The following is a 49,219-nucleotide window of genomic DNA, read 5'->3' as shown; positions in this document are numbered from 1 at the left end:
CGGTCACTGGTACAACAATACCAATCTTAACTAAGTCCCTAATTCACAAGTCCATCCTAAAAAGCTTTTGCCCCAAAGTTAGTTTCGCAGTTCAAAAGGTAAATAGGGCTAGTAAAGCTTTGGCTATAGAAAGCTAATCTGAAAGGTTTTTACACAATCTAGAAGTTATCCTGTTCCATCTTTTCTTGGTCTTATCGGCTCCTCACTTAAATGGTATACAGCCGCTTCTAGCAGAAATGAGTCACATCGATTAAATACGGAGATTGTAATTGCACGATTGACTAAAAGTTGGAGTAATAATTACTCTAGCAGCAGAGTATTGTCTTCACGGGAATAGAATGTCCGTATGTGGCTCTGTTTCTGGTTGAAACTTACAATATTTATCAATATATTAGATTATCAGTCGGTTTAAAATGAATAAGGGATTGTGTGAGTAATTCAGGTGCGAAAGCTGCTTTAAAGGGTTACAGACTTCAAACATTATACATTTTGCACGAAATTTTACAGTCGAAAGACTCTGAGTTAATTTTTCAGCCTGAAGGTAACGAGGATTTAGCTGTATACCAAGGCGAAAAATTAGTAAGAGCTGTACAAATAAAAGCGCTTAGTGATCCCCTTTCTCTGTCCGATTTCATCGTGGCTGATAAAGCTGATACATTTATTCATCGCAGCTTAGATTTATTGAAGAGTAATGAGTCCCCACGAGTAGAAGTGATTAGCTTTGGTACAATAGGTAATGAACTGAAAAGTGCATGGTCTATCTCAGATATAAATAAAGTAGCTAACCAAAATAAGATTAGAAAAAAATTAGTAAAATTAAAAATCTGTAATTCACAAATTGACCTACTATTTAAAAGATTAGTTTGGGGCTCTGTTGTGGAGGAGCAGTTGGACTTTGATATTTCTAGGTGCTTGAGGCAAACATTAACATCTGGCTCAACTGAGCATGCATTATCATTGTTAACCTCTTGGTTGCTAGAAGCATCAGAAAAAAGAACAAAAATCACTCACGAAATACTTTTTGAAAAGATTAAGTCAATAGGTCGATACTTTGCGGAGCGAGAGGCACACCATCACGAATGGTTTAAGTCCGTAACACCTTTAGAAAGCAATAACACCATCGAAAAAAATAGTTTAGAAAAAGAATACTATCGAGGAGTATCAACTAGATTTAGTCATATTCAAGCTCAATTAGATATCCTTAGGCAAGATCAACTAACAGAAATAGATAACCAATTTAAAATATCTCAAACTGTCATTATTCACGGTGCATCAGGTCAGGGGAAAACCTCTTTAGCTTATCGTTATCTATATGAATATGTTCCTGAAGCCTGGCGGCTACAAGTTAAATTTATTGAAGACCGATCCCACGCACAAACAATAGCTTTAGCTATTGCAGATCAATTAGCAATATTCGATGCAACTTTATACTTATATATTGATGTTAGCCCAAGGGACCCCGATTGGACATCTCTAGTCGCGGCTTTGCTTGAAAGGCCAAACATAAAAATCCTCATATCAATCAGAGAAGAAGATTTGGCACGACAGAATATTTCAAATGATCAGTTAGGTTTCCCGGCCCTTGTAAAGCTTCTGCTTTCCAAAGAGGAAGCTAAGCATATTTACTTAAATTTGATAGAAAAAGGAGTTGCCAAGCCTTATCCATCTTTTGAACAAGCTTGGTTAGGGTTCAGTGGTAACGGTTCATTGTTGGAATATGTATTCTTTCTTACTCAAACTAAATCGCTTAAAGGAAGGCTTAGTTCTCAGGTTAACCGTTTAAGAACTGAAGTTAGAGAAGGTAAGTTAGAGGCATCAGCAATTAAATTTTTATTGGCTTGTGCTATAGCAACCTCTCATGAGGTCAGAGTAGACATTAAGTCACTGGTAAAAACTACCGATTTAAAAGATCCACAAGGTACCTTTAGTCTGTTCGAAGATGAATATTTAATTCGTCGAACAGCTGACAAAATTCATATCGAAGCATTACATCCTATTCGCTCAAAACTACTTGTTGAGGTGTTGATTGACCCAGCTTTTGAACCTTGGATCGAATCTGCTATATCTGTTTTACCAAGTATTCCTGAAGCCGATATTGAAACCTTCCTGCTATATTCTTTTGTTGAAAAACCAAACGAATTTGAAATGCTATTCAGTAATCTAATGAAGCTTAAGATTGAAACTTGGGGGGCCGTTGCTGGTATAGGGCGAGCATTATTATGGTTTGGTATTCGTAATCATGTAATTGAGAATAGAGACGTTATTAACTCTTCACGATTACTTGCTGGAGGTGATGGATGGTCACTGATTTTACATCAAGATATTGGAAGAGCAATAGAAAGTGATCCTGTCGAAGACTTGATAAATATTTTTGGAAAAAACAATCCAATTGCCATTGAACGTATCAAGGTGCTAAGGCAGCAGATCAGTGAGCCGAATACAGTGTATCGTTACCTGAAGGTTTGGCTAACACATATTCCTAATAACCTATTGGTACCTTATAGCAACAGTGACTGGTCGGGAATGGGGGAAGTCTTATTATGGATAGATAAGTTAGATATTGATAATGAGTTAGATCTGTCTTGGGTACTTAAGATAGATATTGAGTCTACATTTGAAGATATTGTACCATTAGCAGATTTAACTATAGGTCTATTTTACTTTTCCTATGATTTATATCAATCATTTATAAACAATAACAATCAAAAAATCATCTGTATTTTCCAAACGACTACTCAGACTATTTGGCTTGAACAACAAAGTAATCCAACTATTCACTATATTATTCCCGCTGTAGGCGCTGACTCAAATAAATATAATGGAACTTATATAAATGAAATGTCAGTAACTAGGGCAACCATATTAAGAAAGCTTTTTCCTGATAAAGAAAAATACGGTACTCAAGGTTACGGGCACCAAAATATATTGATGGAGTTGCCATTAGATGAAAGCCATAAAAACATTATTAAGTCGGCAATACCTCTACCACAATTCGTGAGTGTTAACTCGATATGGACTAATTATGCTGATTACATCTTTAGACCAAATGATTGGCTAGAGTACGCAAACAATGTCTTATCAGTTAGGGAAAAAATTATAACTGGATTGACTACATTAAATAAAACGCTACTAGCATACTTCAGAAAACGGGTATCCCGATCACTTATCGGTACTGGAAAAATCGATAGCGAATATTGGGAAAGTCTAGCGAAAATCAATTGGCAGCTAACTAAGTTACCTAAGCTTGCGGTTGATCCTTGGGGGATTACCAGTGAAGGAACATTACCCAACGATAAAGAGCACAGTAAAAATACTGCAATATTTAGAACAATGCAAAACGATTCAACAAATTTTAGAAAATCACTTGGAGATTACACCTTTCCCTTAGCCAATTTTTTTAGTCAATCTAACGTCATCCTAATCTTTAATGGCCTTATAGGCAGATTACCTAAAGAACAGCACGATGAGCTATACAAACGTAACGAATCTTTAGGTCATATATTTAATGAACATAATACTCACCTTTCTTGTGTTAATTTTAATGATGCTGCCAAAAACTTGAAACGATTTCAGCATGAGTTCAGGTCACTTTTTAGTGACCTTTTTCCTGATCAAAAACTTCACCAGTTGGAAAAAACAGAAACAGAAAAATTTAGTAAAGCTTGGGCACTTTGGTATCAATTTGCTCACCATCCTGAAAAGTACTGGAAAGATTCACCAGATATAAGAGCTTCATCAATTATAACTAAATTAAAAAATGAGTTGATAAACTCTGTTAAAACATCACTTGACAATATGTCAGACTATTGCATGAGTTCATCAATTTTAAGTGAAAATTATGAATACCAAGGAAAAAGTGCCCTTTGGATTAAAGTAGAATTTCATAATTTAGCTTACATGGAAAGCGTTTTAATAAATACTGTTGATGCGTTAACTGAAGCTGTTAGACCGGTAAACTTTACTGACCTTAAATATTTTGTATTGACGGATTTGTGGGACAATTTTGTAATTGTACCAACTAACAATGGATATGCTGTATCTAATAGCGCTTGGGTAGTTTCGACTAGTTGTTTTATCGGTAGTGAGCCAGTAATCAATGAGGAAAGACTCTACACCTATTTACCTCGTCCAATTGCCCCTGAAGCGTTAACTTACCTTGAGATTAAAAATACGGATACAGCCAACAGAGATATATTAGAAAAATTAGAGCACGAAGTAGGTAGTATTTTCGGAATAATAAACCATATACATTGTTTCGAAACTCTTGATTCAAATGTAAATGAAACTGGAGTTGAGATACTAGAAAGCTATTTGAAGCCTTTAGCTGAGACATTAACCTGTCATATTAATTCTGCTGGGAACCTAATAGAAAAGGCAAGAGAGGATATTAGTAATGGCTGTCTAAAAATGTGTTCTATTTTAGAACGGTGTGAACATGCAATTCAACCCTACGAAGACTCAGAAAGTAATAAGGTAAATATTTTTTTTGGGGATTGTAAAGCATGGGCAGAATTACTTATTGAAGCATTAGAAAAATTGCAAATATTAAAAATGGAGATAAATGGGTCGTAGCGAATTAGTGCTTTTGAATTAACTGAGATACTTTTTCTAATCAGTCACTCTTTAACGAGTGCCTTTGCTCTAACTTGCTTTTGTCCAAAAGCGTGCTGCGTAAGGCTTTTAAATCTACAGATTACGCGAATGCTCGAAAGGTGCGCCATGGTGATTGGTGAGACGACCGTCCGCCCCATGGACGGGGCGGTCGAGCATCCAAGGACGGACTGGCTGCGAGTCGACGAGCGAATGCCATGGTAAGCTAGTGCGAGTGGATACCCGTAAACGCTAAACTGCTAACAACTGAAATTACTGTTCCTCAAACACTACTTTCCAACACATTTCTGTCCAAAAGTATGTTGCGTATGTCCGGTGTCTTTTAAATCTACTGGTTATGCTAATGCCAAAACGGTGAGCTAGGGTGATTTGCGAGACGACCGTCCGCCCCAAGGACGGGGCGGTCGAGCATCCACGGATGGACTGGCTGCGAGTCGATGAGCGAATGCCATGGCTTGCCCATCCGTAGGAGCCAGCATTTAAGTTACCAAGTAACAAGTCATTTAGTCGTACTAACCCTCTATTTTTTTACGTGCTTCTGTCTAAAAGTGGGTTATGTATCTCTTTTAAATCTACAGGTTACGCTAGTGCTAAAAAGGCAAGCCAGAGAGTTATGCAAGATGGCAATCCGCCCCTGCCTCCAATAATGAATTTAACTAAATCCGCTTAAGCTAGCGCAGTACCTTGCTTAAAAACGCTTGGGTACGGGCTTCTTTGGGATTGGTGAATAGCTCATCTGGCGGGCTTGATTCAACTACATAACCGCCGTCCATAAATATCACTCGATCGGATACATCGCGCGCAAAGCCCATTTCGTGGGTGACAATGACCATGGTCATGCCCTTTAGCGCTAAGTCTTTCATCACGTCTAGCACATCGCCGACCATTTCTGGGTCGAGTGCCGATGTCGGCTCATCAAATAACATCAAGTCTGGTTCCATCGCTAATGCGCGGGCAATGGCGACCCTTTGCTTTTGGCCGCCCGATAAACTGGCGGGATAGGCATTGGCTTTGTCACTCAAGCCAACCTGTGCCAGTAGGTCGAGGGCTTTCGTTTCGGCCTGAGCTGGCGTCATCAGTTTTAGGCTAATGGGCGCTAAGGTGATGTTTTGAATGACGGTTTTATGTGGGAACAGGTTAAAGTTTTGAAACACCATACCCACTTTTTGCCGCAGTTTATCTACGCTCGCATTTGGCGCTGTGATGAGTTGGCCTTCAATCTCGATATCGCCTTGGCTTGGCTGCTCTAACAGATTGATACAACGCAAAAAGGTACTCTTGCCGCTGCCGCTTGGGCCAATCACACTCACCACTTCGCCCTGACGAATATGCTCACTAATGCCCTTGAGCACGAGGTTATCGCCGAAGTTTTTATGCAGGTTGGTTATTTTAATCACTTTGTTTCAACCTCTTTTCAAATTTCGACAGCACAAACGTGAAGCTGTAGGTCAGGAATAGGTAAATAAGGGCACAGGTAAATAACGGCACACTGTCCTCGAAGGTACGGCTACGGATGATTTCACCGGCGCGCATAAGGTCGACGCCACCGATAAAGCCAATAACGGCGGTTTCCTTGAGGAGCACGATAAATTCATTTCCGAGAGCGGGCAGAATATTCTTGATCGCTTGGGGCAAAATAATCGACTTCATGGTCATCGCTTGCGATAAACCGAGCGAACGGGCCGCTTCGGTTTGACCTTTGTCGACGGCTTGAATGCCTGCGCGGATAATCTCAGAGATATACGCGCCGCTATTGAGACCAAAGGCGATGATGGCGGCGGTGATTTTATCGACATCTAAGGCTGAAAGCACGATGAAGTAAAGGATCACTAACTGCACAACCACTGGCGTACCACGGATAACACCGACATAAAGATTGGCGGGGAAGCGGATATACCACTTAGACGACATCTTCATAAAGGTGGTGCCAATGCCTAACACTGCGCCTAATAACATGGCGAAGAAAGTGACGATTAACGTCACCTTCAAACCATTTAATATCAGCAGTATACCTATCATGCCGTCTTCGCCAATTGGGCTGAACAGCGAGCTGTTAATTGCGTCTATCATGCTGATATCACTTTATATGGGCAGAAACGAGCGTCTGATATTGGCCGTCGGCTTTCATGTTAGCCAGTGTTTTATTGATGCTCGCCAACAGTTCAGGCTGCTCTTTTGACACGGCGAAGCCATAAAACTCAGCAGGAAAATCCAGTTTGATCATCTTTAATTCAGGATTTTTAGCCAGATAATTAGCGGCTGGTTCGCTGTCGAATAACACTAAATCTACCTTTGAATTTTTAAGCTCCATAATGGCTTCGAAACCCGTATTAAAGGCGGTGATATTTTGGGTGTATTTTTTCGACATGATGTCAGCGGTTGTGCCTAACTGCACCGCAAAGTGTTTGCCTTTAATATCTTCAAGCGTATGAATACTATTGTTATCTTTGTTAACCAGCACCACTTGGGTCGCTTCGTAGTATGGCTCTGAGAAGTTTACGTTTGCCTGACGTTCAGCGGTAATCGTCATGCCTGAGGCGATAAAATCAATCTTGCCTGAGTTGAGCGCGACGATCAGTGAATCGAATTTCATGTTTTCGACTTTCAGCGTCTTGCCGGCATCTTTAGCGATTTGCTTGGCCAGATCGATATCAAAGCCTTTGATTTCATCGCCACTTTGGCCGCCAACATATTCAAAAGGAGGGAAGGCGGCATTGGTGCCAACGACTAACACGTCATCGCTTTTTCCGCATCCAGCTAACAACAAGGTGGCAGTTAAGGTCAGGCCGCCTAATAACATGGATTTTTTCATTTAAGACTCTCTTGTCGATTTCACTATCAGTGTGGCGACTATAGGCAGATGAGCATGTTGTGTCAATAATTATGCTGTTAATTTGATTAAAAATTCATTTTATTTTTACGGTTTTCAGTCGCAAGAATGAGGGCCGCTGCTTTCCCGTACAAATTTGTGTATAAGTTGTTTTTTCTGGGTTGAATTCTTGTGCCTTGGTCTATATCTATTGTTACTGTTAGGTTTTTGGCTATCTGTACTTCTGTGGTGTTTATTAGCAGCATCTCAATGAGAGTGTCATAATTTGCACTATCGCCTATTATTCTTCGATTAAATTGGCTAGTTTAGCCGCTCTTTAACGGCAACCTTAGTTGGTGTTATTCCTATTTTATGCAGTTTAACCCTCTGGCTGATTTGATTATCAAGCCAGAAATGATGTTTCAGGAGTCAAAAGTGAACTATCTCAACTCAGCATTAGCGTGTTTAGCCCTGTGCTTATCGAGTGCACTGCAGGCCGAAGAGCAAACTCAGTGGCATTACAGCTTAGGCAGCCATGATTTTGTGGTCGAGGATTCTCACACCTTAGGGGTGAATGCGAGTCTATTGTTAGAACATAAAACCCAAAGTGATATTTTGCTGACGGCGGCGCTGGATGCCTATATAGATGTAGATGTCGATAAACTCGACCCTGACCATATCCCTGTGTGGTTTAAGTCCACCTATGCTGCGAGTGGTGAGTTGTATCGTATTAATCCTGAATTTTCATTGGGTTGGCAGTTCGACTTACAAGGAAAGCGTAATACCGTTAGCTCGGTGGAGAAACAAGCTAAGGTATTTCCTGGGCTGACGGCTAACTTTGACGGACAACAATTACAGGCCCAGTTGAAGGCGGGGCCGGGTTATTACTATCTCGAAATCGATGACGATGTGCCTAGAACCCGAGGTTACGATCGTGGCGATTTTGGCAACGGTACGTTTGCTTATACCTTTATGGGAAGTGTCGGTGCGGATGTGACGCCTAAGCTACATATGCAAGTGGCCGCGCAAACGTGGCAGGACGAGGGCAAATGGTTAGAGAATCAATATCGCTTTGAGCTGAGTTACCAAACCGATTTTTGGCGGCCTAACAGCTTGCTCGTGTTGAGCGCCGAGCACACGCAATACAATTTAGACCACTATGCCAAAGTCGATATTAACTCGGCTGAGTATTTGCCTATTCTGCCATGGGATAGCGATACGCTAGTGCGTTTGAGCTTAGTGTTCCCTTGGTAACATAGTGTTACTTATGAGTTAAGTGCTTCTCGACTAAAGCGATCATGGCTTGAGCTGCAAAGGACAATACTTGGTCTTTGCGCCAAAAGAGCGATAACTCCCAGCGCAGCTCGTCACTCGCCAGCGGGATATTCACGACGCCGGGTACGCTGTAGCGCCGCGCGATGGAGCGCGGCAATACCATCACCCCAGTGCCCGCCGCGACTAAGGCAATCCCGAAATCGGCTTGGCTAACGCGGGTGATGTTTTTAGGGACAAATCCGGCGTGTCGGCAGGCATTGAGCACTAATTGATAGAGGGTGTATTCAGTTTCGAACATCACTTGAGGATCGGCGCTGAGATCACTAAACGACAATATCTGTCGGGTGGATAACGGATTTTCCTTGGGAAGCACCACTACCATAGGATCGTTAAACACCCGAATCCCATCATAGCCGTCATCAAAATCGATAATCCCTGTGGCCAGTTCAATCTCACCCTTTTGGATCGCCGAAGTTTGTTCTACACCGCCACGGACGAGCAAGTGCATGTCTATTTGCGGATATTGCTGGCGATACTTGGCAATAATGGGGGCAAAAATCTCGGCGCTGCCGAGCGGCGCTAATCCCAGATTGAGTTCGCCAGCGGTTAAGCTGCGCTGCGCCGTGAGTTCGGCGAGCATGCGTTGCCGCCCTGCGAGCAGGTCTTTACCGTGTCGATAAACGACTTCGCCTGCGGGAGTGAGTTTGACTTGGGTGCCGCGTTTACCGCGCTCAAGCAGGGTGAGATCGAGTTCTTGTTCTAACTGGCGCACGGCTTTTGATAACGCAGGTTGGGTGAGATGGACTTTATCGCTGGCTTTACCAAAGCCTCCGGCATCGACGATTTCGATAAAATAGCGAATAACTTTGAGGTCCATTGGGCTTCACCTTTAAATGCATTCTTAAAATTCATGTATTACATTCTTAATATTCATTTTTTTTATCAAATAAGCAAGCCTAGAATAGCCCCATAGAAAACTTTGTTCTAACCGAGAAAATCATGTCATTCCCACAAGCCGCAATACGTCAGTGTCGACATTGGGCTTTGTTATTAACCCAAATCGGCCTCTTCTGTTTACTGTCCTTCGCTTGTCACTGGTTCGCCACTTGGGCACATTCTCCTATTCCTGGGAGTGTGATTGGCTTAGGCATACTCTTATTTTTATTAGGTTTTAAACTCATCCCCGAAAATGCCGTACAACTGGGTGCCGCTTGGTTGATTGGTGAATTATTGCTGTTTTTTATCCCGCCAGTGATTTCGGTCATTAAGTACGAAGGTTTATTTGAGCAATACGGTACCAATATATTGTTCACCTTAGTGATGGGCAGTGTGTGCGTGATGTTTGGTACTGGCTTTGTGGTCGATAGAGTGTTTCGTTTTGAGCGCCAACTGAACATCAAAAAGCAGGCCCGTCGCCACGCTAAGGCAGCTTAGTTATGACTGACTCAAGAGTGGTGGATTTTGTGTTGTCGCAGACCGGATTAGCCCTATTTAGTTTATTACTGACGGTATTTTGTTACTTCGGCGCTAAGCGTCTCTATAAGTACCACAGAGTCTGGTGGTTAGCGCCCATAGTGTTGGCGCCGATAGTGATTACCTTATTGGTGTTTAATCTTAAGATCCCGCTGCCAACCTATTTTGAATACACCCATTGGTTGATGGCCATGTTAGCGCCCGCGACTATCGCCTTTGCTTTGCCGATTTATCGTGAGCGTAACTTGATCCGCCAATATCCGCTGACGATAGGGTTAGGTGTAACGGCCGGATTATTTCTGGGGATGATATCTTCTTGGTTGCTGGTGAAATTTATACCTCTGCCGGTGGAATTGTCTAAGAGTTTGCTGGTGCGTTCGGTGTCGACGCCCTTTGCTATGGAGGCCACCAGTGCCTTTGGCGGCGTACCTGAGTTGACGGCCATGATGGTGTTAATCACAGGCGTGATCGGCATGTTGGTGTGCGAGCCACTATTCAAATTTATGCGGATTCGTACTTCGTTAGGTAAAGGTGTGGCACTCGGCGCTTCGGCCCACGGTGCTGGCGCGGCAAAAGCCACTGAAATCGGCCAGCAAGAAGGCGTTATCGCCAGTTTAACGATGATTTTTATTGGTATCGCTATGGTGTTAGGCGCCCCCGTTTTTGCGTTGATCTTTATCTAGGCTTTGAATTCTATCGTGTGAGTTTTATGGCTTGAATTTACACACCTCAATTTTGGCAAATTTGCCTCTTCGGGCGCTAACACCTTCTCAGTTATGCGCCTTTTTTTTTGCTTGTGACCCGTCCTAAATATGGCATGCTGTACCCAGTTGAAATACAAAGTATTCAGGATGATTACAGATGTCTAATGAGCGAGATAAACCGTTAGAAACACAACTAAGCGTGAGTTTACGTCCGGTTGATGAAACTGATCTTGAGGCAATTTTTGCCCATCAAAGCGATCCTATTGCTAATCAGCTTGCTCAGTTTCCGCCAAGGGATCGGGAAGCGTTTTTTAAGCATTGGCATGGGAATATTCTAGGGCAAGTCAATGTGCTAGCAAGGGCTATCGATTTTGATGGCAAGTTTGTGGGCAACATAGGCCATTGGCACAGTGACGGGCAAGCGCTGATAGGATATTGGATTGACCGTGACGACTGGGGCAAAGGCATCGCGACCCAAACCTTAGCGCAATTCTTGCCTTTAGTGAGTGCGAGACCACTCTTTGCCGAAGTCGCTAAGCATAATCTGGCTTCCCAGCGAGTCCTCTTAAAACACGGGTTTGTGCTGACGGGTCAATTAATTCAAGAGAGCCAAGATACTGAAGCATTGCTCGAATTTGTTTTACGTTAGCTTATAACGGCACAATCGCGGCATTTATGGCGTATGTTAATGCGTTTATACGCCATAAATCACGTCTTCCAATCCTTAAAATCCCTGAACTGCAGCCGCTTTTGTTAAAAGTGCAAAAAGTCGTCCATTATTTTTATAGCCAATGATTCCACTGCCAAAACCCTCTTTTAAAGACGTAGTTGCTGTAGTAAGTCAAAAGGCTGGATCTAGCCGCTTGATTATTCAAGATTAGTGACAGGTTAAGCTGGTTTTACATAATAAAAATTGAGGAGAAACTGCTGATCTTGCAGATAAAAGTCTAATTGCATTCTATTTCTTTCACGGTAGAACTCCTATACTTAGCCAAACCTTGTGCCATAGCACAATCTATCCCTTATCTATTCAGTGAAATCTAAATGAAGATCCGTTTTCTGCTCAGTAGTTTTATCCTTGTATGCAGCAGTCTCACTGTTGCCGCGACAGCGCATTCAGCCGATTCGGCCTCTGTCACTACTAAACATGCCAACAAAAATGCACCCGCTAAAAAAGCACCTGCAAAACAGCAAGAAGTGGCATCGAGTAGCGCTATGGTGGTCGACCTTAAAACCAATGAAGTTTTATATTCGAGTAACCCTAATGCCGTGGTGCCCATCGCCTCAGTGACTAAGCTGATGACGGCCATGGTGACCTTAGATGCAAAGCTGGCGATGGACGAAAAGTTAGCGGTTAATATTAACGACACCAAAGAAATGCGCGGCGTATATTCTAGAGTGCGTATCGGCAGTGAAATTAGCCGTAAAGACATGTTATTGCTGACCTTAATGTCATCAGAAAACCGCGCAGCAGCGAGCCTTGCCCACCATTATCCCGGTGGTCACAAAGCCTTTATTAAGGCGATGAATGCCAAAGCTAAAGCACTGGGCATGAAGAATACCCGTTATGTTGAACCGACGGGTTTGTCGTACAAAAACGTCTCCAGCGCCAGCGACCTAATTGTGCTGCTTAAGGCCAGTGAAGGTTACCCTATGCTAGGCCAATTGAGTTCGACCGAGAAAAAGACGGTCACCTTTGCTAAACCTAGATACAGTTTAGATTTCCGCAACACTAACCGTTTGGTTTATAAAGATAACTGGAATATCCATCTCACCAAAACCGGTTTTACTAACGAAGCGGGGCATTGCTTAGTGATGCGCACCGAAATGGCAAAACGCCAAGTGGCCTTTGTGGTACTCGATGCTTACGGCAAATATACCCATATCGCCGATGCAAACCGTTTACGTAACTGGTTAGAGACAGGTAAAGTCACCCCGATCCCAGCCGAAGCTAAGCAATATAAGAAACAGCGTAGCCAGCAGCAATTAGCTAAGTTGAGTGAGACCTAGGCTTTGACCTAGAAGTCGAGCAGGAGCATATCTCTTGCCTTAACGGCTTTATAAAGACTAAAAAAACCAAAGGCCAGATGAGCAATCCATCTGGCCTTTGGCTTTTTAATACTGTAAGTACTTGATGATTTTGGTAAATTCCCCGTGGTATTATTACCATAGTGATTGATGTACTCAAGGAAGAAATACGCGTGGATGTACTGCTAAAAAAACTTCAACTGATCTATTTTCCCTTCTTATTCACGAGCCTGTTATTTATCTCTGGCTACAGCTTAATCCATTGGCTGTTGTTGATTAAATTTGAGTTTTTTAGCATAGATGAAGATCTGGTCAATTTGGGATTACCGCTGATACTGTCATGGCTCTTGTTGCTTGTTTTTCTGAGGCCAAGGCTAAAACTGCTGAAGTTTGTTAAGGATAATTCACGCTTTTTCTATCTACTTTTCGCCGTGCAGCTCGTGGCTGTGCCTTGTATTATTGCGCAGGAATATCTTAAAACAGCAACGGGTCAGTTAACCCAATTAGCATCGATCCAAGAATTGTATCTGCATAAAAAGACACAGTATTACCAGTTACAGCAAGCTTATATTTATAAGACGCAAATTGGTGTGCAGCGAAATATTGAGGTTACAGGAAAAAGTAACAGTCACTTGAATATGACGCTCTATATTGCGATGCCGATTTTTGCGAGTGGCGCCGATCGTCGCCGAACTTCTGTCTTAGCTTGGTATGGCAAAATTTATCAGCAGGAGATCAGTAATAGACTCGAACCCGATGAAAAAGAACAAGCATACAAGGCGTTTTTGACTCAATCCCAACGTGAGTTTGATAAGTTTGACCCGCAAACGTTTGTTTACCTTGAACGATTAGCCCCTTCATCTCTCCAGAGAGACTTACTTAGCGCAGCGGAAAAAAGTCCGCTTTATCAAGCTGAATACCCAACGATTTTTATGCCGAAGTTTGAGCCATTTGAAGCCCGTAATGGCAATAAACTCGCTTGGATGCTGATTTGGTTTGTTGCAGGTGCTTTAGTCTGGTTTGTGCTCTTGCTACGGGTGAAACTGGATGAAGAGGCTCTAAAAGCTGACACAGTTACAAAGCGTTTGAATCATGCGGGCACAATCGCCGAGCTTAACGATTTTTTTGAAATGATACGGCCCAAGCCGGGTTTTATTGCAACTCCTATTCTGATGTATCTCAATGTGTTAGTGTTTATCTTTATGGCATGGTCAAGCCAACATTTTATTAATTTACAGGGTAGTTTCATGCTTGAATGGGGTGCTAACTTTCGACCTAAAGTGCTTGCTGGTGAGTGGTGGCGCTTAATCACGAGTACCTTGATCCATGGCGGTTTAGCACACTTAGCGCTGAATCTTTACGGCTTGTTTTTTGTCGGCAGCTTTCTTGAACCTGTACTCGGTAAGTGGCGACTATTTTTGGCGTATTTGATCACTGGGGTATTGGCCAGTATCGCCAGTATCTGTTGGTATGATGCCACTGTGAGTGTCGGTGCATCGGGCGCCATTATGGGGCTATTAGGAATACTCGTGATTTGGGCTTGGAAAAAGATTTTCCCTGAGGATATCAACTGGGTACTGAGTATTAACTTGGCATTTTTTGTGACCATAAGTTTGGTCGCAGGATTATTGGGTGGAGTGGACAATGCTGCCCATATTGGCGGATTGCTGAGTGGGTTAGTGTTGGGTTACCTTTCACTGCGCTATGCTCGAGGTGCTCAGGGGGCTCGAGGTGCTCAGAGAGCTCGGAAGATTGAGGGCCATAGCCCAGCTAAAAAACGTAAGCCGAGACGCAAATAAGTCGCGCTCGGCTTTGGATTTAAGAAGATTTAGGCGTGTTCAAACATTAAGAACAAGTAAACGATAAACAGCACTATATGCGTCGCGCCATGCAGAGCATTGGTGCGACCGCTGCTGAAGCTGACCTTGCAGACCATTAAGCTGGTGATTAACAGCACCATGTCGGCGGGTGACAAGCCTAAATGCACTTCTTGATCTATCACGCCGCCAATAATTAATACTGCGGGAACAGTAAGGGCAATTGTGGCGAGTACTGAGCCGAAATACAGATTCATCGCCCGCTGTAATTGATTGTTTAACGCCGCCTTAAATCCGCCCACCGCTTCGGGTGACAAGATCAAACAGGCCACGATAAAGCCACCTAATGCCTGCGGTGCGCCTAAGGTAGCGACACTGTAATTGATTGGCATGGCTAAGGTTTTTGCCAATAAGATCACCACCAGCAAGTAACCAATCAATAGCACAGTATGATAGGCATTACTGCGTAATATGCCGTGGTGTTCCTCGTGATCTTCATGGTCTGCATCGACAAAGAAATGACTGTGGCTCTTGGTTTGTACGACTAAAAATACGCCATAGAGCAGAATCGAAATAATGATCAGCATCCAAGACATGGCTTTAGACATGCTGCCAATAGTGCCGCCTTCGGTAAAATTGGGCAGTACTAAACAGAGTAAGGCGAGGGGGATAATGACGACCAAATAGGATTTTACGCCATCTAAATTAAAAAGCTGGGTGTGGTAACGCCAGCCGCCAAGTAATAAGGTGAATCCCACTAAGCCATTGATAATCAACATGACTACGGCGAACATAGTGTCGCGCGCCATCACAGGGTTAGGTTCCCCTGTCAGCATCACGGAGGAGATCATCACCACTTCGAGTGATATGACTGACAGGGTTAAGATTAAGGTGCCATAGGGATCGCCAAGCTTAATCGCTAGCGCATCAGAGTGGCGCACCACTGAGAAGATGGCCCAAGTGACAACGCCCAATAGGGCGAGCGATACGGGAATATAGGTCGAAAGCGCAGTGCCATCGGCGAGTAGGCTATCGCCACCGGTTTTAAAGAATACTAAGGTCAGTATTCCCAGTAGCAGAGCGAACTCGTCTTTCATAAATGTCTTCATAGGCAGTTTGTCCAAAGCGAAAAAAAGGCCGTTAGTATAGACACTTGTTATGGCACACTTTGCATGAAACTTCTTTTAGATTTGGGGTTAAGGATAAATATTTGAGCTAGATCGCTGTAATCCCCAACCCCATTTCTACGTTAGCCGTGGTGCTCGGTTTTAATCAGTTTGCCGAGTTGATCATAGTGATTCCAATCCCCTGATTCTCGGTCGCTGATGTAACTGCCTTCGGTGCGTTTTTCGCCATTAGGCCAAAAGCTTTGCCACAGACCTTCCTTGCGATCCCTCAGATATGTACCTTGTTCGGCTAGTTTGCCATTGTTGTGATAATAGCTGGCATCGCCTTCTTTTTGGCCTTTTACCCAAGTTTCAACGAGTTGTGGCTTACCGTTCTGGTGATATTGTTTAACTTGACCATCGAACGAGCCTTTGGCATAAGTGGCCTCTAGTTTGAGTTGGCCGTTACTGTAGTATTCCTTCGATTGACCATGGTTTTGTCCGTCTAAAAACTCAGTGCTGGCCGCTTGCATCCCATCCTCAAACCAGCTTTCCCATAGTCCAGTTTGATTGCCTTTATCCATAGTGCCTCTGAGTTTTAGCTGGCCATTATTGGGATAATATTCGGCATACGGGCCTGTTTTGTCATTTTTATCATAGGTTTCGGAGCGGTAAACCACTTGTTTAAAGCTGTAAAACTCCCTAACGCCGTGACGCTTGTTTTCCTGCCAATGGCTTTTTTGCTGGATATTCCCTTCTGGAATAGCGCCATAGGTCGGGTCTTTTTCTTCGTAGCGGTAGTCAATCCACAGACCTGTTTTTTGATTATCGAGATATTGCCCAGCCACACGGCGACGCCCGTGGTAATACTCTATGTAGTCACCATTGAGTTTGCCATCGGCGAAGGTTTGCTCCCGTTGTTTTAGGCCTTCGCTGTACTGGATCCATAAGCCTTGTTTGTTGCCGTTTTGATATTCGCCTTCTTCATTGGGATCGCCATTGGCATACCAGCGAGCAAAATGGCCATCGAGCGGATAACGGCTGGCATTGTCCTTTTTCTCCGAGGCGTAATGGGCGAGTTCGCGAGGCTTGCCATTGTCATAAAAGGATTCATATTGACCAACCCATTGACCATTAATGCGTTTGCCCCGCTCATTAACAGTGCCATCCTCAAAGTAGGACTCGGATTTACCCGTCAGTTTACCTTCGACATATTCATCTAAGCTGCGCAGTTGACCATTGCTATGGTAACGGCGTGATTCACCGTGTCGCTGACCCTGTTGCCATTGCTCAGAAGATTGCAGTTTGCCTGCGCTATAGCGCTCAAATAGCCCATCTCGAATGCCCATGTCGTAGTGGCTTTTTTCGAGTAAATTACCTTCGGCATCATAACGCTCCGATGGGCCATGAAGCGGATACTGGCCATTCTCAGCCAGCTTTGAGTCTTGATAGCTGCGCAGTTCTTTAAGTTGGCCGTTGTCGTAGAAATACTTTTGCGTACCGGCAAGTTGGTTCTGTTTATAGTTGAGATCGCTGGTGAGGTTTCCTTCGGCATTAAAATATTGCTGCTGCCCATCTAAAGCGTCGTTAACATACTGTTCTTCAACTTGTAATTTACCCGCATCGTTAAATTGCTGACACTTGCCTTGGCGTTGCCCTGCCTTATATTGGCAGAGGCTGGCGAGTTCGCCATTGGGGTAAAATGTCCGTTCTTCACCATCGAGTTGATTAAGGTTGAACTGGCTGGCGCTCGATTTAGTTCCATCGTCGAAGAAGGTTTCCCACAATCCTTGGCGGCGGCCTTCGGCATCGAAGCGGCCTGTCACAGAGGCTTGCCCGTCGGGATTTTGTTCTAAATAGGGGCCGGAGAGTTGGTTGTTCGCATAGCTTTGGCTTTGGGATAAAGTACCGTTTTCATAGAAACTTTCCCATTTACCGTGGCGCAGGTTATCGAGGTAGCTTTCTTGGGCTTGAAGTTTACCACTGGCATAGAAGCGTTTTACTTGCTCTTTTTTACCGTCTTTATAGTGCGTTGTTTGGGTAAGCTGGCCGCTGCTGTTGTATTCCTTCCATTCGTCCGTGGGCACGCCTTTGGTAAATTGCTGCTCTTCTGTGACTGCGCCGCTCAAATCAAACAGTCGCCAAGTGCCATCTTGATAACCTTGCAGGTAGTTTCCTTCGATAAGCTTGCTGTTATTCGTATGAAATACTTGCCATTTACCATTAGGTATCCCTTCGGAAAAATGCCCTAAGGTATAACCTTGGTTATCGCGGACTATGGCGATATCGCCATTTAAGGGCATGCCAGTGGCGAGGTTATAGTAGCTAGGGATTCCGTCTTGCTGACGAATTTCGACCATCATGGAGGAGAGGTTTTGCGCTGCCTGCGCATGGAGACTCACTATACTAGCCCCTGCAATGGCGAGGCTAATCACGCGAAATGGGGTATTGAACATGCTGATTCCTTGTTCTGGGTCTTAAGGCCAAGGTATGTGCGGCCTATATAAGAATCCTAATTTTAAACTGCTTGGTTTATCTATTGCGCTGTGCACTTACATGCAGTGCACAGCGTCTAGGCTTAAGCTAAAACCGAGGGAAAACATCATCAGAAGTGACCACAGGTGGTGGCATTTCCTGATTTAAAAACTGGCCATTATGGTAGCTATTAATCACCCGTATCCAGCCATGATCCTCAAACTCGTATTGTTTACCATCAAGCCTGCCTAGTTCGTCATAATTGGCGATTTGGAGCACATAGTCTTCAGATGAGCGCAATTCCCAATGGCCGACTCGTTTACCTTGGTCGAAGCGACCATACCAATAGCGTCTTTCAGGGTTGGGTATTGGGCGGAAACCGTACTCACCATCGGTAAATATCCAATCGCCATCCTGTTCACCATTGCGGTATACGCCTTTTTCATACACTTGGCCATTATTGGCGTAACGTTGTACTAATCCATCGAGCTTGCCATGTTTAAAGTGAATAGACTCAAGCAACTGGCCTGAGTTGGTCTCGTTATGGTATTCACCGTGGAGCTCACCATTATCATCGTGGCTATAGGTGAGGGTGGCGTCGTCTTGAAATTTCTTCCAAGTGCCTGCTTGTTTATCCTTGGCATATTGACCTTGCTCTACTAGCTGAGTTTTCCCTGTGGCAGGCTCAATTTTTACCGTTTCATAGGCGCCTTCACGCTTACCCGCCTCATAATATTCGCGGGAGAGGGTGATGACATCGTTGTAGTCAAAGGACTTGAGCTGTAAACCATTCAATTGGTTATTGAGTCGCTCCTGGCGCTCGATTAACAAGCCTTTTTTGAAGGTTTCGGAGAGTGACCAGTTTTTGAGTTTGTCTTCTTCTTGAGTCTCAATCAATTGGCCATCGCGATAGCGCTGCAGTTTACGATAAACCCAGCTATTACCTTGGTATCTGCTGTCTGTGGTTTTTTTAATTTGCCCTTGTTCATCGTATTCGATAGCTTGGAGGACATCACCCTTATCGTTGGTCACTTCCTTTAATTTGAGTTGGCCATTTTCATAGTAAGCCAGTTGCTCACCGACCTTATAATTCTGTTTATATTGAAAGTGCCGCTTTACCTTACCATTGTCAAAATATTCAAAATAGTCGCCGTGTTTTTTATCCTTAAGCCACTCTTGGGTCGAGATGACTTGCCCGTTCAACCCCCAAGTGGTCTCAGTGCCTTGCAGTAGGCCATCGACCTTGTGCTCCTCACGGTTAAGTTTGCCAAGGTTAAAGTATTGGCTCACACAGGTAGGGTCATGGCAAATTTTGGCAGTGACTTCGCCTTCGGGGCCAAAATGTTCGCTGATGCCGACTTGTTGACCATCTTTAAAATCGGTTTTGTAGCGGATATTGCCGCCATTCCAATAACCCGTTTCAGGGCCTTGTTTCACACCATTTTCATAGTGTGACTCAGTATATAATTGGCCAGTGGCATTGTACTTTTTGATTACGCTATCGAGCTGACCTTGCGCGTTACGAAAGCCCTGTTCGTAGGGCTTTCCATCGTCGAAGTTACATTGATAAGGCCCGCGAAATTGCTCGCTAGTGAGGGCCTTACCGATATTTTTATCGGCGATGGCCGTTGAGCAGAAAAGCATATTTTTTTCTTTGTAGTAAACCTCGACCTTATAGTAGCCATCAGTCAGAACAACGGGTTGCTCAAAATAGTACTGAGCCTGTTTTTCATCTTTGACAACCTTCCAATGGGCATCGAGTAACACCTTTTCCGCATTGACATGGGTACTGATAAGCACGAGTGCTCCAAGGAGCCGTTTTACTGTAAATATATGCATAACTGCTCCTTTTTATGGCAAAGGTTTAAAGGTGAATTCATAGGGGATATCGACGGGCTCTTTGGTGATCGTCATATAACTCACCTTGGCGGCGGGGCCTGCGATACTTAAATAGCGACCATCGACCAGCACCTCGTTTATCCGCTGCTCAGTATTTTCGGGGAGTCGAATGGTTAACAGATTGCCTTGGGCATCTTCGACCTTAAAGTAATTTTTAAGATCGCTACTTGGCTCATTGCCATATCCGGTTTGCGTCAGCCAAGACTCTAAATCGATTAACCAAGGGCGGTCGGTTACAGCCAGTTCTAAAGGCTGCCAATGGATATCACCTTGGCAACGGATCTTACCCTTGATCTGTTTATCGTAGAAAAACTGCCGCACGCGGTCTGGGGTCATCAAACTATAGGCTGCCCCGTTTGGGGCGTTGGGATCAAACTGCCAAGTGACGGGATTTTTACCCTCATTAAAGCCTTGATCTATTTCAGGTTTGCAGGCGCTTGCCAAGGCAGCTGACATGGGAATATACAGATTATGACCATTGTCAGTTACAGGTTTTATCCCTTGGATCGTACTGAACTCATTTTTTGCAGCATCTAGCGCCGGATTGATAAAGCTACCTAGGCCAGCGTTACCAAACTCGGTGGGAGGATTAGCCAGATTTTTGTTGTAGTCGCTAAATTGTACAAAGCGGATCGTTTTGGTTTGAGTCAACTCCGGCTGGGGTTGTTGCTCAATTAACATCAGGGTTTTAGGAATTTCATCCAGCTTGAGTAACAGTGCGGTGCTGGTGAGATGATGAGGCTCATCGGCTCCAATCAATTGCTCTAGCAGTTCCTTTTCTGTCGCCGTTAGCCAAGAGGGATAATTACCTTCGCGACGGGCCTCAGCCATCATGCCTTTAAATTGTTGGAAAGGCAGATTAATACTCTGATCCTCACTCTGTTTTGACACGACTTTAAAGAGTTTCGCCTCGGCATCGAGCACTTGGATTGTTAGGCTGGCATCGCCAACCGTGTAAGGTGTTGCCAGCAGTTCATCCCACGACTTTTCGACGATCTTATTCGTCTGTGGGATGAGCGATAGCTTGGCATTAATATGGTCTATCTGCTTGAGTTTATTCGCTGTGTTATCCCAACCCGTAGCAATAATATCGGTTGCAGACTCAATCGAGGGATTATAATTCCTCGCCCAACCTTTGCCATGCTGCCAGAAGTGAATGTCAATCGGTTTGCCGTTTGCGTCATCGGCGGTTAAGTCTTCATAACGCACATCGGCTTCCACATATTGCGGACTCATATTGTGGACAAAGCGCAATTGCAGATCTTCAGGGGTATCAGTGCCCCAAGGGCCAAGATTATCTAAAATACCTTGTTGATCAGGTAATAAGGATTTTATAAATGCCTCATTATTGGGGCGATATTCCTGCGGTATATCGCTAATGCGGTATAGCTCCTTTTGCCTATCATCCCTATCGCGCTCAGCATCAAAGCTATCATCGGCATGCCAAAGCGTGCTCATGATATACGGCCTCTCCTTAGGCGTCATCACGGCTCGGTGGGTAAAGGTACGCCCTTGGCGCTCTTCCCGTTGAAAAAACGCCATGCTCTCTAACCAACCGGTTTTGCGGTTAACTTCGAACTTGCCATAGGCCTTATACTTGTCTTTCTCCCCTTGTAAAACAGCGATCAACTTATCTTCACTGACCTGCTCAACCGTCCAAGTTAAGCGCGCATCCATGGGGGCGTTGATGCTATAACCGACGCTAGGCTCAAGCGCCACAGGCAAGGTTGGGACTTGTTTAAACAAGTTATTAAGATTTTGCCAGCGCTCAAATAACTCCTTGATATCTTTTTGATCCATCTTGGCAATGGGGGTCAGTTCGCGGACTTCACCATTGTTAAATTCCACATTAAAGCCATCTTTAACCAACTGAACGATTTCATTGGACTTGCCTTTGGGGTCAATATTACTCACCGGGATCGGCATGCCATAATCGCTAATTTGCAGCAGGTTAGGTTGGATAAAAAAGCGGGCGTTATGGGTTAACGGTGTGGTTAAGCTGGCCGCCTTACCCTCTGCATCTTGTAATTGGTAATCCAGCAGTAATCGTGCCTGCAACACCTTGCGAGTTTCGAAACCATCGTTGAGGCTTATGGTAGAAATAATCTGATACTCGCGATCTGTGGGTATATTCGCCGTAACCGATTCTGAGGACGTCGTTGAGTCATCGCAGGCGGTTAACAAGAGTGTGATACTTGCCACTGTCAGTGCGATTGCGGCGTGAACTGCCTTGTATTTCCCTGTGGCCATTTGTACTCCCTTGGCTACGCATGTTATTGAAATGTAAATGTATTAATCTTAGTTTGGCGACATTATACACAAAAACTATCTGAGGCAATAAAACGACGTCATCAAAATGTGCGCTTAAAAGGCGAGCAAGCAAGGTAAAGAGACTGTCCGTGCTTATTTGTTTGCGACGAGGTTTAGGTCAGCCTTGCGGCAGTAAAGACGAGCTTAAGCGGATAATTAAGCGGGGTATAAAACAAAACCCAAACCAAGGCGTGCTTGATTTGGGTTTACGCTGGGAGCAGCTTTTTCTATTTCGATGATCGAGATCAGTGATTGATACTCGAGGACAGAAACCTGTTATCGAAAACAAGCTACAGCGAGAGGATCACGCTGGCGATTGCTGCACTCATGAGGTTAGCAAATACACCGGCGGCAATGGCGCGAAAACCATTACGGGCGATAAATTCGCGGCGCTCTGGCACCATGCTACCCAGTCCACCGATCAAAATAGCCATGGTTGAAATGTTCGCAAAACCACACAGGGCAAAAGTGACAACTGCCTGAGAATGGGCACTCAGTTGGTCTTCTACTTTCATTAACTGGATAAAGGCAACAAACTCATTGACCACGATTTTTTGGCCAATAAGCGAGCCCGCAGTAATGGCTTCATGCCAAGGAATACCCAGCAGCCACGCCATAGGCGCGAACAGATAACCGAGCAAAAATTCGAAGCTTAACTGGTAACCGAACCATTCACCCACAGCGCCTAACATGCCGTTCAGCAGGGCGATAACACTGACAAAAGCTAGCAGCGTGGCACCGATCCCCACAGAAATCCGCATGCCAGACATAGCGCCATCGGCTAAGGCTTCAACCACATTGGTGGCGCGTGGCAGTTCGACTGAGGTGATTTCATCTGAATTGTTTTTGTCATTTTCGTTGGGTGGCATGAGGATTTTTGCCATCAACAGACCCGCAGGTGCTGACATAAAGGCTGCGGCAATCAAATAGTTAAGATCGACACCTAAAGCGGCATACCCCACTAAGGTGCCGCCCGCAACTGAGGCTAAACCACAGCTCATTACCGCGAAGAATTGCGAATCGCTCATGTGCTTTAAATAGGGTTTGATCACCAGCGGCGCTTCAATCATGCCGACGAAGATGTTCGCCGTGGCAGATAAAGACTCAGCGCGGCCCGTGCCCAGTAAACGCTGCAGACCACCACCAATAATGTTGATCACCTTAGGCATTAACCCAATATGGTATAAGGCAGAAATCAGCGCCGAGAAGAAGATGATGATACCTAACACATTGATCGCAAATACGAAGCCGACTTTACCCGTGGCGAGATCGCCAAACAGGAAACCAATCCCTTCGTTGCCGTAGGCTATCACGCTCGACACGCCCGCCGTAACAGACTGCAATACGGCCTTACCCGCAGGGACGTAGAGCACTAACAGGGCAAATATAATTTGTAGGCCTAGGGCTAAAATCACAGTGCGGTAGGGAATGTTCTTGCGGTTCACTGACAGTAACCAAGCAAAAAACAAGATGCTAATCATGCCTAATATCGCGGTCATAATGGGTTTATTCTTTTGAGTGATAGAAGAAGTCGCGCATTGTAGGCCGAGTCAGCGTAAGGGCAAGCCGAGGGCGTTACTGGGCTGTTACGATAAAAGTGTCGAAAATAGCAACTATTTAAGTTGCTGTTTATGCTGGATAATAAAAACGATTTTGACTACTGTTGCCCAGAGGAAATAATATTTGTGTCTGCGGCAATAATAGAAATCACGCCACAGACGACTTTAGGCTGGTGCAGTAGTCAGTGCTGGTTTGAAATGCAGCTTAAGTGACTGTTGCTTAAGTGACTGTAGCTTAAATGACTATAGCTTAAGTGACGGTCTTACCTAACCAAGGTTTGAGCTTTTTATCCCAGTAGGGCGGGTGGCCGATATGGGACTTTAAACATTCGATAATCACTTTGTACTTAGTCGGTAAATGGCGCCGCCTTGGGTAAACCATGTAAACGGGCATCTGTTGCAGCGGTTTCCAATCGGGTAAGAGTTGAATGAGCTTGCCGCTTTGAAACTCATCACTGAGTAAATACGTGGCCACGTAGCCTATACCTCTTCCTGCAATCACAGCATTACGCACAGCTTCGGCTAAGTCGACACGGTAATTGCCCGCGACATTGACGGTTTGCTCATGGTCATCCTTAGCAAAACTCCATCGATCATAATTACGGCTTTTACTTTGATAGATAACACAATTGTGTTGAGCTAACTCCCGTGGATGGTGTGGCACGCCGTGTTTGAGTAAATAATCGGGGGAGGCGACCACCACAAAGTTAGTCTCGGCGAGATGCTGGGCGATATAACCATCGTTCAGCTGTTCATGGTTAGTGATCCACAGATCGAGGCCTTCCTCTAGCATGTCGGCCTTATGGTCGAACAGGCTCAGCTCAAATCGTAATTCGGGATATTTTTCCTGCAACACTTCCAGCGCGGGGATGATGTGTAAGGTGCCAAAGGATTGGGAAGAACCGAGGCGAATCGTCCCGCTAATGTCGTCGCGGGCATCCAGCATCATGGCATCGGCATTTTGCGTCGCTTCAAACACTTGCTCACAATAATGAGCAAATTGCTGGCCAGCGTCAGTTAACACTAAGGTGCGAGTAGTGCGCTGCACTAACAGCAAGTTCAGCTCAGCTTCCAGCGCGCCAATTTGCTTGCTGACATAGGAGGTCGAGGTTTTTAACTTAGCCGCCGCTTGGGTAAAACTGCCACTGGTCACCAGAGTGTGAAATATCACCATCTGGCTAGCTCTATGTTGTATCACGCCAAGCCCTCTAGAATCTAAATCGCTATTTTAAGCTAGCCTAGCGCTAACCGACAGTCGTTTATGCCACTTGTATTATTTTAAGGCAGACTGCAAATGGCTAAAACTAACACTAAAGTCAGTTGCCCTAAGTGCGATACTTCCTTTACTCTTGAGCTAAATGTTAACACCCGCAAGCTAGGGAAGACGTGTTACCTGTGGTTAGCTTGTTCAACGGAGGAATAATGATGACACAGCAAGACAAGCAAGCCTTAGCAGAAACAAGTCAGATGCATGCCCAGAAAGTGCAGCCGATACCGCAGGAAGCCTTTGACTGGTATGACGAATATGCCCACGGCATTATCGATCGCCGTGAGTTTATGGGGCGGCTTGCTGGACTGGTGGCGCTAGGTTTTACCCTGACAACGCTCACGGGCGCACTCATGCCGAACTATGCCCTTGCCGAACAAGTGTCGTTTAACGACCCGAGTATTCAAGCGAGCTATGTTAAATTTCCCTCGCCCAATGGCTACGGTGAAGGGCGCGGCTATTTAGTAATACCCAATGAGTTATTACTCGCGGGCAGTGCCGCTGGTGAGCCCAAGACTTTAGATCCCAGTAAAAAAGCTGCTGTGATATTAGTGGTGCACGAGAACCGTGGCCTAAATCCCTATATCGAAGATGTTGCTCGCCGATTAGCGGCGCAGGGGTATATCGCCTTCGCCCCCGATGCACTTTATTCCCTCGGTGGTTATCCGGGCAATGATGATGCGGGCCGCGCCATGCAAAGCAGTTTAGACAGAGCCAAAATCGAGCAAGACTTTATTGCCGCCGCGCAGTTTTTAAAAGCCCACGCCCAGAGCAATGGCAAACTCGGTGCCGTGGGTTTTTGCTTTGGCGGCTATATCGTTAATATGCTGGCCGCCACGATTCCTGATGAGCTTAATGCCGGCGTACCTTTCTATGGCACACCCGCGGCTGCAGAGCTGCGTAGCCACGTGAAAGGGCCGCTAATGTTGCAGTTTGCTGGGCTCGATCAGCGGGTGAACGACACTTGGGCCGAGTACGAAACCCAACTGAAAACCAATAAAGCCGACTATGTCGCCTATCTTTACCCGAATGTGAATCACGGTTTCCATAACGACTCAACAGGACGATACGATAAAGCCACCGCCGAGCTCGCATGGGCGCGCAGCTTAGCCTTCTTTGATACTCGACTGCGTGGCTAACTGGGAGTGAAGCTCCGCTTACTCTGATCCCGCTTATTCTGATTCAGCTTACTTTGATTAAGTCGATGAGTGACCGATTCTCGCGCTCTATATCATTCAAGCAAAAGCCGACGCTAGCGTCGGCTTTTATTTTTAATTTCCCACATATCCATGCGGGTTATTCGTGCTCGAGGATCACTTCTTTCAAGCTTTGGATGGTCTTCACATCGAGATTACCGGGTTGTGTGCTCCAGGTGAGTCTTAGGTAATTGGCTAAGTCTTTAATCTGCTCGTCGCTTAACTCATCAGCATATCCAGGCATGGCATAAAAGCTGGTGGTGAGGTTGTAATGCTGGCTCTTAATACCTTTTAGCATCACGGCGACGATATTGTGTGGACTGGCTTTATCTAAGGTGGCGTTACCAGCCATCGCGGGGGCGACGTTAGGACGACCTTCACCGTTTTGACCATGGCAACCGGCGCAGTAACCTTTGTAAAGCGTATAGCCTGGCAGTTCAGGTTTATGGCCGTTAAAGGTGAGCGCTTGTGGTTTAATATCTTCGTCGGTATCGAGCAGATAACTGCTGACCGCGCGCATATCATCGTCGGTTAAGTGGCTAAAGCTGTGATACACCACGGGATACATGCCGCCAAATACTGTGCCTTTACGGGAATAGCCTTCAGTAAACAGCGACTTAAGATCCTCATGGGTCCAGTTCTGCCTGTTAAGCTCGGCGGGACGAATGTCCGATGCTTCTAGCCCTTCGATAATCGCGCCCTCAAAGTGCTTGTCCTGCTCCATGGCAAACAGCGTGTCTCTTGGGGTGTGGCATTCACCGCAATGCCCTAGGGCATTGACTAAGTAATTGCCGCGATTCCAATGCTCGCTTTTTTCCTTGCTCGGGGTAAATTCCTTGGCATCGTGGGCGACTAAGTTCCAAGCTTTTAGGCCAAAACGCAGGTTAAACGGAAAGTAAACATCATTGTCGCGATTGGCTTGCTTGATGGGTTTAGTACTCATCAAATAGGCATAAATCGCCTGAGTGTCGTCGTCCGTCAGCAGGCTGTAGGACGTGTAGGGCATAGCAGGGTAGAGGTTGCCGTTGACGCCAACACCGTGGTGCATGGCATCAAAAAAGTCCTCGTAACTGTATTTGCCAATACCGGTTTCTTTATCAGAAGTGATATTGGTCGAGTACACAGCGCCAAAGGGCGTTTCGAACGGCAAACCGCCCGCGAGTTCGCGCCCGTCCACCGCAGTATGGCAGGCCACGCAGTCGCCTATCTTCATCAGATACGCGCCGCGTTCGATGTCACTATTTGTTGTATTGCCACCTTCATCGGCAACGCTGCTGGAACAGGCGAGCAAACCTAGCCCTAAACTCAGGAGTAGATTGTGGCTCAACAGATTTTTTATCCTACTAATATGCGGGAAATGGCGCGCGAAATGGCGCAGATTGGCTGATGTCATCACAGGGTTAACCCCTTAGTGTTGAGGATCAGATCTTTGACCGCCGCATAGTATTTTACGTAGCCAGTACAGCGACATACGTGTTCACTTAAGGCATCTTCTACGACTTTTTCAACTTGATCTTTAGCGATAGGTTGTCGCTCTAATCGCTCAAGCAGCGCGGTCGATTCGTTGACAAAGCCCGAGGTACACCAGCCACATTGAAACGAGAAGTGCTCCAAAAAAGCTTCTTGCACTGGGCTCAGGGCGGTGATTTCGCCAAGGGAGTTTTGTCTAGCATGACCTTCGACAGTGCGGACGCGTTTACCATTAAAACGCTCAACACCATTGATGCAGGTACGCACCACTTCGCTCATGCCTTGCTCGTCATCGACGATCACAGTGCAGGCGTGGCATACGCCTGCGCCGCAACCAAACTTAGTGCCAGTGAGGTTTAAGTACTCATGTAGAAACTCAATCATCATCACACCATCGGCGACTTCAATCGGGCCTACGGCTTGGTTATTAATGGTCAGTTTAATAGACTGGCTCATGCCATGGCCTCCTTAATTTTTTTCGCTGTCATAGGTAAATCGTAAAAGCGGACATGGGTCGCTTGATACACGGCTTCAATCAGTGCCGCGACCACAGGGATCATCACCACTTCGGCGATACCTCGGCTGGGATCGTTATCCGATAACTGTGGCAATATGGTATGACGTTGATCCCACACGCCCACATGCCGCGCTAACGGCACCTGATAGCGATTGAGGTTCCACGTACCATTGCCGGCGCCTGCTTCAAATGGCGGTAAGCCTTCATGCAGTGCATGGCCAATCCCCATCGCAAGGCCACCTTGAATTTGCCCTTCGACTAATTCTTTAACGATCACTTTGCCCGCCTCTAACCAAGTATGAGAACTCAGCAGCGTGACTTCGCCATTGCCCTCGTTTACGGCCACTTCAACCAAAGTGGCGCAGGGGGCGTAGTAAGTCACCATGGCATTGTTCAGTTCAGCCTTGGGATAACTCATGGCTTGACGATCGATCAAGTGATAGCCATTAGATTTCATGCTGGCTTGACGCGCTTTGATACTCATAGTCGTGTCGGAAGTTGCCGCAAACGTCGCGTTCCCTTCGCCGTATTGCAGCGCCAGCGCATCGAGTGCTAAACGTTCTTTAGTGCCAAGAATGTCGAAATCGGCCTCGGCCCAAGCCCAGCGATTAAAGGCATGGCCCATCACGCCGACCACTAAGCCCATGTCGTGGGCGCGTTTCGCGAGAATATCGATCGACACCGGCGGAAAGCCCAAGGCGGTTAACTTGCCATCGACCCAGCGACCATCGCGGGCGTTATGCAAATTAGTTGAGCCCATTGGCGTGTTAAAATACAACTCGTTCCAAATCGATACCGCCGCAGGCCACAGGCCGTGACGATAGATCACGTCGGCGGCGATACGGGTGACATGGCTTTGATAATAGGCCGACATAGAAGCTGACGATGCCATGGCTTTAACGGGCGTCCAGCGTGGATTGGCCGCCATTTCATCTTGGCGTTGCTGCGAAATAATATAAGGATTATCGGTTTGCACTAATTGCATCGCATCCCAAATATCCACTTCGGCGAGTTTTACCTCATCGGCAAAGTTGCCGAGGGCATCGCTGACCACAACGGCTTGGGAGGTTTGCGTCCCTGTGCCCATTTCGATAAAGCCGATTTCTAGGGTGATTTTACCGTCTTTAGCTAGGCGAACCGCCGCACTTGGCGCCGCGGCGCCCGTACCATAATCTTTAGTGGCGATACCAAAACCGACGCCGTAACGCATCCCCGGATGTTTGGCCTCATAGTCCTTTTTATTCACCGCGCGGTTTTGCCACACGGGATCTTGTTCGGCCATGTCGAGCATTTCGCGGTAACGCAAAGTACCGTTAGGAATTGCACCTTGAGTATTACGCTGGCCAGATTCCATCACGTTGGCGGCGCGCAGTTTAAAGGGATCAACCTTCAGCTCGTCGGCTATCTCGTGGATCATGCATTCCATCGCTGTCATCGATTGCAGCGTGCCATAACCGCGCATCGAACCCGCATCTGGGTTACGCGACGCATAGGCGGTGGCGATAATATCGTTGCGCGGTGTGTAGTAAATACTTTGCATCGCCGTCGCGCCAACTGAGGTTACAGACGGAGTGAAGTTCACTCGTCCGCCGCCGTCGACTGTCATCTGCGAAGTTAAGGCTTGGATTTTTAAGGTCGATTTATCCACCGCTAAGCGGCTTTTCATGATGAACGGATGACGCTTAAGGCCAGATTGGAATTGCTCGAATCTGTCATTGGCGAGTCGGATTGGCCCCTTGGCATAAATGGCCGCGAGCACGCCGTAATAGGGGAATATCGAATGGTCTTTCGCGCCAAATCCACCGCCGATATAAGGCGAGTGCACCACCAGATGTTTTACCTTGCCTGCCAGTGGGCCAGATAACAGCATGTGCACTGCCATCTCTTGAAAGTCCTGCGGCGACTGCGAGGTAATCACTGTATGGAATGTTTGGCTAGTTGCGTCATACCAGCCGTTAAAGGCTTCGGGCTCCATCATCATAGGATCGATGATCTGGGTGCGATATTCCCGCTCTAGCACTTGCCATTGTTGATTAGCTTGGGCGCTAGCAATCTGCTTATCTATCTCGCCCGCATAATAAAGCCCGCGCTCAGACACTGTCCCTGTGGCATTCGGATTGCCTAACCATTCAGGCTTGCGATCTTTTACGCTAGGGAAAAACAGCCCATCGTGGAGCGGGCTATATAAATCTTCCCTTGCGCCATTTTCACCTTCTACTCGAATAAGGCGCCAGCTGGCGTACGGGTCTTTCGAGTCCGACACAAACGGCGTTTGCTCACCAAAGCGCAGTAAGGTCTGATCAAATTGCAGTAAAGACTTAGCTTGCTTAAAAGCGGGGAAACTGTCGAACAATAATATCGCCACCGCATGGCCTAAGTAGTCGGCGGTTTGCCCTTCGGCCAGCAACATGTTGTCACCGTAAAAATCGGGCAGCTTGACCTTATCGCGGGCCAGATCGACCGCGGTAATCACTTTATAGGGCTTAGCCGATGCGGGCAGGTGGTCGAGGGAAAAGCCTTGATAAACATGGGATGCATCGGCGGCGCGTAGGATAAAAGCGTAACCTTGCTGCTTGGGCCAGCCTTCCATGTCCATAGCGCGGTAATCACGGCCATAGACCTTTTGGCCTGTGACCTTCGCTATGCCGTCATTACGAAACTTAGGTTTGGATTGACCATTAACCTGAGTTTGCCATTGGGCTGCCAGTTCAGGTGAGACAATCGCCGCATTCGCGCGACTCATTTCCCACAACAAAGGGGCCGAATATACGGCAACCCCGCCAATCACACATTGCTTGATAAAGGTCCGGCGTGATGTATTAGATGGTTCCATATCTCAACCTCAGTTGTGCTTCCGTGTCATATCAGCCGCGCTGCTTGGTATCGCCCGATATAGGCTTGTTGTCGATCGACTTTTTATTGATTGTTGCGACATAACTTTGATAAACACTGAATGTAAATTTACATTAGCCACGTTAGCATGTAGGGCTGAAAATGCAAATTTAGACCGCTAATCGCCTTAGTTTTAATCAAGCTAAATTCGTGTGTAGCACCTGTGTTATCAGGCTTCTACAGTGATGTTTGCACTGTGGTTCAACTCAGTTACGTTATGGCTGAATTTTGCTCAGCGCCCTTAGGTTAGAGCCCCTTGGGTAACTCGCTAACTTGAGGCTGATTCCCATGTCAAAATTGGCTCGCTTGCCAAAACAGACCGCCTGACACAGCGAGACTTCATGCCACTGCAAGATAAAGCGATAGTGCTATTTGATGGCGACAGGTTTAGTCACATGCAGTCATATCAACATTGTTAAATCAGCGCTTGCTTAATTACTTGATTTGTAATGCTAAAGTTATAGACAAGTGTACGCTATGTCGCTATCTTAGGTTTTTAACAAGGATGAGCTTTAATCGCGTACCCGCGATTCGAGTCACTTGCATCAGGACGATGTGTCTTTTCTCTTTCTTAGATACCCAACTCCTCTTGCAAATTGGTGAATATGCTTTGGCACTTATGCTTGTTGCCACAGTGCTTATTGGCATTTTGCCCAATGTTCAGCAGTTGACGTTTTGAGCTAGTGCGACCTTGTTTTAATTGATGGCTTGGCTGACAGGTGTTGGCGAAGTGCGGTAGCAATGTGGAAGCTTTGTCGAACGACAAAGTTGAAACGTTTGATAGTGCTGATTTGTCTGGGTAGCTAATGGGTATTGATATCTCTGCCAATTATCAGTGCAGCTAATTGCCTGCCGCAGGCTTTCGCACTGTTACACCAGTGACTCGCCGTGAATACATCCCTGTAGGCTCTACTAAAACATCCATGTTTTAGAAGGTCACTGGTGCAACAATGCCAATTTGGGTGTGGCCCTTAGGTGTCCGTTTTACTAATTTAACTAACATATTTTGGTGTTGTTTTTTTATGAAAGGAGATAATCAAATTGGTTGATTCATTTTTTCGTGTAAATATTAAAAGGATATGTTTTTTAGTTCTATTCTTTCCTAATGTAATTCAAGCAAATATCGACGAAGGTATTAATCAAGAGAGTTTAGTTATTGCCTCTAAAGAAAATGCTGAAACAGAAACTAGAAGTACAGAAAATGTCAATTCCACATTGATTTTAAATTCTAGTGAGAATGTGATAGAACCTCATGTTAAAGACCAAGATATTTCAATTCTAGCTTATAAAACTCTGAGTCTTAGTAATGCAGATTTAAATCGTCAAGTTTCCACACTTACAGCAGAGCTTGCTTTGCTCCGTAACGATTTGAAGCAATCTTTAGAGAGTAAGGACAATGAATCAGGTACACGTTTTGAAGTATGGATTGGACTGTTACTCGCTTGTGTTACATTTGTTTTAACTGGAGTTGGTGTGATCTTTGCTGTGTTGGCATTTTTTGGGTATTCGAATATAAAAAATGCTGCAATAAAAGGGGCTGTCGATAAGTCCGATACATTAGTTCAAAATGCTATCAATAGTGGCGAGTTTAATAATGTAATTTTCTCTGCAGTGCAACGAATTGTTTATAGAGGGATTTTGTCGGATGAAGACTTTCCTGAAACGGAGGATGATGTATGAAAACTTGTAAGGAATGGTCTCGAGTATCTTCTGATCAAAAAAATATAATACTAAAGTACCAAAATGAGTTTCCAATTAAAATTGGCGCAATGGCTAAAGAGCTAGGAATAGTCGTCAAGAGGGCAACCCTGAAACCTGGTCTTTCTGGTGTAATTAGGGAGGTCGGTGGTACTATCGTAGCTAAAATTAATAGGCATGATTCACCTGAAAGGCAAAGGTTTACATTAGCACATGAAATAGCACATTTTCTATTACATAGAGATAAAATTGGTGATGGAATAGAAGATACAATGCTATTCAGGTCTTCATTATCTGACAGTTTAGAGGCTGAAGCTAATCGATTAGCTGCTGATTTAATTATGCCATTCAGCTTAATTGACCTTGTTAATTTTCCTGAAGGGACAAGATTAGAAGTGAAAATTGAACGAATTGCTACCTTAGCTGAGTTATCTATACCAGCTTTAGAAGTTAGGCTTGGTAAAAAAGGATTCTAGTATGTTTAGTGAAGGCTTTAATTATCGATATTGCCCAATTTTATCTGTGAGTCCATCAGAGATAACTGCACTTAAAGAATTACCAAACAAAGATAAAGATTTTATTTTGCCTATTTTTCCACTTAAATCATGGGCAGCCGCAAATGAGTTATCAAGTGCAATTGATAAGATTAAAGAGGCTGTAGGTGAGAATAGGAAATGGATTGTAGATATAGATTATGATGATTTATTTAGCCGCGATATAAAAAAATATCGTCCAGTACATCATGACATTCTTAAATTAACTGATTCAAGCAATGGTTATCAAAATTGGTGCAACTTTGTGAAGGAGAATCCCAATTTAGTGCCATGTGTTCAATTAGCTGATATTTCACAACTGCAAACACAGCTAAATGTATTAGTCTCTTTTCGTCGAGGCGTTGTTGTTATTCTTAAACCTGCCGACATTGAGTCTCAAGTGTATAAGAATATATTGCCTTTATTAAAAGATGGTGATGGTTTTTTATTGTTGTTAGATTTGGAACAAATAACAAAAGAGCAAGTTGAATTAAAAGAACAAGTAAAAATGTATTTGATGGCAATTAGAAGGATGCTCCCGAATGCATTTATTTCACTATCTTCAACTTCTTTCCCAGATAGTTTTGGTGGATATTATAGAGGTGTTAAGAGTATCTATGAAAGAGCTTTATTTGATAAGCTCAGAGAAGATTTTGATAAATTTATCTATTCAGATAGAGGGAGTGCTAGAGCTAGTAAAATGTCAGGTGGTGCAGGTGTTCCACCGCCACGGATTGATTACTCATGTAGAAATGAGTGGAATTTCATTCGGATGGAGTTTAGTAGTGTTGAGTCAACTTTGGAAAAGGATGAGAAAAAAGCAGCTCTTAAAAAAGAAAAAAAAGAACTTTACACTTTGATATCTAAAAAAATAATGGAAGAACCTTACTGGGAAAATGACTTAGGCTTGTGGTCAAATTATATAATAGAGCTCACAAGTAAGGGGGATGACTATGGTATTAATAGTGCACAAAAAGCGACAGCAGTAAGAATAAATAAGCATCTTTATACTCAGTTGCATTATGAGTTTTCAGGTGAAATTACAGATACAGATGATGATTGGATTGATTAGCTTATAAGGCATATACCTTTATTTTTTATAGGTAGAGGTATCTGCAAATCTTTCTATATTTTCTATATGCTGCTCTATATTCCCCCAGAATACTTTGTTTTTGTTTATTTTTTCATTCATCATCTCTCTTTTTATATTAAATCTACTTAATAATTTTAAATCACTTTTTGATATTTCTCTATTTCTAGTTTCCCCTAAAAATGAATTTGTTACTTTTGAGAACTTTCTGCTCAAGGATAGATAAACAGCTTCTCTTAATGTGTTGTTTGATACAGTTATTAACGATTGCTCTAGGGAACTTCTGTTTTTTTCACATTTTATCTTTAACCTTGTTGATAGTTTTGATAAGTCTGTGACATCCATCATGCTTATTAAACTTTCATTGTTAATCTTATTTTTTGTTTTCCCTCTTTTTATAACTTTTATTTTTAAACAATTAACTTCCCATATTCCAACACTCTCAGGTAGCAATGTCATTATAGTAGATGTGAACTTGGAGTCTGAAATAACTATCACTTTGTCAAAATACTCTAAATATTTATCAATTTGGCCATTTAATCGATACAAAGAGTCAGCTTCGCTTTTTATTTCAAAGGCAATTAACTTATTATCACTATAAATAACTAGATCAACACGTCTAGAAAAGCTACCTATTGTAAATTCATTCATTATTATTGAATTATCATTTATCAGGTTTTTACTTCTTAGGTAGTTGAGAGCTAAGGCTTTAATATCGGGTTCTAGAAACTTTGATTTCGCTAGTTCTTTATTTTTAGCCATTTTTATTTATTTTAAGATGTTGAGTTTTTTTGAACCTCGATTTTACCATATGCCCAATAAATTATGTAAAAAAATTGGAATAAAGATTACTGCTTTAGTAACTAGTCTAAAATTTAATCAAAATTGGGGGCCGTGGAGGAATATAGATAACAGTTAGAATAAATGATAAAAGAGGTAGAAACATAACTATTTCAATGCGAAAAGTTAACTCTAATGGGACAGAAGTTCACCGATCCCCTGCGAAGTTGCTGAAGGGCGTTGAAGAAAATAGCGTGACGCAGACAGGACGTCTGCGTAGCTTTCGGGGTACAGGATGTACCATCGGAAGCGTTAGCGATTTTCGAATAAGCACGAAGCCAGTATTCAATGCATGTAACTTCGCTAGGGGCGGCACGGGGAGATGCAAGAGGGGGATTGCTGTTGATCCCCTTCTTGCCCTGGTGTGGAATGGAATTCCACGACTTTGATTTTTTATTTTGATTTTAAAGTTAGACATTAAAACCAAAAATAAGGGGCTTCGACTCTGCCCCTTAATTCCACATTTTGTCTAATTTCCCAAGTGAAACTTGGGCATTAACGAGTACCAATGATTACTCAGGATCACTCCCTATTCAGGATCGCTGATTATTCAGGATCATAATCCAACACTGGCGCCAGCCACTTCTCCGTCTCAGCTACAGTCATTCCTTTACGCTTGGCATAATCTTCCACTTGATCGCGGCCTATGTTACTCACGCCAAAGTAGCGCGATTTCGGGTGGGCGAAATACCAGCCCGATACTGCCGCTGTGGGGAACATGGCGTAGCTTTCGGTGATGTTCAAGTCGATGGTTTCATCGGGCTTGAGCAAGTCCCATAACAAGCCTTTTTCTGTGTGGTCTGGGCAAGCGGGGTAACCCGGTGCGGGGCGTATACCTTTGTATTTCTCACGGATTAAGGCTTCGTTGCTTAACTGCTCGTCGGCCGCATAACCCCAAAACTCTTTACGCACGCGTTCGTGCATCCGCTCGGCAAAGGCTTCGGCCAAACGGTCGGCTAAGCATTTGAGCATGATGGCGTTGTAGTCGTCGTGGTTGGCTTCAAAACGTGCCACATGTTCGTCGATGCCGTGGCCTGTGGTCACCGCAAAGCCGCCCATGTAATCGGCGACGCCTGAGTCTTTTGGCGCAACAAAGTCAGATAGACAGAAGTTGTCGTTGCCGACACGCTCAAGCTGCATCCGCAGGTGATGTGTGGTCATTTCGACTGTGGTGCGCGACTCATCGGTGTACAGCTCAATGTCGTCGTAATTGACGGTATTGGCAGGGAATAAGCCGATAACCGCTTTCGCCGTGAGCCACTTTTCCTCGATGATTTGTTTGAGCATGGCCTGACCATCGGCGAATAGCTTTTGCGCCTCGACGCCGACCACTTTATCGGTGAGGATTTCAGGGTAGTGGCCGTGCAGTTCCCACGAGCGGAAAAACGGTGTCCAGTCGATACGCTCGACTAAGTCTTCTAACGGATAATTATCAAACACTTGGCGACCGAGCACGTTTGGCGTAAACGGAGTGTAATTGGCCCAATCGTGTTGGCAGCGGTTATCGCGCGCCGCTTCGAGTGACACTATCTCTTTGCGCTTGGCTTGGGATAAACGCTTAGTGCGCATGTCGTCGTATTCGGCATAGGTTTCGTCTATGGTCGCTTGGCGAGTCTCGTTGTTGATGAGTTTACTCACCATAGGCACGGCGCGGGACGCATCGGCGATATAGATAGCGCCATGGGGATAATGGGGCGCAATTTTCACCGCTGTGTGGATTTTAGAGCAAGTGGCGCCGCCGATAATCGCCGGAATGGTTAAGCCTTCGCGGTGGAAGGTTTTCACGTTGTGCACCATCTCGTCCAGACTCGGCGTGATGAGGCCCGACATGCCGATGATATCGATATTGTGTTCTTTCACGGCGTCGAGAATTCGCTCCACCGACACCATCACACCTAAATCGAATACCTCAAAACCGTTACAGGCGAGCACCACGCCGACGATATTTTTGCCGATATCGTGCACGTCGCCTTTTACCGTCACCATCAAAATCTTGCCGTTAGATTGGCCTTCGACCTTTTCCAGCTCGATATAGGGGTTTAAGTAAGCCACGGCTTTTTTCATCACCCGCGCCGATTTCACCACCTGCGGCAGGAACATCTTGCCCGAGCCGAACAAGTCGCCGACCACGTTCATGCCGTCCATCAAGGCGCCTTCAATCACATCCAGTGGACGTTTCGCTTCTTGGCGAGCGGCTTCGGTATCTTCATCGATAAATTCGGTAATGCCTTTGACGAGCGCATGGGATAAGCGTTGGCTCACCGGCCAGCTGCGCCATTCTAAATCTTCTTTTTTGCCGACCTGTGCGCCATCACCGCGAAATTTCTCCGCGATTTCAAGTAACTGCTCGGTATTGCTCGAGCCTTCAACTGGGCAGGGCAAGTTAAGCACCACGTTTTCGACCCGCACTTTAAGCTCAGGATCGATATCGTCGTAAATGGCTAACTGGCCCGCGTTGACAATACCCATGTCCATGCCGACTTTGATGGCGTGGTACAGGAATACCGCGTGAATCGCTTCGCGCACTGGGTTGTTACCGCGGAACGAGAACGACACGTTCGACACGCCGCCCGAAATCATCGCGTGGGGCAGGGTGGCTTTAATCGCTTTAATGGCATCAATAAAATCGACGGCATAGTTGTCGTGTTCATCGATACCGGTGGCGATGGCAAAAATGTTCGGGTCGAAGATGATGTCTTCTGGCGGAAAGCCGACCTTATCAACCAGCACCCGATAAGCGCGGGTACAGATTTCGATTTTACGCGCCTTAGTGTCGGCCTGACCTTGCTCGTCGAACGCCATGATAATGGCCGCCGCGCCGTAGCGTTTCACCAGTGTTGCTTGCTCGATAAACTTGGCTTCGCCTTCTTTGAGGGAAATCGAGTTAACTATTCCTTTGCCTTGAATACATTTGAGACCCGCTTCGATGACTTCCCACTTAGATGAGTCGATCATAATCGGCACGCGGCTGATGTCGGGCTCAGAGGCAATCAAGTTTAAAAACTTGTGCATGATCTCTGCGCCATCGAGCATGCCTTCGTCCATGTTGATGTCGATGATCTGCGCGCCGCTTTCGACCTGCTCGCGGGCGACATCGAGCGCCTGCTCAAACTTACCGTCTTTGATCAGCTTTAAAAACTTGGCTGAACCTGTAACGTTGGTGCGTTCACCCACGTTAACGAACAGGGATTGGGCGTCGATAGTCAGCGGTTCCAAACCGGCTAAGCGGCAGGCGACGGGGATATCGGGTAAAACGCGCGGGTTATGTCTGTCGACCGCTTCGCGAATAACGCGGATATGTTCAGGCGTACTACCACAGCAACCACCGATAATATTGAGCATGCCTTCGCGCGCCCAATCTTCGATCACGTTCGCCATGTTTTCTGGGGTTTCATCATAGCCGCCAAACTCGTTCGGCAGACCCGCGTTCGGATGCGCCGACACATAACATTCGGCTATACGGGATAATTCTTCGACGTACGGGCGCAGCTCTTTTGGTCCGAGCGCACAGTTAAGGCCGATAGATAATGGCTTGATATGGCGCAGGGAATTATAAAAGGCTTCGGTGGTTTGACCGGTAAGGGTACGGCCTGATGCATCGGTAATGGTGCCCGAAATCATGATTGGCAATCTGTCTTTAGAATGCTGACCAAATAAGTCATCGAATACGGATTCAATCGCAAACAGTGCGGCTTTGGCATTTAAGGTATCGAATATGGTCTCGACCATAATGATATCTGCGCCGCCTTCAATCAGCGCCTTAGTGGACTCTCGGTAAGCGCTGACTAACTCATCGAAGCTGACGTTGCGGTAGCCTGGGTCATTCACATCTGGGCTAATCGAACACGTGCGGTTAGTGGGGCCTAACACACCGGCGACGTAGCGTGGAATGCCCGTGGCAGCAAACACTTCATCACAGGCTTCACGGGCGAGGCGCGCGCCGGCTAAGTTAATTTCGGCGGACAGCGACTGCATGTCGTAGTCGGCCATGGCAATAGTAGTAGCATTAAAGGTGTTGGTTTCAATGATGTCGGCACCGGCGTTTAAGTAGTCGGTGTGAATTTGTTTGATGATGTGGGGTTGCGACAACACCAATAAATCGTTGTTGCCTTTGACGTCAGTGTGCCAATCTTTAAAGCGTTCGCCGCGATAATCCTCTTCTTCTAGCTTGTGGTCTTGGATCATAGTGCCCATGGCACCGTCTAAGATTAGAATGCGCTCAGCAAGCTGTTTACGAATGTCTGCCAATATCTGGCCGGCTTTGGTAGAGGGTATCGTCATAAATAATTACCTTAAATACAGCTAAGTTAAGTCCAAGCATCGACCCTTGTTATGCTAAGTGCAGGGTAAAGCGTGTTGTGCAGTCCAGATATTGGCTCTCGTTATCGACCCTAGTGAGTGATCTAAATTAGCTAACTTAGTTAGGCTAAGTGCATTCCATTCTGCTCGGTCGACATGTTGACTACTCGTTTTAGTTATTTATCGTTAGAGTTTAGCTTTGGACATTTAAACGTATAGACGTCCATAATACGCGACTTATGATTGTCAGGGCAAGGTCAAAATTGACTGACGACAATTGAGTCTTATCACCATTTTTCACCCAGTTTAACGGCTCTTTTTTTAGGGCTAGTTGTAGAGCTAGTTGTTGGGCTAGGGCGTAATTGAGTATATAGGACGACGGGTCTAATGTGGGTTTTCAACAAAATTTGCCACGAGTGATAGACATAGGAATACGATGAAACAAGTTCGATTGTTATTGTTACGCCACGGCGAGTGTGAAGGCGGCACCATTTTACGCGGCCGTGTGGATGTGCCTTTAAGCGAAAAGGGCTGGCAGCAAATGTCGGCAGCGGTTGAGGCGCAGGCAAGTACCTGCAGCGCGATTTATAGTTCGACTTCACGCCGCTGCGGCGAATTTGCCCAAGCCTTTGCCGCCGAATTGCATTCGACAGCGGCATTGATATCTGAGTCAAGGCCATTGCAGGCGCAGTTTTTATCGGGTTTACAAGAAATCGACTTTGGCGATTGGGACGGTTGTCGACTCGATGAGCTGTATCAGCAAGAGGGCGAACGCTTAGCGGCCTATTGGCAAAACCCTTGGCAAACACCGCCGCCCAATGGTGAGACTATGGCAAGCTTCGAGTCGCGGGTGAATGGGGCCATTGACCAGATACTCGCCGCCGAGTTTGAACGATTGACAGTTGACTCACAAAACGCCGAGCTGGCTGTGGGAGCGGGCGTGGCTGCGTGTGAACTGGCTGCCAAAGTATGGGTCGTGACCCACGGCGGAGTGATCCGTCACTTAATGGCGCGCGCCCTTGGGGTTGAACGGGTGGTGGGATTTTACAGTCAACTCGATTTACCCGTGGCGGCCGTAGTGAGCATTAATGTGCTGCAAGATGAACACGGCGTTTGTTACTGGCGTTTAGATTGGCCGAGCGGGCGCTGCGAGTGATCCGCGTTGCCCTAAGGTGAAGATTTTTCTTGTCTTACCAGCGTGATTGTCGATTGCCAATTAAGGCAAATATAGGATAATGCTTTTTCCTGACGTCCCCGATGCACACGGCCTTGCAAGGCTGGTGGCAATGTATCGGATGACGTCACAGAAATAGGTGTTGGGAGTTTTGAGTGGTGCGGGGGTGTTCTGTGGCAACTATTGCCTAGACACGCTGCAAAGGCTTGAAATCAATCTCAACATAATAGGGAATCGGGGAGCTGCTCGTCAGTCAGCCCGAACTGTGCCCGCAACTGTGAGTGACTTTTTATATTGTTTTCAATACAAAAAGTGACGAGTCAGGAGACCTGCCTATTTCTGTTATCGCTGCGTGCAGCCTTAGTTCTCGAGCGGGTGACTCGAGGGAGCCGATGACAATGTGCACAACCTTTTTTTATTCAGGTTTGGACTCGCTAGGAGCACCACTTTGGTGAAACTCTCTGCCATCCAAACGAGCCATGCTTTGAATGACAGCGACACTCGCCCATCAGCGAGCCAGACGGTCGCGCTCGATGTCAGCCAGTTAAGCTGGTGTATCGATGGCAAAACCATTCTTTCCAATATTAACTTTGCACTGCCAACGGGGCAGATGTTGGGTTTGATTGGGCCTAACGGTGCGGGTAAGTCTAGCTTGCTACGCTGTTTATATCGCTTTGTTCGCCCGACTCAGGGCAAAATTACCCTGTTTGATCAAGATATTGAGCGTTTATCGCCCAAGGCGTTTGCTTGCCGCGTCGCCGTAGTGCAGCAAGACACGCCGCACTATTTTGATTTAACCACAGAGCAATTGGTCAGCATGGGCTTAACACCGCATAAGGGCATGTTCGATACCAATTCGAGCTGTGATGGCGAGCGCATTGCAAAGGCATTAGAGAAAGTCGGCCTGAGCCATAAGATGCATCAACAGTACGAGCACTTATCTGGCGGTGAAAAGCAGCGCGCTTTGATCGCCCGCGCCATAGTGCAGCAGCCGCAACTGTTGATCCTCGATGAGCCAACCAACCACCTCGATGTGCGTTATCAAATTCAAATCCTCGAATTAGTGCGTAGTCTTGGCATCAGCGTGATTGCCTCTATTCACGATCTCAATTTAGCCAGCGCCCTGTGCGACAGTTTATTGTTGATCCATAACGGTGAAGTCAGCGCTATGGGAACGCCAACCGAAGTATTAACCGAGGCGCGAATTGGCGATGTGTTCGGCGTATGCGCTCAGGTGTCGACCCATCCACAACATAAAAAGCCCTTAATCAGCTACTTCTATGGCTACCATGATTCGACGCACAACATGGCTGATGCTTTGGCTGAGCGAGGCGAGGGCGGATGATTCAGGGAGTAAACAGCATTTCATCTCACATTTGGGGCGTATCGTGACACCTTTGACGAGACAACAACTGATGCTGGTCGCATTAGGCATAATCACTTTGATAACCCCCATTGCCGCCACGAGTTTTGGCGCGGCGAACATCAGTTTTATGGATGTTATCCAAGTGTTTATCAATAAAATGGCCAACCTCACTCAAGCCAATGGCATGACAGAGCGCATCGTGATGGAGCTCAGACTGCCGCGTATTTTGCTGGCCTTTGTGGCGGGTGCGGGTTTGTCCTTGGCGGGCAGTGTGCTGCAAACCGTGACCCGTAATCCGCTGGCCGACCCTTATCTGTTTGGCATTAGTTCAGGCGCGTCCTTTGGCGCTGTGGTGATGTTGACGCTATTCACGGGCTCTGGATTTTTTGAGAATGCGGGTATGGCGGCGAACTCGGGGATTTTTAGTGGCTCGGGCGCCTTGTCGGGTTTGCTCTGGTTTAGCTTGCCCTTCGGCGCTTTTATTGGCGCCAGTTTGTCGGTACTGATAGTGCTGGCCTTGTCTGGGCTTGGGCTCAATAGCCAAGTGGAGCGCATGTTGCTCTCAGGCGTGGCGACCTCCTTTATGTTCGGCGCGCTAACGAGTCTGCTGCTGTATTTCGCCAGTCCGCAGGCGACGGCTTCTGTGCTGTTTTGGAGTTTAGGCAGTTTCGCCAAGGCCAGTTGGTCCTTGCTAGTGCTGCCAACACTGGTGATTGGCGCGAGTTTGTTCATTATTTTAGGCATGAAACGGCAGATCATGGCGTTGCAAGCGGGGGATGAAACGGCGCATACCTTAGGTGTGAATGTGCCTAAGTTGCGACTCAATATGTTGCTGCTCTGCTCCTTGATTACCGCGATTTTGGTCGCTACCTGCGGTGGGATTGGGTTTGTCGGTTTGATGATCCCCCACACAGTGCGCATGCTGTTTCCCGGTCGTCAGCCGATTATTTTAACGGCGCTGGTGGGCGGATTATTTATGGTGTGGATTGATGTGCTGGCGCGCTGTTTATTGGGCAATCAAGAGTTGCCCGTAGGTATTATCACGGCGGCCATAGGTAGCATGTTCTTTTTGCTGATTTTGCGTAAACGCAGAGTCATGCCGTAAGCACCTAGTCAGAACGTAATCCTAGAGTCATCTAGCAAGCGCAGACTGGCGAGATAATCAGCATTTTTGTTGATATCTGCCCCGCGATTGGAAATGCAAAATTGGACATGTTAGTCATTAGTCATAGACGCAGGATGCGTTGTGGTTATTTAAGATAATAAGTGGAGTGTGGATGTCTCAGTCAGCCGTGTCTTTTCAAATCAGCCCTGTGAGTAAAACGCAGGATCCGCTGATCCAGCAAAAAATTGATCTTAAGACTAAGCCGCCCGGCGCCTTAGGTCAGCTCGAATCCTTAGCCTTACAGATTGCCCGCGTGCAAGCGACTGATTCACAGCAAACGGATCAGCCACAAAATACTGTGCTGAAAATCGTTCATCCAACCATGTTAGTGTTTGCGGGTGATCATGGTATTGCCGCAGAAGGCGTGTCGATTGCCCCTAGCGAAGTGACGCGCCAAATGGTGCAAAACTTTGCCCATGGCGGCGCGGCGATTAACGTTTTTTGTCGGCAGGTGGGCTTTACGCTCGAAGTGATCGATTGCGGTATTTTAACGCCAGTCGAAGGGGTTGAAGGCATTATTGATCAACGTCTTGGCGCGGGCACAGGGGCGATTCATTTAGAGCCCGCAATGGCGCTGGAAACCGTCGATAAAGGCTTTGCGATGGCGCGCGATTTGATTGAACGTCACCATCAAGCAGGTTGTAACTTAGTTGCCTTTGGCGAAATGGGCATAGGCAATACCTCGGCTGCGGCAGCCATTATGGCGGCGATCATGCAGCTCGACGTGATTGATTGTGTCGGCCGTGGTACGGGCATTAATAGCGAAACCTTAGAACGTAAACTCATGCTGATTGAGCTGGCGTTATTGCTGCATCAAAGCGCCTTAACTGGGCCCAAATCAGTGTTAGCTTGCCTCGGTGGCTTTGAAATTGTGCAGATGACGGGCGCGATGTTAGCCGCCGCCGAGCGCAAAATGCTGGTGGTTGTGGACGGTTTTATCGCCACGGCGGCGGCATTAGTCGCGGTGCAAATTGCCCCCAATGTGCGCGATTATTTGATTTTCGCCCACCAGTCAGACGAGCAAGGCCATCAGCGGATGTTAGAATTTTTGCAGGCTAAACCTTTATTATCACTCGGGCTGAGATTAGGTGAAGGTACGGGCGCAGCCTTGGCGTTGCCGCTTATTCAAGCCTCAGTAAATTTTTACAATCAAATGGCGAGTTTTAGTGATGCGGGGATTGAGGCTGTTGTATGATGTGCTCTGCTAAGTCGCTTATTTTACTTATTTTAAATAATAACTTTTTAGCCAACCGTTTTAATCTTAAACCTTGCAGCAAGTGTTAATTCACTAAGGATGCTTTATGTCAGAACGCGAAAGCTGGCACAAAGAGATAGATTTGTTTTTAGTTGCCATGGGCTATTTTACCCGTATTCCTATGCCTAAATGGGTCGAAGTCGATAGCGATAAGTTGAATAAGGCCAGCCGTTATTTCGGTCTCGTCGGTCTTTTGGTCGGCCTGTTAAGTGCCATTGTATTTTGGCTGACGCAGAACTGGCTCCCCGCCGGCGTCTCTGTGCTGTTAGCTATGTTGGTTGGCGTCTTGCTCACGGGCGGATTTCACGAGGATGGCCTAGCCGATACCTTCGACGGTTTTGGCGGTGGTTGGACGGCGGAAGACAAGCTACGGATCATGAAGGACTCGCGCCTTGGCAGTTATGGCGCACTGGCGTTGATGTTGGCCCTGCTGCTGAAATGGCAGTTGCTAGTCGAGTTGGCGCTGTACGATCCTGTGGTGGCGGGCTCGGCGCTTATCGTCGCGCACACAGTCAGCCGCGTGGTATCAGCCAGTATCATCTTTAGTGAAAAATATGTCCGCGATGACGAGACCAGTAAGTCTAAGCCGCTATCGCAACATCAAGGCATTAATGAGCTGCTTATCCTGATCGCCAGCGGCGTATTAGTGCTGTTATTCCTCAAGGGGTTAGCGGCACTGTCATTGCTGTTAGTGATGATAGGACTGCGCCGTTTGATCATAGTGATCTTTAGACGCCAGATTGGCGGTTACACGGGTGATACCTTAGGCGCGGCGCAGCAAATAGCAGAAATCGTGTGTTATTTTGTATTGCTCGTTGTAGGTAACATACTGTGATCCACCTCGTCCTAGGCGGCGCCCGTAGCGGTAAGAGTCGCTACGGTGAAGCCTTAGTGCGCCAGTACACTGCGCTAGGCTTCGATGCCTGCTATGTGGCCACGGCGCAGGCGCTGGATGATGAAATGGCGACCCGTATCGCCAAACATCAAGCGGGACGAACGGACGATGGTATCGAATGGCAATTGTTTGAAGAGTCGCTCGCCCTTACGGCACTGTTAAAGCGCTTAGCAAAACCTGGGCGAGTGATTTTAGTGGACTGTTTAACCCTTTGGTTGACCAATCAATTACTCGCATCCAGCGCCAGGATTGATGATGACCCCGCGCCGACAGAGTGGAATGCGACAGACTTTATACCGTCTGCCAGTTCAACCTCTAACGATGAAGCTTTGGCGAGTTGGCAGGCAGAGAAAACCGCTTTTGTGGATTCCCTTGCCGAGCTTGAAGGTGTGGTGGTGTTGATCAGTAACGAAGTGGGCTCAGGTATTGTGCCCTTAGGCGAGTTGAGCCGACAATTTGTCGATGAAGCGGGCTGGTTAAACCAAGCCGTAGCCGCCTTGGCTGACAATGTCACCTTAGTGGTTGCGGGTTTACCCTTGGCACTCAAACCACTTTAATCTAAATAAGTTAAGTGATGTTGAGACTGAGTTTTATCTTTATCCCTGCAAACTAGAATAAGTTTTTAATCCTATGTCCACTCCAAACACAGACAACACAGACTGTGCAACTGCACTCGATAGCGCTAACGCTTTAGCTATTCATTCTGCTGCTAATCTTGTGGTGAATACGCCTGCGGTTAATTCTGTGGTGAATAGACCTGCTGTTAATTCGCCTCGACGCGCAAAAGTCTTGATGGTACAGGGCACAACATCCGATGCGGGGAAGAGCACCTTAGTGGCGGGTATTTGTCGTTTGCTCGCCCGAGAGGGCGTAAAGGTTGCGCCCTTTAAGCCGCAAAACATGGCGCTCAATAGCGCTGTAACTATTGATGGCGGTGAGATTGGCCGCGCACAGGCGTTGCAAGCCGTGGCCTGTTATCTTGAGCCCCATACCGATTTTAATCCCATACTGCTTAAACCTAGCTCGGACACGGGCGCGCAAATTATCGTTCACGGCAAAGCCCTGACAACGCTCGAAGCCTCGGCCTTTTTTGGGCCTAAATCTAAGGATTACAAGGCAATGGCGCTCTGTGCTGTGCTGGAATCCTTCGAGCGATTAAATGGCCAGTATCAAACCATAGTGGTGGAAGGCGCGGGCAGTCCGGCGGAGATCAATCTGCGCGAGGGCGATATTGCCAACATGGGATTTGCCGAAGCCGTAGATTGCCCTGTGATCATCATTGCCGATATCGATAAGGGCGGCGTATTTGCCCATTTGGTCGGGACGCTGGCGCTGTTATCTGAGTCTGAACAGGCGCGGGTAAAGGGCTTTGTGATCAATCGTTTCCGTGGCGATATTAGCCTGTTGCAATCTGGCCTCGATTGGCTTGAAGCTTATACGAACAAGCCTGTTTTAGGCGTGTTGCCTTATCTGCATGATTTACATCTCGATGCCGAAGATGCGCTGATAAGCTCGCCGACTAAAGGCGCTAACAGCCGCTTAAAAGTGCGGGTATTAGTGTACCCAAGGATCAGTAATCACACGGATTTTGATCCGCTGCGGTTGCATCCCGATATCGATTTTGACTATGTGTCATTGCAAACCCAAGCTGCGAGTCACGCCACTCATTTGCCCGCCGCCGATGTATTGATCTTACCCGGCAGTAAGAATGTGCGCGCCGATTTGGCCTTTTTACGCCAGCAAGGTTGGGATAAGGATATCGCTACACATCTGCGTTACGGCGGGAAAGTGCTCGGCATTTGCGGCGGTTACCAAATGTTAGGCCAAAGCATTGCCGATCCCCTAGGGATTGAAGACAGTGCGGGCGATACCGAAGGACTTGGCTACTTACCATTGAGCACAGAACTGAAAGCCGATAAACAGTTACGGCGGGTGAGCGGTGAGCTAACGTTACTTGGGCAAACAGTTGCTGTGCAGGGCTATGAAATCCACTGCGGCGAATCACGTTATCTTATCCCTAGGCTTGAACAAACGAATTCGCCCTTGCAGTTAATCTCAGAATCGACATCATTAACCGCGCCATCGATGAGTTTTGCCGATGGCCTGCAAACTGATGATGGGCAAATCTTAGGTACTTATTTACACGGGCTGTTTGATAGCCCTGATGCCTGTCAGCTGATCCTGTGCTGGGCGGGATTAAACGATGCTAAGACCATAAATATCAATCAAATACGTGAGCAGCAACTTGAGCGTTTAGCCGATGTGTTAGCCGAGCATCTAGATATGCAAAAATTACAGACTATTTGGGATGCCGCAGTTCAGCGTTGAATTCGGCAAAGAATGGATATTGTGAGAGCGGCATTTAAACACTAACCATTTGCCGCTGTCTATTGAGCCATTTATAAAAGCATACATTTTTAGCAGCAGAGTGAAGAGAAGACCATGACAGCACAAAACGACAATGAACAAGCGCAAATCAAGGCCGAACGCCACAAGGCTCGCCAACAAAAAGTGAAAGCGGGTGTGGATGCTAAAATTGCCGCCGCCCAAGAAGAGAAGGGCATTTTGCTGGTATTAACCGGTAACGGCAAAGGCAAGTCTACTTCTGGTTTTGGCACAGTGGCCCGCGCCGTCGGTCACGGTAAAAAAGCTGCGGTCGTGCAATTTATCAAAGGCACCTGGGAATGCGGTGAGCGCAACTTACTCGAAGGCGCCGGAGTTGAGTTTCATGTAATGGGTACAGGTTTTACCTGGGAAACCCAAGATAAAGAAAAGGATACCGCCGCCGCTGTGCTCGCTTGGGAAGCCGCTGAAAAGCTGCTGCAAGATGAGTCGATTGACTGCTTGATGCTGGATGAGCTGACCTACATGGTGAGCTATCACTATCTGGATGTGGAACGTGTGCTTAGCGCACTTAAAAATCGTCCACCGATGCAGCATGTGATTATTACGGGCCGTGCTTGCCACCGAGCCATCATCGAGCTTGCAGATACGGTCAGCGAAGTGCAGCCGCTGAAACACGCCTTCGAAGCGGGTATCAAGGCGCAGCAAGGTTTTGATTACTAATCGAACTTGGTAAAAGTCGGCGCATAAGCGACTGAGCAAAGATGATTGTTCATAAGTGGCGGTGCACTGTCGGTTGGGATTCGACCTAAGACGCGCGAATGGCTTTAGCGCGGGTACAAGATCAGGTAACTTTTAGGGCTAGTGGCTATGGTGTTAGTGACTATGGCTTTAGTGATTATGGCGTTAGTGGCTATGCGTTAGCGACTATCTGTTATTGGCTGGTAGCTAGGCCTTTAGCCACTACTAGCCGTTAGTCACTAACCGTTAAATGTTCAAAGTGTTCTCAAGGATGATCCTATGAATAAGCGTATTGTGATTTGTGCCGATGGGACTTGGAATCGGCCCGAGAAAGATCTTAAGGTCGATTTCCCAACCAATGTGCTGCGCCTCGCGCGGGCGATTAGCCCCTTGGCCAGTGACGGCAAACCCC

The 49,219-nt window shown here is 46.2% G+C and carries 35 protein-coding genes and 1 riboswitch (1 of these 36 only partly in view); of the genes, 20 read left to right on the top strand and 15 right to left on the bottom strand.

The genetic code is table 11. The features are described from left to right. Positions 1–429: 429 nt before the first annotated feature. Complete coding sequence (locus BM607_RS14885) at positions 430–4,572, top strand: hypothetical protein (protein WP_071940131.1); 4,143 nt, start codon at positions 430–432, stop codon at positions 4,570–4,572. 710 nt (positions 4,573–5,282) lie between these two features. Here BM607_RS14885 and BM607_RS14880 read toward each other — a convergent pair. The 3 genes from BM607_RS14880 to BM607_RS14870 are packed head-to-tail and all read right to left on the bottom strand — an operon-like array spanning position 5,283 to position 7,423. Continuing rightward, positions 5,283–6,008, bottom strand: a complete 726-nt coding sequence (locus BM607_RS14880) for an amino acid ABC transporter ATP-binding protein (protein WP_071940132.1) — start codon at positions 6,006–6,008, stop codon at positions 5,283–5,285. Next, positions 6,001–6,681, bottom strand: coding sequence for an amino acid ABC transporter permease (locus BM607_RS14875; protein WP_006082866.1), 681 nt, complete (start codon positions 6,679–6,681; stop codon positions 6,001–6,003). Before BM607_RS14875 ends, BM607_RS14880 begins: the two co-directional genes overlap by 8 nt. Positions 6,682–6,688: 7 nt before the next feature. Then, positions 6,689–7,423, bottom strand: coding sequence for a basic amino acid ABC transporter substrate-binding protein (locus BM607_RS14870; RefSeq protein WP_071940133.1), 735 nt, complete (start codon positions 7,421–7,423; stop codon positions 6,689–6,691). A 369-nt stretch (positions 7,424–7,792) separates the two neighbouring features. Between BM607_RS14870 and BM607_RS14865 the strand changes: the two genes are divergently transcribed. Further along, complete coding sequence (locus tag BM607_RS14865) at positions 7,793–8,674, top strand: hypothetical protein (RefSeq protein ID WP_071940134.1); 882 nt, start codon at positions 7,793–7,795, stop codon at positions 8,672–8,674. Positions 8,675–8,681: 7 nt separating this feature from the next. On the opposite strand, the gene BM607_RS14860 is transcribed toward BM607_RS14865, so the two are convergent. After that, complete coding sequence (locus BM607_RS14860; protein WP_063883785.1) at positions 8,682–9,572, bottom strand: LysR family transcriptional regulator; 891 nt, start codon at positions 9,570–9,572, stop codon at positions 8,682–8,684. A 122-nt stretch (positions 9,573–9,694) separates the two neighbouring features. Here BM607_RS14860 and BM607_RS14855 point away from each other — a divergent pair, with 122 nt between their 5' ends. From BM607_RS14855 to BM607_RS14835, 5 genes are all read left to right on the top strand, one after another. Then, complete coding sequence (locus BM607_RS14855; RefSeq protein WP_006082862.1) at positions 9,695–10,129, top strand: CidA/LrgA family protein; 435 nt, start codon at positions 9,695–9,697, stop codon at positions 10,127–10,129. A gap of 2 nt (positions 10,130–10,131) precedes the next feature. Then, complete coding sequence (locus BM607_RS14850) at positions 10,132–10,851, top strand: LrgB family protein (RefSeq protein ID WP_071940135.1); 720 nt, start codon at positions 10,132–10,134, stop codon at positions 10,849–10,851. 178 nt (positions 10,852–11,029) lie between these two features. Continuing rightward, positions 11,030–11,521 (top strand): GNAT family N-acetyltransferase, encoded by a 492-nt coding sequence (locus tag BM607_RS14845; protein ID WP_071940136.1) that lies wholly within the window; start codon positions 11,030–11,032, stop codon positions 11,519–11,521. Between the two features lie 395 nt (positions 11,522–11,916). Next, the gene (pbpG, locus tag BM607_RS14840; protein ID WP_011847623.1) at positions 11,917–12,882 is read left to right on the top strand and encodes a D-alanyl-D-alanine endopeptidase; all 966 of its coding nucleotides are present in this window, start codon (positions 11,917–11,919) and stop codon (positions 12,880–12,882) included. 191 nt (positions 12,883–13,073) lie between these two features. Then, a complete protein-coding gene (locus tag BM607_RS14835) occupies positions 13,074–14,699 on the top strand; it encodes a rhomboid family intramembrane serine protease (protein WP_071940137.1) in 1,626 nt (541 codons plus the stop codon). Positions 14,700–14,728: 29 nt separating this feature from the next. On the opposite strand, the gene BM607_RS14830 is transcribed toward BM607_RS14835, so the two are convergent. The 6 genes from BM607_RS14830 to BM607_RS14805 all read right to left on the bottom strand — a co-directional run bounded on the left by BM607_RS14830 (position 14,729) and on the right by BM607_RS14805 (position 25,264). Continuing rightward, positions 14,729–15,826 carry a calcium:proton antiporter gene (locus BM607_RS14830; protein ID WP_071940138.1) on the bottom strand — a complete coding sequence of 366 codons (1,098 nt, stop codon included), beginning with the start codon at positions 15,824–15,826 and terminating at the stop codon, positions 14,729–14,731. Positions 15,827–15,966: 140 nt separating this feature from the next. Further along, positions 15,967–18,279 (bottom strand): toxin-antitoxin system YwqK family antitoxin, encoded by a 2,313-nt coding sequence (locus BM607_RS14825; RefSeq protein WP_071940139.1) that lies wholly within the window; start codon positions 18,277–18,279, stop codon positions 15,967–15,969. A gap of 127 nt (positions 18,280–18,406) precedes the next feature. After that, the gene (locus BM607_RS14820) at positions 18,407–20,137 is read right to left on the bottom strand and encodes a hypothetical protein (RefSeq protein WP_071940140.1); all 1,731 of its coding nucleotides are present in this window, start codon (positions 20,135–20,137) and stop codon (positions 18,407–18,409) included. 12 nt (positions 20,138–20,149) lie between these two features. After that, positions 20,150–22,447: a hypothetical protein gene (locus BM607_RS14815; RefSeq protein ID WP_071940141.1), complete on the bottom strand. Its 2,298-nt coding sequence runs from the start codon at positions 22,445–22,447 to the stop codon at positions 20,150–20,152. A 350-nt stretch (positions 22,448–22,797) separates the two neighbouring features. Next, positions 22,798–24,006, bottom strand: coding sequence for a NupC/NupG family nucleoside CNT transporter (locus BM607_RS14810; RefSeq protein ID WP_012088411.1), 1,209 nt, complete (start codon positions 24,004–24,006; stop codon positions 22,798–22,800). Between the two features lie 310 nt (positions 24,007–24,316). Continuing rightward, on the bottom strand, positions 24,317–25,264 hold the full coding sequence (locus BM607_RS14805; protein ID WP_071940142.1) for a LysR family transcriptional regulator: 948 nt from the start codon (positions 25,262–25,264) through the stop codon (positions 24,317–24,319). Between the two features lie 227 nt (positions 25,265–25,491). On the opposite strand from BM607_RS14805, the gene BM607_RS14800 reads away from it, so the two are divergent. Then, on the top strand, positions 25,492–26,472 hold the full coding sequence (locus BM607_RS14800) for a dienelactone hydrolase family protein (protein WP_071940225.1): 981 nt from the start codon (positions 25,492–25,494) through the stop codon (positions 26,470–26,472). 157 nt (positions 26,473–26,629) lie between these two features. Here the strand turns inward: BM607_RS14800 and BM607_RS14795 are convergent, their stop codons facing one another. Genes BM607_RS14795 through BM607_RS14785 form a run of 3 tightly spaced genes read right to left on the bottom strand, consistent with a single transcriptional unit; the run spans position 26,630 to position 31,349 of the window. Continuing rightward, entirely contained in the window at positions 26,630–27,922 is a 1,293-nt protein-coding gene (locus tag BM607_RS14795; RefSeq protein ID WP_071940143.1) for a cytochrome c, read from the bottom strand. Continuing rightward, positions 27,922–28,455 carry a 2Fe-2S iron-sulfur cluster-binding protein gene (locus tag BM607_RS14790; protein WP_006085889.1) on the bottom strand — a complete coding sequence of 178 codons (534 nt, stop codon included), beginning with the start codon at positions 28,453–28,455 and terminating at the stop codon, positions 27,922–27,924. Before BM607_RS14790 ends, BM607_RS14795 begins: the two co-directional genes overlap by 1 nt. Further along, positions 28,452–31,349, bottom strand: coding sequence for a molybdopterin cofactor-binding domain-containing protein (locus tag BM607_RS14785; protein WP_071940144.1), 2,898 nt, complete (start codon positions 31,347–31,349; stop codon positions 28,452–28,454). Before BM607_RS14785 ends, BM607_RS14790 begins: the two co-directional genes overlap by 4 nt. A gap of 1,100 nt (positions 31,350–32,449) precedes the next feature. Between BM607_RS14785 and BM607_RS14780 the strand changes: the two genes are divergently transcribed. The 3 genes from BM607_RS14780 to BM607_RS14770 are packed head-to-tail and all read left to right on the top strand — an operon-like array spanning position 32,450 to position 34,711. Beyond that, the gene (locus BM607_RS14780; RefSeq protein WP_071940145.1) at positions 32,450–33,088 is read left to right on the top strand and encodes a hypothetical protein; all 639 of its coding nucleotides are present in this window, start codon (positions 32,450–32,452) and stop codon (positions 33,086–33,088) included. After that, positions 33,085–33,582, top strand: a complete 498-nt coding sequence (locus tag BM607_RS14775) for an ImmA/IrrE family metallo-endopeptidase (RefSeq protein ID WP_071940146.1) — start codon at positions 33,085–33,087, stop codon at positions 33,580–33,582. The genes BM607_RS14780 and BM607_RS14775 overlap by 4 nt, the downstream gene beginning before the upstream one ends. Position 33,583: 1 nt before the next feature. Beyond that, positions 33,584–34,711, top strand: coding sequence for a hypothetical protein (locus BM607_RS14770; RefSeq protein ID WP_071940147.1), 1,128 nt, complete (start codon positions 33,584–33,586; stop codon positions 34,709–34,711). An 18-nt stretch (positions 34,712–34,729) separates the two neighbouring features. Here BM607_RS14770 and BM607_RS14765 read toward each other — a convergent pair whose 3' ends face one another. Together BM607_RS14765 and metH are read right to left on the bottom strand one after the other, a co-directional pair. Next, entirely contained in the window at positions 34,730–35,491 is a 762-nt protein-coding gene (locus BM607_RS14765; RefSeq protein WP_071940148.1) for a sce7726 family protein, read from the bottom strand. A gap of 624 nt (positions 35,492–36,115) precedes the next feature. Then, the gene (metH, locus tag BM607_RS14760) at positions 36,116–39,850 is read right to left on the bottom strand and encodes a methionine synthase (RefSeq protein WP_071940149.1); all 3,735 of its coding nucleotides are present in this window, start codon (positions 39,848–39,850) and stop codon (positions 36,116–36,118) included. A 454-nt stretch (positions 39,851–40,304) separates the two neighbouring features. Here metH and BM607_RS14755 point away from each other — a divergent pair, with 454 nt between their 5' ends. The 9 genes from BM607_RS14755 to BM607_RS14715 all read left to right on the top strand — a co-directional run. Continuing rightward, positions 40,305–41,024, top strand: a complete 720-nt coding sequence (locus BM607_RS14755) for a histidine phosphatase family protein (protein WP_071940150.1) — start codon at positions 40,305–40,307, stop codon at positions 41,022–41,024. Positions 41,025–41,227: 203 nt separating this feature from the next. Beyond that, a riboswitch (cobalamin riboswitch) is annotated at positions 41,228–41,394 on the top strand. Between the two features lie 99 nt (positions 41,395–41,493). Further along, the gene (locus BM607_RS14750; RefSeq protein WP_012088423.1) at positions 41,494–42,387 is read left to right on the top strand and encodes an ABC transporter ATP-binding protein; all 894 of its coding nucleotides are present in this window, start codon (positions 41,494–41,496) and stop codon (positions 42,385–42,387) included. Then, the gene (locus BM607_RS14745; protein ID WP_086014844.1) at positions 42,356–43,513 is read left to right on the top strand and encodes an iron ABC transporter permease; all 1,158 of its coding nucleotides are present in this window, start codon (positions 42,356–42,358) and stop codon (positions 43,511–43,513) included. Before BM607_RS14750 ends, BM607_RS14745 begins: the two co-directional genes overlap by 32 nt. Positions 43,514–43,685: 172 nt before the next feature. Further along, positions 43,686–44,768: a nicotinate-nucleotide--dimethylbenzimidazole phosphoribosyltransferase gene (gene cobT / locus BM607_RS14740; protein ID WP_012586951.1), complete on the top strand. Its 1,083-nt coding sequence runs from the start codon at positions 43,686–43,688 to the stop codon at positions 44,766–44,768. A 106-nt stretch (positions 44,769–44,874) separates the two neighbouring features. After that, entirely contained in the window at positions 44,875–45,663 is a 789-nt protein-coding gene (locus BM607_RS14735) for an adenosylcobinamide-GDP ribazoletransferase (protein WP_006082834.1), read from the top strand. Then, entirely contained in the window at positions 45,660–46,280 is a 621-nt protein-coding gene (gene cobU, locus BM607_RS14730; RefSeq protein WP_071940151.1) for a bifunctional adenosylcobinamide kinase/adenosylcobinamide-phosphate guanylyltransferase, read from the top strand. Before BM607_RS14735 ends, cobU begins: the two co-directional genes overlap by 4 nt. A 73-nt stretch (positions 46,281–46,353) precedes the next feature. After that, a complete protein-coding gene (locus BM607_RS14725) occupies positions 46,354–48,051 on the top strand; it encodes a cobyric acid synthase (protein WP_071940152.1) in 1,698 nt (565 codons plus the stop codon). Between the two features lie 114 nt (positions 48,052–48,165). Then, positions 48,166–48,789: a cob(I)yrinic acid a,c-diamide adenosyltransferase gene (cobO, locus tag BM607_RS14720; protein WP_006085878.1), complete on the top strand. Its 624-nt coding sequence runs from the start codon at positions 48,166–48,168 to the stop codon at positions 48,787–48,789. A gap of 297 nt (positions 48,790–49,086) precedes the next feature. Next, positions 49,087–49,219, top strand: the 5' portion of a protein-coding gene (locus BM607_RS14715; protein ID WP_071940153.1) for a DUF2235 domain-containing protein. 902 nt of this gene lie beyond the right edge of the window; the window shows 133 of its 1,035 coding nt (coding positions 1–133); it begins with the start codon at positions 49,087–49,089; its stop codon lies beyond the right edge, outside the window.

It is taken from the genome of Shewanella sp. SACH (genome assembly GCF_001887095.2).
Taxonomy (GTDB): Bacteria; Pseudomonadota; Gammaproteobacteria; order Enterobacterales; family Shewanellaceae; genus Shewanella; species Shewanella baltica.
This window is presented reverse-complemented; position numbering and strand designations above follow the sequence as displayed.

What these genes read in the sequence shown, in the direction of transcription:
- BM607_RS14875 (WP_006082866.1), bottom strand. Translation starts at nt 6,681, where the DNA reads ATGATAGACGCAATTAACAGCTCGCTGTTCAGCCCAATTGGCGAAGAC.
- BM607_RS14870 (WP_071940133.1), bottom strand. Translation starts at nt 7,423, where the DNA reads ATGAAAAAATCCATGTTATTAGGCGGCCTGACCTTAACTGCCACCTTG.
- BM607_RS14865 (WP_071940134.1), top strand. Translation starts at nt 7,793, where the DNA reads ATGCAGTTTAACCCTCTGGCTGATTTGATTATCAAGCCAGAAATGATG.
- BM607_RS14860 (WP_063883785.1), bottom strand. Translation starts at nt 9,572, where the DNA reads ATGGACCTCAAAGTTATTCGCTATTTTATCGAAATCGTCGATGCCGGA.
- BM607_RS14855 (WP_006082862.1), top strand. Translation starts at nt 9,695, where the DNA reads ATGTCATTCCCACAAGCCGCAATACGTCAGTGTCGACATTGGGCTTTG.
- BM607_RS14850 (WP_071940135.1), top strand. Translation starts at nt 10,132, where the DNA reads ATGACTGACTCAAGAGTGGTGGATTTTGTGTTGTCGCAGACCGGATTA.
- BM607_RS14845 (WP_071940136.1), top strand. Translation starts at nt 11,030, where the DNA reads ATGTCTAATGAGCGAGATAAACCGTTAGAAACACAACTAAGCGTGAGT.
- pbpG (WP_011847623.1), top strand. Translation starts at nt 11,917, where the DNA reads ATGAAGATCCGTTTTCTGCTCAGTAGTTTTATCCTTGTATGCAGCAGT.
- BM607_RS14830 (WP_071940138.1), bottom strand. Translation starts at nt 15,826, where the DNA reads ATGAAGACATTTATGAAAGACGAGTTCGCTCTGCTACTGGGAATACTG.
- BM607_RS14825 (WP_071940139.1), bottom strand. Translation starts at nt 18,279, where the DNA reads ATGTTCAATACCCCATTTCGCGTGATTAGCCTCGCCATTGCAGGGGCT.
- BM607_RS14820 (WP_071940140.1), bottom strand. Translation starts at nt 20,137, where the DNA reads ATGCATATATTTACAGTAAAACGGCTCCTTGGAGCACTCGTGCTTATC.
- BM607_RS14815 (WP_071940141.1), bottom strand. Translation starts at nt 22,447, where the DNA reads ATGGCCACAGGGAAATACAAGGCAGTTCACGCCGCAATCGCACTGACA.
- BM607_RS14810 (WP_012088411.1), bottom strand. Translation starts at nt 24,006, where the DNA reads ATGACCGCGATATTAGGCATGATTAGCATCTTGTTTTTTGCTTGGTTA.
- BM607_RS14800 (WP_071940225.1), top strand. Translation starts at nt 25,492, where the DNA reads ATGACACAGCAAGACAAGCAAGCCTTAGCAGAAACAAGTCAGATGCAT.
- BM607_RS14795 (WP_071940143.1), bottom strand. Translation starts at nt 27,922, where the DNA reads ATGACATCAGCCAATCTGCGCCATTTCGCGCGCCATTTCCCGCATATT.
- BM607_RS14790 (WP_006085889.1), bottom strand. Translation starts at nt 28,455, where the DNA reads ATGAGCCAGTCTATTAAACTGACCATTAATAACCAAGCCGTAGGCCCG.
- BM607_RS14785 (WP_071940144.1), bottom strand. Translation starts at nt 31,349, where the DNA reads ATGGAACCATCTAATACATCACGCCGGACCTTTATCAAGCAATGTGTG.
- BM607_RS14775 (WP_071940146.1), top strand. Translation starts at nt 33,085, where the DNA reads ATGAAAACTTGTAAGGAATGGTCTCGAGTATCTTCTGATCAAAAAAAT.
- BM607_RS14770 (WP_071940147.1), top strand. Translation starts at nt 33,584, where the DNA reads ATGTTTAGTGAAGGCTTTAATTATCGATATTGCCCAATTTTATCTGTG.
- BM607_RS14765 (WP_071940148.1), bottom strand. Translation starts at nt 35,491, where the DNA reads ATGGCTAAAAATAAAGAACTAGCGAAATCAAAGTTTCTAGAACCCGAT.
- metH (WP_071940149.1), bottom strand. Translation starts at nt 39,850, where the DNA reads ATGACGATACCCTCTACCAAAGCCGGCCAGATATTGGCAGACATTCGT.
- BM607_RS14755 (WP_071940150.1), top strand. Translation starts at nt 40,305, where the DNA reads ATGAAACAAGTTCGATTGTTATTGTTACGCCACGGCGAGTGTGAAGGC.
- BM607_RS14745 (WP_086014844.1), top strand. Translation starts at nt 42,356, where the DNA reads ATGCTTTGGCTGAGCGAGGCGAGGGCGGATGATTCAGGGAGTAAACAG.
- cobT (WP_012586951.1), top strand. Translation starts at nt 43,686, where the DNA reads ATGTCTCAGTCAGCCGTGTCTTTTCAAATCAGCCCTGTGAGTAAAACG.
- BM607_RS14735 (WP_006082834.1), top strand. Translation starts at nt 44,875, where the DNA reads ATGTCAGAACGCGAAAGCTGGCACAAAGAGATAGATTTGTTTTTAGTT.
- BM607_RS14725 (WP_071940152.1), top strand. Translation starts at nt 46,354, where the DNA reads ATGTCCACTCCAAACACAGACAACACAGACTGTGCAACTGCACTCGAT.
- cobO (WP_006085878.1), top strand. Translation starts at nt 48,166, where the DNA reads ATGACAGCACAAAACGACAATGAACAAGCGCAAATCAAGGCCGAACGC.